At 53.2% G+C, this 56680-nt stretch carries 64 protein-coding genes and 1 pseudogene (1 of these 65 only partly in view); 15 read left to right on the top strand and 50 right to left on the bottom strand.

The window, feature by feature from the left end; genetic code table 11:
* A protein-coding gene (locus BCV73_RS07760) for a TrkH family potassium uptake protein (protein WP_089546645.1) crosses the window boundary here: on the top strand, positions 1-206 show its end. It extends 1156 nt beyond the left edge of the window; the window shows 206 of its 1362 coding nt (coding positions 1157-1362); its start codon lies beyond the left edge, outside the window; its stop codon occupies positions 204-206.
* A gap of 59 nt (positions 207-265) precedes the next feature.
* Positions 266-691, top strand: coding sequence for a cytidine deaminase (locus BCV73_RS07755; RefSeq protein ID WP_089546644.1), 426 nt, complete (start codon positions 266-268; stop codon positions 689-691).
* Between the two features lie 66 nt (positions 692-757).
* On the opposite strand, the gene nagE is transcribed toward BCV73_RS07755, so the two are convergent.
* The 8 genes from nagE to BCV73_RS07715 all read right to left on the bottom strand — a co-directional run bounded on the left by nagE (position 758) and on the right by BCV73_RS07715 (position 9328).
* Entirely contained in the window at positions 758-2224 is a 1467-nt protein-coding gene (gene nagE / locus BCV73_RS07750) for an N-acetylglucosamine-specific PTS transporter subunit IIBC (RefSeq protein ID WP_089546643.1), read from the bottom strand.
* A gap of 32 nt (positions 2225-2256) precedes the next feature.
* A complete protein-coding gene (locus BCV73_RS07745; protein WP_089546642.1) occupies positions 2257-2751 on the bottom strand; it encodes a PTS sugar transporter subunit IIA in 495 nt (164 codons plus the stop codon).
* A 406-nt stretch (positions 2752-3157) separates the two neighbouring features.
* Complete coding sequence (locus tag BCV73_RS07740) at positions 3158-4357, bottom strand: GerAB/ArcD/ProY family transporter (RefSeq protein ID WP_089546641.1); 1200 nt, start codon at positions 4355-4357, stop codon at positions 3158-3160.
* Positions 4350-4604 (bottom strand): hypothetical protein, encoded by a 255-nt coding sequence (locus tag BCV73_RS07735; protein WP_076167713.1) that lies wholly within the window; start codon positions 4602-4604, stop codon positions 4350-4352. Before BCV73_RS07735 ends, BCV73_RS07740 begins: the two co-directional genes overlap by 8 nt.
* A gap of 10 nt (positions 4605-4614) precedes the next feature.
* Entirely contained in the window at positions 4615-5832 is a 1218-nt protein-coding gene (locus BCV73_RS07730) for a Ger(x)C family spore germination protein (RefSeq protein ID WP_179231922.1), read from the bottom strand.
* Between the two features lie 64 nt (positions 5833-5896).
* Positions 5897-7711, bottom strand: a complete 1815-nt coding sequence (locus BCV73_RS07725) for a spore germination protein (RefSeq protein ID WP_256992769.1) — start codon at positions 7709-7711, stop codon at positions 5897-5899.
* A 106-nt stretch (positions 7712-7817) separates the two neighbouring features.
* Positions 7818-8495 carry a response regulator gene (locus tag BCV73_RS07720; protein WP_089546639.1) on the bottom strand — a complete coding sequence of 226 codons (678 nt, stop codon included), beginning with the start codon at positions 8493-8495 and terminating at the stop codon, positions 7818-7820.
* Positions 8492-9328 carry a sensor histidine kinase gene (locus BCV73_RS07715; protein ID WP_076169499.1) on the bottom strand — a complete coding sequence of 279 codons (837 nt, stop codon included), beginning with the start codon at positions 9326-9328 and terminating at the stop codon, positions 8492-8494. The genes BCV73_RS07720 and BCV73_RS07715 overlap by 4 nt, the downstream gene beginning before the upstream one ends.
* 172 nt (positions 9329-9500) lie before the next feature.
* Here BCV73_RS07715 and BCV73_RS07710 point away from each other — a divergent pair, with 172 nt between their 5' ends.
* Positions 9501-10238 (top strand): polysaccharide deacetylase family protein, encoded by a 738-nt coding sequence (locus BCV73_RS07710; protein ID WP_089546638.1) that lies wholly within the window; start codon positions 9501-9503, stop codon positions 10236-10238.
* Between the two features lie 7 nt (positions 10239-10245).
* On the opposite strand, the gene BCV73_RS07705 is transcribed toward BCV73_RS07710, so the two are convergent.
* Positions 10246-10914 (bottom strand): HD domain-containing protein, encoded by a 669-nt coding sequence (locus tag BCV73_RS07705; protein WP_089546637.1) that lies wholly within the window; start codon positions 10912-10914, stop codon positions 10246-10248.
* Between the two features lie 107 nt (positions 10915-11021).
* On the opposite strand from BCV73_RS07705, the gene BCV73_RS07700 reads away from it, so the two are divergent.
* The 3 genes from BCV73_RS07700 (at position 11022) to BCV73_RS07690 (ending at position 14167) form a co-directional block, all read left to right on the top strand.
* The gene (locus BCV73_RS07700) at positions 11022-11282 is read left to right on the top strand and encodes a YolD-like family protein (protein ID WP_218828112.1); all 261 of its coding nucleotides are present in this window, start codon (positions 11022-11024) and stop codon (positions 11280-11282) included.
* Between the two features lie 121 nt (positions 11283-11403).
* Positions 11404-11931: a YfiT family bacillithiol transferase gene (locus BCV73_RS07695; RefSeq protein WP_089546635.1), complete on the top strand. Its 528-nt coding sequence runs from the start codon at positions 11404-11406 to the stop codon at positions 11929-11931.
* Between the two features lie 82 nt (positions 11932-12013).
* Positions 12014-14167 carry a YhgE/Pip domain-containing protein gene (locus BCV73_RS07690; protein WP_089546634.1) on the top strand — a complete coding sequence of 718 codons (2154 nt, stop codon included), beginning with the start codon at positions 12014-12016 and terminating at the stop codon, positions 14165-14167.
* An 83-nt stretch (positions 14168-14250) separates the two neighbouring features.
* Here BCV73_RS07690 and BCV73_RS07685 read toward each other — a convergent pair whose 3' ends face one another.
* The 11 genes from BCV73_RS07685 to BCV73_RS07635 form a co-directional block, all read right to left on the bottom strand.
* Positions 14251-15357, bottom strand: a complete 1107-nt coding sequence (locus BCV73_RS07685; RefSeq protein ID WP_076167738.1) for a Gfo/Idh/MocA family protein — start codon at positions 15355-15357, stop codon at positions 14251-14253.
* 14 nt (positions 15358-15371) lie between these two features.
* Entirely contained in the window at positions 15372-16094 is a 723-nt protein-coding gene (locus tag BCV73_RS07680; protein WP_076167741.1) for a ThuA domain-containing protein, read from the bottom strand.
* Positions 16095-16161: 67 nt separating this feature from the next.
* A complete protein-coding gene (locus BCV73_RS07675; RefSeq protein WP_076169501.1) occupies positions 16162-17325 on the bottom strand; it encodes a Gfo/Idh/MocA family protein in 1164 nt (387 codons plus the stop codon).
* 49 nt (positions 17326-17374) lie between these two features.
* Positions 17375-18448, bottom strand: coding sequence for a LacI family DNA-binding transcriptional regulator (locus BCV73_RS07670; RefSeq protein WP_089546633.1), 1074 nt, complete (start codon positions 18446-18448; stop codon positions 17375-17377).
* 134 nt (positions 18449-18582) lie between these two features.
* Positions 18583-21363 (bottom strand): CHASE3 domain-containing protein, encoded by a 2781-nt coding sequence (locus BCV73_RS07665; RefSeq protein ID WP_089550147.1) that lies wholly within the window; start codon positions 21361-21363, stop codon positions 18583-18585.
* Between the two features lie 363 nt (positions 21364-21726).
* Positions 21727-22521, bottom strand: coding sequence for an ABC transporter ATP-binding protein (locus BCV73_RS07660; RefSeq protein ID WP_076167745.1), 795 nt, complete (start codon positions 22519-22521; stop codon positions 21727-21729).
* Positions 22521-23444 carry an ABC transporter permease gene (locus BCV73_RS07655; protein WP_076167748.1) on the bottom strand — a complete coding sequence of 308 codons (924 nt, stop codon included), beginning with the start codon at positions 23442-23444 and terminating at the stop codon, positions 22521-22523. The genes BCV73_RS07660 and BCV73_RS07655 overlap by 1 nt, the downstream gene beginning before the upstream one ends.
* A 63-nt stretch (positions 23445-23507) precedes the next feature.
* Positions 23508-24566: an ABC transporter substrate-binding protein gene (locus BCV73_RS07650; protein ID WP_089546632.1), complete on the bottom strand. Its 1059-nt coding sequence runs from the start codon at positions 24564-24566 to the stop codon at positions 23508-23510.
* Positions 24567-24800: 234 nt separating this feature from the next.
* Positions 24801-25460: an HAD family hydrolase gene (locus BCV73_RS07645; protein WP_084203755.1), complete on the bottom strand. Its 660-nt coding sequence runs from the start codon at positions 25458-25460 to the stop codon at positions 24801-24803.
* Between the two features lie 160 nt (positions 25461-25620).
* Positions 25621-26553, bottom strand: a complete 933-nt coding sequence (gene pfkB, locus BCV73_RS07640; protein ID WP_076167753.1) for a 1-phosphofructokinase — start codon at positions 26551-26553, stop codon at positions 25621-25623.
* 15 nt (positions 26554-26568) lie between these two features.
* On the bottom strand, positions 26569-26772 hold the full coding sequence (locus BCV73_RS07635) for a hypothetical protein (protein WP_089546631.1): 204 nt from the start codon (positions 26770-26772) through the stop codon (positions 26569-26571).
* Between the two features lie 95 nt (positions 26773-26867).
* On the opposite strand from BCV73_RS07635, the gene BCV73_RS07630 reads away from it, so the two are divergent.
* Complete coding sequence (locus BCV73_RS07630) at positions 26868-27200, top strand: DUF3889 domain-containing protein (protein WP_076167758.1); 333 nt, start codon at positions 26868-26870, stop codon at positions 27198-27200.
* A 26-nt stretch (positions 27201-27226) separates the two neighbouring features.
* On the opposite strand, the gene BCV73_RS07625 is transcribed toward BCV73_RS07630, so the two are convergent.
* From BCV73_RS07625 to BCV73_RS36120, 3 genes are read right to left on the bottom strand one after another with little or no spacing between them, the layout of a single operon-like run.
* A complete protein-coding gene (locus BCV73_RS07625) occupies positions 27227-27811 on the bottom strand; it encodes a histidine phosphatase family protein (protein WP_089546630.1) in 585 nt (194 codons plus the stop codon).
* Positions 27808-28245 (bottom strand): metallothiol transferase FosB, encoded by a 438-nt coding sequence (gene fosB / locus BCV73_RS07620; RefSeq protein WP_089546629.1) that lies wholly within the window; start codon positions 28243-28245, stop codon positions 27808-27810. The genes BCV73_RS07625 and fosB overlap by 4 nt, the downstream gene beginning before the upstream one ends.
* 53 nt (positions 28246-28298) lie before the next feature.
* Positions 28299-29294 carry a tetratricopeptide repeat protein gene (locus BCV73_RS36120; protein ID WP_343219886.1) on the bottom strand — a complete coding sequence of 332 codons (996 nt, stop codon included), beginning with the start codon at positions 29292-29294 and terminating at the stop codon, positions 28299-28301.
* A 195-nt stretch (positions 29295-29489) separates the two neighbouring features.
* On the opposite strand from BCV73_RS36120, the gene BCV73_RS07610 reads away from it, so the two are divergent.
* A complete protein-coding gene (locus BCV73_RS07610) occupies positions 29490-30260 on the top strand; it encodes an MBL fold metallo-hydrolase (protein ID WP_256992768.1) in 771 nt (256 codons plus the stop codon).
* Here the strand turns inward: BCV73_RS07610 and murI are convergent.
* The 6 genes from murI to BCV73_RS07580 all read right to left on the bottom strand — a co-directional run bounded on the left by murI (position 30257) and on the right by BCV73_RS07580 (position 33539).
* On the bottom strand, positions 30257-31063 hold the full coding sequence (murI, locus tag BCV73_RS07605; RefSeq protein ID WP_076167769.1) for a glutamate racemase: 807 nt from the start codon (positions 31061-31063) through the stop codon (positions 30257-30259). The genes BCV73_RS07610 and murI overlap by 4 nt on opposite strands.
* A gap of 97 nt (positions 31064-31160) precedes the next feature.
* Complete coding sequence (locus tag BCV73_RS07600; RefSeq protein ID WP_089546628.1) at positions 31161-31670, bottom strand: GNAT family N-acetyltransferase; 510 nt, start codon at positions 31668-31670, stop codon at positions 31161-31163.
* 26 nt (positions 31671-31696) lie between these two features.
* On the bottom strand, positions 31697-32164 hold the full coding sequence (locus BCV73_RS07595; RefSeq protein WP_076167774.1) for a DinB family protein: 468 nt from the start codon (positions 32162-32164) through the stop codon (positions 31697-31699).
* A gap of 99 nt (positions 32165-32263) precedes the next feature.
* Complete coding sequence (locus BCV73_RS07590; protein WP_084203757.1) at positions 32264-32674, bottom strand: VOC family protein; 411 nt, start codon at positions 32672-32674, stop codon at positions 32264-32266.
* A gap of 35 nt (positions 32675-32709) precedes the next feature.
* Positions 32710-33345 (bottom strand): pyridoxamine 5'-phosphate oxidase family protein, encoded by a 636-nt coding sequence (locus BCV73_RS07585; RefSeq protein ID WP_089546627.1) that lies wholly within the window; start codon positions 33343-33345, stop codon positions 32710-32712.
* A complete protein-coding gene (locus BCV73_RS07580) occupies positions 33342-33539 on the bottom strand; it encodes a hypothetical protein (protein ID WP_076167781.1) in 198 nt (65 codons plus the stop codon). The genes BCV73_RS07585 and BCV73_RS07580 overlap by 4 nt, the downstream gene beginning before the upstream one ends.
* Before the next feature lie 163 nt (positions 33540-33702).
* Between BCV73_RS07580 and pepT the strand changes: the two genes are divergently transcribed.
* Positions 33703-34941, top strand: a complete 1239-nt coding sequence (gene pepT, locus BCV73_RS07575) for a peptidase T (protein WP_089550144.1) — start codon at positions 33703-33705, stop codon at positions 34939-34941.
* A gap of 2 nt (positions 34942-34943) precedes the next feature.
* Positions 34944-35765, top strand: coding sequence for a class I SAM-dependent methyltransferase (locus tag BCV73_RS07570; protein WP_179232133.1), 822 nt, complete (start codon positions 34944-34946; stop codon positions 35763-35765).
* A gap of 142 nt (positions 35766-35907) precedes the next feature.
* On the opposite strand, the gene BCV73_RS07565 is transcribed toward BCV73_RS07570, so the two are convergent.
* The 8 genes from BCV73_RS07565 to BCV73_RS07530 form a co-directional block, all read right to left on the bottom strand.
* Positions 35908-36606, bottom strand: a complete 699-nt coding sequence (locus BCV73_RS07565; protein ID WP_089546625.1) for an ABC transporter permease — start codon at positions 36604-36606, stop codon at positions 35908-35910.
* A 2-nt stretch (positions 36607-36608) separates the two neighbouring features.
* Complete coding sequence (locus BCV73_RS07560; protein WP_089546624.1) at positions 36609-37523, bottom strand: ABC transporter ATP-binding protein; 915 nt, start codon at positions 37521-37523, stop codon at positions 36609-36611.
* Between the two features lie 146 nt (positions 37524-37669).
* Entirely contained in the window at positions 37670-38494 is an 825-nt protein-coding gene (locus tag BCV73_RS07555; protein ID WP_256992767.1) for a sensor histidine kinase, read from the bottom strand.
* A 113-nt stretch (positions 38495-38607) separates the two neighbouring features.
* Positions 38608-39303 carry a response regulator transcription factor gene (locus tag BCV73_RS07550; RefSeq protein ID WP_089546622.1) on the bottom strand — a complete coding sequence of 232 codons (696 nt, stop codon included), beginning with the start codon at positions 39301-39303 and terminating at the stop codon, positions 38608-38610.
* A 49-nt stretch (positions 39304-39352) separates the two neighbouring features.
* On the bottom strand, positions 39353-39781 hold the full coding sequence (locus tag BCV73_RS07545) for a threonine/serine exporter family protein (protein WP_076167793.1): 429 nt from the start codon (positions 39779-39781) through the stop codon (positions 39353-39355).
* 12 nt (positions 39782-39793) lie between these two features.
* Positions 39794-40552 carry a threonine/serine exporter family protein gene (locus BCV73_RS07540; protein WP_089546621.1) on the bottom strand — a complete coding sequence of 253 codons (759 nt, stop codon included), beginning with the start codon at positions 40550-40552 and terminating at the stop codon, positions 39794-39796.
* 128 nt (positions 40553-40680) lie between these two features.
* Positions 40681-41496: a class I SAM-dependent methyltransferase gene (locus tag BCV73_RS07535; protein WP_089546620.1), complete on the bottom strand. Its 816-nt coding sequence runs from the start codon at positions 41494-41496 to the stop codon at positions 40681-40683.
* Between the two features lie 43 nt (positions 41497-41539).
* On the bottom strand, positions 41540-42046 hold the full coding sequence (locus BCV73_RS07530; RefSeq protein WP_179231921.1) for a GNAT family N-acetyltransferase: 507 nt from the start codon (positions 42044-42046) through the stop codon (positions 41540-41542).
* Positions 42047-42237: 191 nt separating this feature from the next.
* Between BCV73_RS07530 and BCV73_RS07525 the strand changes: the two genes are divergently transcribed.
* The gene (locus BCV73_RS07525) at positions 42238-42708 is read left to right on the top strand and encodes a DinB family protein (protein WP_076167803.1); all 471 of its coding nucleotides are present in this window, start codon (positions 42238-42240) and stop codon (positions 42706-42708) included.
* A gap of 70 nt (positions 42709-42778) precedes the next feature.
* Here the strand turns inward: BCV73_RS07525 and BCV73_RS07520 are convergent, their stop codons facing one another.
* From BCV73_RS07520 to BCV73_RS07495, 6 genes and pseudogenes are all read right to left on the bottom strand, one after another.
* Positions 42779-43084 (bottom strand): antibiotic biosynthesis monooxygenase family protein, encoded by a 306-nt coding sequence (locus tag BCV73_RS07520; RefSeq protein WP_089546618.1) that lies wholly within the window; start codon positions 43082-43084, stop codon positions 42779-42781.
* Positions 43085-43135: 51 nt separating this feature from the next.
* Positions 43136-43582: a GNAT family N-acetyltransferase gene (locus BCV73_RS07515; RefSeq protein WP_089546617.1), complete on the bottom strand. Its 447-nt coding sequence runs from the start codon at positions 43580-43582 to the stop codon at positions 43136-43138.
* A gap of 15 nt (positions 43583-43597) precedes the next feature.
* Positions 43598-43795 (bottom strand): annotated as a pseudogene (locus tag BCV73_RS07510) (DNA mismatch repair protein MutT); the annotation flags it as partial.
* A gap of 11 nt (positions 43796-43806) precedes the next feature.
* Complete coding sequence (locus tag BCV73_RS07505) at positions 43807-44568, bottom strand: DUF3891 family protein (RefSeq protein ID WP_089546616.1); 762 nt, start codon at positions 44566-44568, stop codon at positions 43807-43809.
* A 204-nt stretch (positions 44569-44772) separates the two neighbouring features.
* Positions 44773-45060 (bottom strand): hypothetical protein, encoded by a 288-nt coding sequence (locus BCV73_RS07500; RefSeq protein WP_076167812.1) that lies wholly within the window; start codon positions 45058-45060, stop codon positions 44773-44775.
* 147 nt (positions 45061-45207) lie between these two features.
* On the bottom strand, positions 45208-45669 hold the full coding sequence (locus BCV73_RS07495; protein ID WP_089546615.1) for a GNAT family N-acetyltransferase: 462 nt from the start codon (positions 45667-45669) through the stop codon (positions 45208-45210).
* On the opposite strand from BCV73_RS07495, the gene BCV73_RS07490 reads away from it, so the two are divergent.
* Positions 45656-47101 carry an MFS transporter gene (locus tag BCV73_RS07490; RefSeq protein ID WP_343219885.1) on the top strand — a complete coding sequence of 482 codons (1446 nt, stop codon included), beginning with the start codon at positions 45656-45658 and terminating at the stop codon, positions 47099-47101. The two genes, BCV73_RS07495 and BCV73_RS07490, sit on opposite strands and share 14 nt — an antisense overlap.
* Positions 47102-47153: 52 nt before the next feature.
* Here the strand turns inward: BCV73_RS07490 and BCV73_RS07485 are convergent, their stop codons facing one another.
* The 3 genes from BCV73_RS07485 to BCV73_RS07475 form a co-directional block, all read right to left on the bottom strand.
* Positions 47154-47840: an HAD family hydrolase gene (locus BCV73_RS07485; protein ID WP_089546614.1), complete on the bottom strand. Its 687-nt coding sequence runs from the start codon at positions 47838-47840 to the stop codon at positions 47154-47156.
* Between the two features lie 14 nt (positions 47841-47854).
* Positions 47855-48451 carry an AAA family ATPase gene (locus BCV73_RS07480; protein ID WP_089546613.1) on the bottom strand — a complete coding sequence of 199 codons (597 nt, stop codon included), beginning with the start codon at positions 48449-48451 and terminating at the stop codon, positions 47855-47857.
* Between the two features lie 174 nt (positions 48452-48625).
* Positions 48626-49498: a CAP domain-containing protein gene (locus BCV73_RS07475; RefSeq protein ID WP_143811835.1), complete on the bottom strand. Its 873-nt coding sequence runs from the start codon at positions 49496-49498 to the stop codon at positions 48626-48628.
* Between the two features lie 153 nt (positions 49499-49651).
* Here BCV73_RS07475 and BCV73_RS07470 point away from each other — a divergent pair, with 153 nt between their 5' ends.
* From BCV73_RS07470 to BCV73_RS07460, 3 genes are read left to right on the top strand one after another with little or no spacing between them, the layout of a single operon-like run.
* Positions 49652-51118 carry a spore germination protein gene (locus BCV73_RS07470; RefSeq protein ID WP_076167821.1) on the top strand — a complete coding sequence of 489 codons (1467 nt, stop codon included), beginning with the start codon at positions 49652-49654 and terminating at the stop codon, positions 51116-51118.
* A 28-nt stretch (positions 51119-51146) separates the two neighbouring features.
* Complete coding sequence (locus BCV73_RS07465) at positions 51147-52283, top strand: Ger(x)C family spore germination protein (protein ID WP_076167824.1); 1137 nt, start codon at positions 51147-51149, stop codon at positions 52281-52283.
* 44 nt (positions 52284-52327) lie between these two features.
* Positions 52328-53413: a GerAB/ArcD/ProY family transporter gene (locus tag BCV73_RS07460; RefSeq protein WP_076167826.1), complete on the top strand. Its 1086-nt coding sequence runs from the start codon at positions 52328-52330 to the stop codon at positions 53411-53413.
* Between the two features lie 16 nt (positions 53414-53429).
* Here BCV73_RS07460 and BCV73_RS07455 read toward each other — a convergent pair whose 3' ends face one another.
* The 4 genes from BCV73_RS07455 to BCV73_RS35695 form a co-directional block, all read right to left on the bottom strand.
* Positions 53430-54203 (bottom strand): class I SAM-dependent methyltransferase, encoded by a 774-nt coding sequence (locus tag BCV73_RS07455; protein ID WP_089546612.1) that lies wholly within the window; start codon positions 54201-54203, stop codon positions 53430-53432.
* A 33-nt stretch (positions 54204-54236) separates the two neighbouring features.
* Entirely contained in the window at positions 54237-54704 is a 468-nt protein-coding gene (locus BCV73_RS07450) for a GNAT family N-acetyltransferase (RefSeq protein WP_179232131.1), read from the bottom strand.
* A 60-nt stretch (positions 54705-54764) separates the two neighbouring features.
* Positions 54765-55583, bottom strand: coding sequence for a GNAT family N-acetyltransferase (locus tag BCV73_RS36115; protein WP_343219884.1), 819 nt, complete (start codon positions 55581-55583; stop codon positions 54765-54767).
* Positions 55584-55694: 111 nt separating this feature from the next.
* On the bottom strand, positions 55695-56680 hold a 986-nt coding region (locus BCV73_RS35695; protein WP_481855781.1), incomplete at its 5' end, for a ferredoxin reductase domain-containing protein.

The following is a 56680-nucleotide window of genomic DNA, read 5'->3' as shown; positions in this document are numbered from 1 at the left end:
CAATCCTGTTTGAATCGGCTTCGGCCTTCGGCACGACAGGCATCTCCATGGGACTGACCACCGAGCTCAGCCCCTTCGGCAAGGTATGGGTGATCTGCCTGATGTACCTGGGCCGATTGGGTCCGCTTACCCTTGCGTACGCGCTGACCCGGGACAACAAGAAGGAGCCGTACAATCATCCGGAAGGGAAAATCATTATCGGTTAAACCCGTTGGGGGTCTCAACTTATGCTGGGATTGCAATTTTTTGAAATGAGGCTGTCAATATGAGTATTGAGCAACAAATGTATGATGAAGTTATTGAACTTATCGGAAAAAGGTATCCGACAGGCTGGGGCGGCGCTGCAGCCGTCCGGCTTATAGACGGAACGATCCTCACCAGCGTGGCTCCCGAAGTCATCAACGACTCCACTCATCTGTGTATGGAGACGGGAGCTATATTGGAAGCCCACAAGCTGAACAAGAAGGTAACGCATTCCATCTGCTTGGCACGGGATGACGAGATGTCGCCGTACAAGGTGCTCTCTCCTTGCGGGGTGTGCCAGGAACGTTTATTTTATTGGGGTCCAGACGTGAAATGCGCCGTCACGGTCCCAGGCGGCGAGCTCGTCTTCAAAACGTTGGCGGAAATTCAGCCGTATCACTGGAGCACTGCTTATGACGATCTGAAAGAAAAATGGACGACGTCCTGATGCACTGCCGAATGCCAAAAGAGGCTCCCCTTCATGGGGAGCCTCTTTGTCATACCGCCGACGTCATTACATCAGCTTCTGAATTTCATCCTTCAGCACCTCGGACTGCGGTCCGAACACCACCTGGACGGCGCCTTTGCCGAGCCGCATGACGCCGGAAGCGCCGAGCTGCTTCAGTCCCTGATCGTTGACGACCGACTCGTCTTTGACGACAAGACGCAGACGGGTAATGCATGCATCGATACTCTCGATGTTGTCCGTGCCCCCGATATTTGCGAGCACTCTGGCTGCCTTGCTGTCCGATGCCGCAACGCCCGCATCTGCTGCGCCGCCTTCTATTGCTTCGTCCGCCACCTGAACATCATCCTCCCGACCCGGCGTTTTCAGGTTGAGCTTCACGATCATCACCCGGAACAGGACGTAGTACACGACCGCGAAGACCAGACCTACCGGAATGAGCAGCAGCGGCTTGGTGGACAGCGGATAGTTCAGCGCATAGTCGATAAATCCGGCCGAGAATCCGAAGCCGAGCTTCACGCCCAGCGCATACATCACGTAACCGGCCACCCCCGCCAGCACTGCATGTATACCATATAGTACAGGAGCGACGAACATGAATGCAAATTCAAGCGGTTCCGTGATCCCTGTCAGGAATGAAGCGACTGCGGCACCGATAAAGATCGAAGCCACCGCCTTGCGCTTCTCCTTCTTGGCGGTATGGATAATAGCTAGTGCCGCTGCCGGCAGGCCGAACATCATAATCGGGAAGAAGCCGGTCATGAACATGCCCGCGGATTTGTCTCCCGCAAAGAACCGGTACAGGTCGCCGTGAACGACCTTACCTGCCGCGTCGGTATAATCCCCGATCTGGAACCAGACGATCGAGTTGATAATATGGTGCAGGCCGAACGGAACGAGCAGGCGGTTTGCGATCAAATATACCGCGCTGCCGATTCCTCCGAGGCTGACGATCCAGCGGCCGAACGTATCCAGCACGTCCTGGATAGGCCCCCAGATGAGGCCGAGAACGATGCCGACGAATACCATCGTGACAGACGTAATAATCGGCACAAAGCGTTTGCCGCCGAAAAATCCGAGCCAGTCCGGCAGCTTGATTTTATGAAAACGGTTGTATAAAAAGGCGGAAATCAGACCGACGATGATGCCCCCGAGAACCCCTGTGTTAAGCTCCGCGCCTTTATCCATAACAGTCGTAAACGCAAGCGGTACCTTAACCAGCACCTTTAAGAGAATAATGTGGCCGATGACGGCAGAGAGCGCAGCGACAGCGTCACCCGTCAATCCGATAGCCACCCCGACGGCAAAGATGAGCGGCAGGTTATCGAAGATCGTCGATCCGCCGGCATCCAGAAACGGTGCAATGTAGTGGTTCAGGAACCATCCCACCTGGTTGCCCAGGTGGAAGTCCTTAATATAGTCGATGTTGCCAAAACGCATCAGAATCGCCGCCGCCGGCAGCGTCGCCACCGGAAGCATCAGCGATTTCCCGATTTTTTGCAGAAATGCTAGCATGTTCTGTCATCCCCTTCTCGTCGAAAGTAGCTTTAGGATTTAAGCGTAACGCTCAGGATATCGGTCTGTCCGGCGGTTACCGCCCCCAGCTTCGTTTCCATCTGCTCCACTTTATCTTCGCTGTTCGTGATAATGACTGGCGTTACGGTCGGCAGACCTGCCGCGCGAATTGCCTCGATGTCGAATTCGATCAGCGCTTGCCCCGCCTTCACTTTATCTCCCGTATTGACATGGCTTGTAAATCCGCTGCCTTTCAGGCCTACTGTGTTAATGCCGATATGAAACAGGAACTGCAGGCCGTTCTCATGCTCTACAATGACCGCATGCTTGGACTTGATCACGTGAGCCACGACGCCGTCAAACGGAGCGATCAGCTTGCCGTCGGCAGGCTCAATGGCGAGCCCTCTGCCCATATGTCCGCCTGCAAAAGCTTCATCCGGGACCTGATCAAGCGGTACTGCCGTACCCGTAAGCGGGGACGTAATCTCTAACGTTTGCTGCTTTTTGGATTTCCATTTTGAAAACATGAATATTCCTCCTTGACGAAATCTGCGTGAATCTCCGATCGGTTGTCATCATCCGGGCTATGAAAAAAGGATCTTTTCCATTATGTCCAGGAACGGATGAACTATGTGGAACCTGGTATATGCTTGCGGTTGGAAGCTGCCTGAGAACATAACCTTTGAAACGGAAGCGATTTCAAAACGTTGGGAGCTCCCTTCAATGCCACACACTCCTCCCCAAAAGACCAACAAAAAAAGCCAAGAATAGACTCCACGCAGGAATCGATTCTTGGCTCATGCCCAATATTAAGGTAACACGCCAATTTCAAGTATTCACTTATGTGCCTATATTAAAACAAGATACAGCGATACGTCAATAGCCAATCTATTCAATTTTGTATCCTGGTCGATAAGCCCTTATTCTGGATTGTTACTCAGGCTGTGGATATGGCTGCGACTGCGACTGCATCTGTGACTGAGGCTGCGACTGCGACTGTGATTGCGGTTGTGACTGTGACTGCGGCGGTGTCTGCGCTTCCGAACCTTGCTTATTCCGGCTGCGGAAATTCCCAACGATCAGCAGCGCTGCCGGTATAACGAATCCCGGGAACACCGCCATCATCGGGTAAACGATTCCGGACCATTCCAGCTCCGCCGTATTCCGAAGAACCCAAAGGGACAACGGCAGCAGCAAAAAGAAAAAGGGAATCACCAAGCTCTTGTAATTAATTACGTCAAAGCACTGCACGGTTGTAATCACGGTACCATAGAAGCAAATCAGAAGCTTCATGAACGATGTAATCAGCCAGATAATGCCCACAATGACCTCTGCCCGTTCCAACACCCGCTCAATCCGGATCTCGCGTGCCACGTCATAGACAGCATAAGGGGATCGGGCCGTCATGTCCACGCCAAGCACCATGATCGTGATTACGCTGAGCAGTGCGCCGGAGATCAGAGTCCCCACGCTGGTGACATAAAAATATTTTTTTATTTTTTGCTGGTTTTGTACAAACGGGATCAACAGGAGGCAGATGGAAATTTCCAGCGAAGGGAAACCTAGCAGTGGATAACCCGCCTTAATCGCCGGGATTACCCCTTCGGGAAACATCGGAAACAGCTCGCCCGGATGCATTTTAGGGATCAAGAGCAGCGCGGTAATGACAAAAACGCCCATCGCCCACGGATACAAAATTTCCCCCGTCCTTCCAATGACTTCAATCCCTAAATAGCAGCCGTAAAGCACCGGGATTAAGATAACCACCATATTAACAACCAGCGGCGTTTGAGGGAGTACGACCGAGCCGATAAAATTGCCGATATTCCGTGCCACATAGGCGGTCAAAATCAAAAAATAAAACATATATACGACTGCTATGGCCGAACCGAACCACTTACCCGTCAGTATGCGGCCGTACTCGATAATCGTCTGTTTTGGATACCGAAAACCGAGTTTCATATAGAGCGTAATGAGACCGAGCTGAATGATTCCAACAATGATGACGCTGAACCAGGCGTCTTGTCCGGCAATGGACACCAGCATATGGGGCTGAACGAGCGCGGCCGTGCCGATAATATACAAATACATCATCAAAGCAAACTGCAGAGCCGAAATTTTGCCCTTATCCATGGATCACCTTGCCCTCCGACACCCATTGCATAACCGGCTTGGCGATAGGTCCGAAAACATGGCCCATCACGATCACAAAAGACGGCAGCGGGATGTCCATGATCAGCATGATATACAAAAACCCACCGAACAGCATGATCGTCGTTGAAATCCATAGTTCCTTTTTTGACGCCTTCCGCCTGAGCGCAATAAAATTCAAGATCACAGCTGCAAAGGTTGCTGCGGTAATGATATAATCGGGACCCATAAGAAACACCTCACTTCATATTTTGCAGATAGGATTGATTGCGGACTCCCGTCGAATAGATCTCCACATCGGCACTTACGACCGTCCGGATTTCGGGGAACAGCGTGTCCCATTCTTTCTTATTGGCTTTCCAGTATGACGGGCTGGCCTTATATACCAGGTTCCCATATCCCAGAGCATCACTGTCCAGTTCATGCTGAAGGGTCGAAATGGTGCCGTTCACCATCTTGATAACCTGCTGTTCGGCTTCTTTTTCCAGCCAGCTGATCGTTTCCTTTTTATCCACCTTGACTTTGTGGCTGTTCACATCAAACACATTCGCCTTCTGCTTGATATGGATGACGACTTCAGGCTTGCCCCGGCTGAACCGGGCTTTCACCGAGGCCTTGCTGTGAAGGATCGCGACATGTACCTTTCCGTCCTCAACGGGAATCGGCACGACAAGCCGCTGCACTTTATTTTTGATGATGGCAAGCCCCTTGGATTCGCTTTGGTTTAAATAACCCACGAGCTTTCCGTTTTTGAACACAGCCATATTTCCGATTCTCAAATAGCCGTCAGGTGAAATCTTCTCTACATTTTCCTTCGTTCCCGCCTTTTCAGGATCACCGACAAACTCAACGCTGCCGGTGACGGCCATTGCCATGGGATTGTCCAATGTGAGAATAAAATCCTTCATACTGACGGGATAGGCTGCGCTGGCCCGCTTATTGTAGCTTTCTAGCGTTTTGTACATTTGCTTCACCGGCAATTTCTCCATGTTCGTCAAAGTTTCCAATACTTGGGCCGCTGTCCCGTGTTTCGCGACAAGCATAGAAAAATCGATCCGGATTTCCGGGTCCCGGTCAATCAAATCGAATAAATCAAAAACCCCTTTTTTGGCCAAATCTTCACCGATAATCATCATTTGGTTGTGGGCGAAATAAAAGCGGCGCGGTGCGACATTGTCCATATTCTGCAATGCGTCCAGCATAGTTTTTCCCCTTCCGATATATTTCGTCACCGGAATGCCGCTGGTTCCACCGCCTCCGCCCGGACTGCTCTCCGAAGCCTGGCTAGGCACCACCACCTGCAGAGTCACGAGTATGTTATCCGGATTGTCGGGATCTTCGTCCAGTCCAATGCCCAAAACGATGGAGAGCTGGTCCAGAAACTTAATATCCCAGCAGCCTGACAGGGACAGCAAGAGCACCAGACATATAGTGATATGGCAGATCCGTTGAAACATATCAGCGCTCTCTCCCTTCATGGCCAAATCTCGAATACATTTTGACGCTTCACATCATATCCGGTTACACTTCGCTCGGATCCTGTGTTTGATGCGGCTCATTCTCGTCCCTGTCCGCCTGTTGATTGCCCATCGCGCCTTCCCGGAACCGGACCGGGTTATTCCTGCTGATCAGCTTAGGTCTCTTCTTCATATAATCCTGAGGCATGCGCAGCATTGAATCTTTCATATCCGGATAGATCATCGGCGCATACGGAGCCATATAAGGAACATTCAGAGACTTAAGGCTGCATAGATGCAGAACAAGGATCAGCAGCATACAGGCAATCCCGTAGATACCAAACATCGATGCCGCAATCAGCATGACAAAACGGAGCATCCGTGCGGCAATCCCGATGTTATAGGCCGGGGACACGAAACTCGCAATGGCCGTCAGCGATACGACGATAACGACGACCGGGGAGACGATCCCGGCTTCGACTGCGGCCTGCCCCAGTACCAGGCCCCCCACGATCGAAATGGTGTTCCCGACGGACCGGGGCATCCGCACACCGGCTTCCCGCAAAATTTCAAAAACCGTTTCCATGATAAAGGCCTCGACAAAGGCGGGAAAAGGAACCCCCTCCCGCTGCACTGCCAGCTTCAGCAGCCAGGAAGTCGGAATCATCTCTTGGTGAAATCCGATGATGGCCACATAAAAGGAAGGCAGCAGCAGGCCGATGAGAAACGAGAAGTATCGCAGAAACCGAATTAAACTCCCCACATCAAACCGGTTGTAATAGTCTTCCGCCGCCTGAAAGAACATATTAAAGGTGGAAGGAAGCAGCAGAACAAACGGGGTTCCGTCAACCAGGATCGCTATCCGGCCTTCCAGCAGGCTTGCGGCGATCACGTCAGGACGTTCGCTGTGATAGATGGTTGGAAAAATCGTCTTATTCGTATTTTCGAGAAGCTCCTCAATATACCCCGACTCCAGGACGCCGTCGATATCAATGACCGAGAGACGTTTCCGGACCTCGTCCACATTTTTTTCGTCAACGATACCGTGAATATACATGATGCCTACGTCGGTTTGCGTCACTCTCCCCAGCTGCATTTCTTCCAGCCACAGATTCGGACTTTTGATTTTCCTTCTGAGCAGCGCCGTGTTCGTTCGAAGCGATTCCGTAAAGCCTTCGCGCGGGCCTCGGATGACTGTCTGCGACTCCGGCTCAGTGACGCTTCGCCGTTCTCCGCCTTTGGTGCTGGCGATAACCGCACTGCCAATCCGATCGATAAAAAGCAGCGTATCTCCGGACAGCAGATGCAGGTACAGCTTGCTCCAATCAGAGATCTGGTAAATCTCACCGGCGGCCAGCGCCTTTTCCTTGAACTGCTGCAAAAATTTCCTGTCTTCTTCTGACGTTATGCCTCTATACCCTCCATGAGAATCTTCTCCGAGCTCGTCTTCGGCCTCGTATCGGGCTTCGCCTTCTTTTCGTCCTTCCTCCGCATCCCGCTCCAATTCCCATGCTTCTACAAGCTCTGCTTCCGATGCGAACTGCTTGATTTCGTTCAAGACAGTTTCAATCGCAAACTCCGAAACCGATGTCGGGTCTACCAGACCGTCAACATATACAAAAGCAACTTTCCTGCCGAAGTTCCGGGCAAGGATTTCACGGATGACTATATCACCGCTTCCTCCCATGTCCCTTTTCAAACGATCCAGATTGCTTTTTAAATCAGAGGACAGCCTGTCCGGGTGCAGCTCTGCCGGATCCGTCCCCGCGGATTCCTGATACGGTGCGCCGTTCTTCCCAGCCCGGTTTGAAGGCTGCTGTTGTGTTGAAGCATTGCGGGATTTCTTTTTGCCGACCATCCGGGTCTCCACCTTGTCCATTTATGATGCTTATACTTTCCAATTCAGGGTAATTTCATCCAAGTCGGTTTCCATGCAAGCACAAAAAAACGCAGGGTTTACACCCTGCGCTGCTTAAAAACGGCAACTACTCTTTTTTCAATTTCTGGAATAACCCTTGCCGCCGGCTTACTAGTCCTTTCTCCAAGGCATAACGCGTCAGCTGGACCCGGTTCTCCAAATGAAGCTTCTGCAATATGTTTTTCAGGTGGTTTTTAACCGTCTGGTCAGAAATTTTGAGCTCGGCGGCAATTTCCTTGTTGGTAAGCCCCGAAGCCACCCAATTTAAAATTTCGCGCTCCCGCGCGGTCAATGTCTCATGATGCTCCGGACTCTTGGGGGCAAGCGGAAATTCCCTTAAAATTTGCGTGGCAAGTTCCCGGCTGAGCGGCGCTTCGTCGCTCATGATCCCCCGTAAATACTCAAGCCATGTCGACGGGGATAAATTTTTGAGCAGATAGCCCTGCGCTCCCTGCTTTAACGCCTCGAACAAATGCGTCACATCGTCCGACACCGTGATCATAACGATTTTGACGTAAGGATACTGCAGCTTGATCTGCCTTGTCGCCTCCAACCCGCCAATGCCCTGCATTTGGATGTCCATCAGGATCAGGTCGGGCATCAATAACTCGGTCATACTTACGGCTTCCTCGCCGCTGTGGGCCATGCCGATCACTTCAAACGCCGGGTCAGCCGACAGGATTTCGGTCACCGCTTCGCGCGCATGAGCGGAGTCATCGGCAACCAGCACTCTGAACGTATTCAATGGTTATGGGCCTCCTTTCTGATCTCCACCCGGCTGCCCCGCTGCATCGGCAGAATCAGCATTTTCCAGCCAAGCTCCTCGGCGCGCTCCTTCATGATCCGAAGGCCGTACCGGTCCTTCAAATGAAATGGATCCGTATGAATCCCCCGCCCGTTGTCATCGACGAAAACCGTCCAGCCCCTGCCGTCCAGCGTGCCTTTGATCGTCACCTTGGTGGCATGGGCATGCTTGTGAATGTTCAGCAGCGCTTCCCGGATGCAGGCCAGAAGCTCCACTTTTTCCTTGGCGCTCAGGGCCGCATCCGGAATGGACCATTCGATCCAGGGCTGGATCAGCGTTTCCTTGGCTGTATGTTCGATCCTTGAACGCATCGAAGCCTGATATTCCCGCTCCTCCGGCGATTCCGGATAGCGAAGATTGGCGATCGCCTGCCGCACGTACCGGTTCACCTCATGAACCGATTTGCGCAGCTCCTGGAAGTCCGCCGATTCCCGGGCTCCCCGGCCGCGCGACTCCGCCCGGTCCATCTTGACCGACAGCAGAAACAGGGACTGCGCGATGCCGTCATGCAGTTCCCTGGCAAGCAGATCCCGTTCTTCCAGCGCTGCTTTTTCCGCCCGCTCCCGGTTCAGCTCCTCCTGCACCTGTTCCAGCCTCCGGAACAGCATGCTGAGCAGGGTCATGCTAATAAAGAACAGAAACACCGGCGTAAGAAAATTACCCACCTTCATCGATATATAAGGCATCAGAAACGCATGCCTCGCATATTCCCATATCCCTACGGCCAGTGTAGGAATAATCAAAATCATCCACTTGATTTGTTTATAGGACATGCCTTGATCCGCACCTTCCCCGGGCACTCCCGGCATATTCAGACTTGTCTCTATTGTATCACGGCCCGCCCGGCGTATGTTAGAACGGTTCGTGTCACATACTACGAAGCGAACTTGTCTTTGTTTGGACGTTTGGATGGAAGCATCGACAACGAACAACCGGGAGGACCTTATGCGCACAAGGCTTTATGCAACGCTATCCATGCTGCTTTTGACAATTTCGGTGACGGCTGCTCCGGCGGCGGGGGCTTCTCCCGTAAACCAAGGCAGAGAGTACTATGAACAAAGGGGAGACGTCATCTGGGAGATTCCGAACCGGGAAAAGATTATAGCACTGACCTTCGATGACGGGCCGGATCCTGAGGATACGCCGCAGATTCTCGACCTGCTGAAGCAGTATCACGCAAAGGCAACGTTTTTTGTCGTCGGCAAACAGGTTCAGGAGCACCCGGAGCTGGCCAAGCGGCAGGTGGCCGAAGGCCATGAGCTTGCCAACCACACCTTCGACCATATGTATTTTAACCGCCGAAGCTCACCGGAGGTCATCGTGCGGGAGCTGCGGGAAACCCAGGAAGCCATATACCAGGTTACCGGTAAAAAAACCTACCTGTTTCGCCCTCCCGGAGGATATTATAACGACCGTATGATCCAAATTTGCAAGAAGGAGGGTTATCTCGTCGTTATGTGGTCCTGGCATCAGGACACCTGGGACTGGAACCGGCCGGGCGTCGCCAAGATCGTGAACAAGGTGCTGAACAACGCGCGCAACGGCGACATCGTCCTGATGCACGACCACGTGGAGGGCAAGTCCCAAACGGTCGACGCGTTAAAACAAATCCTGCCTGAACTGCAGAAGCGCGGATATCGCTTCGTTACCGTATCGGAGCTGGTAGAGTACAACATTCCTTGAGGGGCGTTTAAACGCGCCCCTTTTTTGGCGCTTCCTCCCCGGGCCATTCACGTTGGAATTGCGCAAGAAACTGCTCCATAAATGCATGGCGGGCAGCAGCCTCCCGCTGGGCCGCCGGCGTATTCATCAGATCTTTCAGCTTCAGCAGCTTCTCGTAAAAATGGTTCACCGTCGTCCCCTGCCGGCTGCGGTACTCCTCCTGGGTCATATTATTCCGCGGCGGCTCGGCGGGGTCATACATGAGTCTTCCCCTTGATCCGCCAAAGGCAAACGTGCGGGCAATACCGATCGCTCCGATGGCGTCCAGACGATCTGCGTCCTGCACGACCCGCCCCTCCAAAGTCGACATAGGCCTGCCGCCTCCGCCGCCATAAGACATGGTCCCGATGATCTCCAGCACATGATCCACGAGCGCTGCATCCGCCCCATGTTCCGTGAGCCAAGAGGAAATAGCTGCCATGCCCTCCTCTTTCGAAGCTACGATTTTCTCGTCGGCCAGGTCATGAAAAAGGGCCGCCAGCTCGCAGACGACCGGGTCGGCACCTTCCTGCTCCGCCAGCCTCTTCGCCCACTCCGCCACCCGGTAAATATGCCACCAGTCGTGGCCGGACGGCTCAGACTTTAAACGATCCTTCACGTATTCCCTTGCTTCCATAATCATTCGGTCGGTCTCCATATGCTTTCCTCCAAACAGCTTTATTTTTCTGAACAATCGCGGTTGAATCCGAACATATATTCGCCTATAATACAATGCATAGCTCTTTTAATAAATGAGGTGAAATGATGATTAACCGAACCTGTGAACCGTCGGCGAGTTTCAATTCTACCATGAAAGAGGCTGCTTGGACACAGACCAGCCGCTTGCTGGAGGAATCCCTCCGCCGTCACCTGAAAGTAACCCTGCACCTTGCCGGTGCCGGACCCGAACAAGAAATCCGGGGCTTCGTCACCGTGATTAACACCTATCTGGAAGAGATCAAGTTTAGAGCTGAAGACGAATGGCTGTGGATCAAATTCAGCGAGATCATTTCCGCGCATACATAAAGCCGGCTTGAAGGAACGTAAGGAACCCTTAGCGAAAAGGTTACAAGGGAAACCGCTTATATCATATTGGAATGCAATGGTTTCCCGTACACATATTACTGAGCAAACGGAGGAGTTAGCTATGACCGATGATTTGAAATATCCTATCGGACTTTGCGTAACGAAAAAAGAACTGACTGGAGATGAGCGTACAGCATTAATCGGCGAAATCCGCAGCCTGCCTTCGAAACTGCGGCAAGCCGTCAGCGGATGGTCCAAAGAACAGCTGGACACGCCTTATCGGCCGGGCGGCTGGACCGTCCGTCAAGTCGTGCACCATGTCGGAGACAGCCACATGAACAGCCTGATTCGGCTTAAACTTGCTTTAACCGAGGATAATCCGGTGATAAAACCTTATGAGGAGCAATTATGGGCTGAACTTGCGGATTCCGCGCTGCCTGATCCGGAGATTTCCCTGAATCTGCTGGAGGCGCTGCATGAACGGTTTGTGCTTGTTCTGGAAAGCTTGAACAGCGACCAGTGGCTCAGAACATACAACCATCCGGCAAACGGAGAAACCAATTTGAACGAGCATCTATGCACGTATGCTTGGCATGGCAACCACCATCTTGCGCACATCACGACCCTCAAAGAACGGATGGGCTGGTAAGGCGGGATTCAGGTTCTTCGGTATGACGCCCTTCCTCAAATGAAATACTAACCAAAATGGTATGATTGAGGCAGGTGTTCTCATGAGTAAAATCTTGTCCATCTACGGCAGAGATGTGAAAAACATTGTCACGAACTGGGCCGCGCTCGTCATCATCGCCGGTCTTGTTATGCTTCCTTCCCTGTACGCCTGGTTCAACATCAAGGCATCCTGGGATCCCTACGGCAATACCGGTGATATTGCGATTGCCGTCGCGAACAACGACAAAGGGACGACGATGAAGGGACAGTCGCTGAATCTCGGCAAGGAGGTCGTCGCCTCGCTGAAGGACAATCATAAGCTGGGCTGGAGGTTCGTCTCCGAGGCGGACGCCATGAGAGGCGTTCGGCACGGGGATTACTATGCGAGCATCATCATCCCGGACAATTTTTCGGCCTCGATTGCCACGGTGCTGTCGGACAACCCGACCCACGCCGAAATTTTGTATTATGTGAACGAAAAGATCAATGCGGTATCCCCGAAGATTACATCTTCCGGAGCCAGCGGCATCATCCAGGAAGTCAGCAAAAATTTCGTCAAAACCGCCAACGGCACGATTTTTAAAATTTTCAACGAGCTTGGCATCGAGCTGCAAAATCAGCTGCCGACCATTGAGAAGGTCCGTTCGCTGGTGTTTGAGCTAGAGAAAAATTTCCCGGAAATCAACCAAGCCGTAAACACGGCGGCGCAGGACATCCATACGACCAACGAGCTGGTATCCAAAGCTCAAGGGGCGCTGCCCATAGTGACCGACCTGGCCAAGAACGGGCAGCAGTTGGCGGCTGGTCTGGGCGATTTTATGGGCAAGGCTTCCACGGCTGCCAAGGATATCGCGCCGAACGTAAAGCAGGATCTGCTGCTTCTGCAGCAGACTTCCATGGCTACGGAGCAGCTGACCGCGCTGCTGAAGGATCCCGACGTCGATCCGAAGACTGCGCTTGATGCGCTGGACCGGATATCCTCCAGGTTAACTACCGGCCTGGAAGTGCAGGAAGCGCTGATCAGCTGGTTCGACCGGCTGAACCAGACCGCAGGCGGCCGACTGGATTTCGTCAGCTCCAAGCTGAAGCAGGTCCGGGACAAAATGCAGTCTCAGCTGACGCTTGTCAATCAAATCCGCAGCGGGGTAAAGAAAGGCGAGAAACCGGCCATGGATCTGGTGAATAAGCTGAACACAATCTCCGGCGAAGTATCCGATCTATTAGGGGACATCCTCGGGCGGTATGACAGCGAAATTCAGCCGGCGATCGAAAGCGGGCTGCAGAAGGCGGTCAAGTCCGCCGCCGAAGCGAAGAAGGTGATGGATTCTGCCGTTCAGAGCCTGCCGGACGTCAAGAAGGTGCTGTCCGACGCTTCCAAGGGATTGGCGATCGGCACGCAGGGCATTTCCGTCATCCAGAAGGAGCTTCCGGGCGTGGAAGCCAAAGTCAAGGAACTGGCGGACCGGATGCGCAAATTCGAATCGGAGGGCAACCTGCAGGAAGTCATCGACCTGCTGAAAAACAACTTCCAGCAGGAAGGACAGTTCTTCGCCGAGCCTGTCGTGCTGAAGGAGAATCAGCTGTTTCCGATACCGAATTACGGATCCGCCATGTCGCCCTTCTTCTCAACGCTGGCCCTCTGGGTCGGAGCGACGCTGCTCGTATCCCTGGTGACGACGGAAGTGCATTCGCCTGCAGCCGGAACGGATTATAATAGCATCCAGATTTATTTCGGGCGGTTTCTGACCTTCCTGACGCTGGCGCTGCTGCAATCGGTCCTCGTCACGGCAGGCGATATCTTCCTCTTGGGAACCTATGTGGTCGACAAAGGCTGGTTCATCTTATTCGGATTGGTCAACAGCGCTGTCTTTATGCTGATCGTCTACACCCTCGTTTCCGTGTTCGGCAATGTCGGCAAGGCGCTTGCCATCGTTCTGCTGGTGCTGCAGCTTGCTGGATCAGGCGGAACCTTTCCTATTCAGACGACACCGCCGTTCTTCCGAGCGATCCATCCGTTCCTTCCGTTCACCTACGGCATCAGCATGATGCGCGAAGCGGTGGGAGGCATGATCTGGAGCGTCGTTCGCAGCGATCTGCTCATCATGTGCGTGTATGTCGTGATCACGCTCGTGATTGGTCTTGCGCTGAAAGGGATCATCAATCAGCTTGCCGCTGGCCTCGTCAAGAAAGCGAAGGAAAGCAAACTGATTCATTGATCACGGTATAAAGGTATAAACCAAACAAGCCTCCCCAGCAGTCAAGCTGCTGACGGGAGGCTTTATGATTCATGCCTATTTCATTATTGATCCAATGTATAAGGTGCAAGGCCGGTAGGCATCGGTGCAGGAGGCGTGCAGGTGCTTTGCATCTCGTAATGCTTTTTCTCATCCGAAGCATCATGGAACGCCCACATGGCTTCCAGCACATGGTACGCCAGCTCACCGGAAGCCCGGTGAGGACGACCGCTCTGCAGCGCGTACGCCATGTCGGCTGCGGCGATACCGCGGGTATTCTCCGCGTAGCCGAACAGCAGGGGCTGTTCCTTCCACTCGGCTTCGCCGGCAATCCGGTACTGCACCTTGCCGCCGAAGTTGTTCGGATCAGGTACACGCAGCGTTCCTTTCGTACCGTAAATTTCGATGTTCGGCAGATTGCTGCCGCCGAATACGTCAAAGCTGGTGATGATCGTTCCAATCGCACCTTCGGCGAACTGGATCAGCCCGGCGACGTGGGTAGGGATTTCCACCGGTATTTTTTGACCGTATTTTTTGGAACTGGTGATCGTTCTTTCTTCCAGCGCCTTGCCGGTCATACCCGTGATGGTCTTGATCGGACCGAGCAGCTGCACGAGTGCGGTCAGGTAGTAAGGCCCCATGTCGAACATCGGTCCTCCGCCGGCCTGATAATAAAATTCGGGATCCGGATGCCAGGTCTCGTGACCTCCGCCGAGCATAAATGCCGTGGCAGCGACCGGACGTCCGATCAGCCCATCCTGGATCACTTTGAGGCAGGTCTGAATTCCGGCGCCGTAGAACGTTTCGGGCGCGCAGCCCACGCGCAGGCCTTTTTCCTTGGCGAGCTGGAGCACCTTCTGTCCATCTTCACGGGTGACGGCCAGCGGCTTTTCAACGTATACATGCTTACCGGCCTCAAGAGCCTGCAGGCAGACCGACGCATGCGCAGCAGGGATCGTCAGGTTGATCACGATTTGAATTTCGGGATCCGCGAGCAGCTCTTCAGGGGAATACACTCTGGGTATGCCGAATTCGGCTGCTTTTTCTGCGGCACGCTCCTTATCGATGTCAGCGCAAGCTACCAAATCCAGCACATCGAATTTTTTGCAGTTTTCCATATAAATGCTGCTGATTTTCCCGCAGCCGATAATGCCTACTTTGATCTGCTCCAAGAATAACCCTCCCCTTAATATTGGCTGTCTGCCATGCCGTTATATGCTGTCTCCGGCTTCCAGTCGGAGCCGGCTTCTTTGCCTTCGGCGGCCCATACGAAGCCGCGTCTCATCATTTCCTTCACCTGCGGCATGTCGACGATATCCGCATGGTGCCCGAGCGAATTGTAGAAGACGCGTCCACCGCCCCAGTATTTCGTCCAGACTACCGGCATGTCAACCGGTTTGTTGGCCGAATGCGGGCCATGAACGACCGGGAAGCGGGTTGTGGCGTGAACTTCCACCGCCGGATCCACATGCAGGTAATACTGCTCGCTCGCGACCTCGAAGTCCGCGATCCCCTGCAGCAGGGAGCCTTCCTCTTCGTCTGTCACGTTAACCATGTATCGAACCCCGTCATTCCCCGGGTGGGCGACCCACTGTCCGCCAGTCATGAACTGCCAATCGACCTGCGTCCGGAAGGAGTCGCACATGCCGCCGTGGCAGCCGGCAAGGCCCACACCGCTCTGCACGGCCTCCGACACGTTGCTCACCAGCTCATTCCGGATTTCTCCCATCGTCCAGCAAGGGACGATCAGATCAAGACCGAGGAGCTTCTCCTTGTCGGCAAACGCTTCCAGCGTATCCGATACTTCTACTTCAAACTGCTCGGCTTCCAGCACGTTTTTGAAAATCTCTGCCACCTGCTTGGGCTCATGGCCATCCCATCCGCCCCATACGATCAGTGCTTTTTTCATGCGGCTCGCTCCTTGTCTATGCTTGATATGCTCGCTACTCGTTACTCAATACCTTCGCCTGATTGGCTTACATTTCCGAAATTTCCACCCAGCGCCGCTCCTCGACGGAACGCTCCACCGCCTCAAGCACCGCCTGACATTTCACACCGTCGTGGAAGTTCGGGGAAGGCTGTCTGTCCTCGTGAATCGCTTCCATCAGCTCCAGCATTTCATGTGTAAACGTGTGCTCGAAGCCGATGGTGTGTCCAGCAGGCCACCAAGCATGCGAATACGCGTGAGCGGCGTCGGTCGCAAGCACCCGGCGGAAGCCCTGCACATCCTCCTGGTCGTCGGTAAAGTACACTTCCAGCTCGTTCATCCGCTCAAAATCAAACTTGACACTGCCTTTGCTGCCGTTGATCTCGAACGAGTTCGTGCTGCGGTGTCCCGCCGCAAACCGGGTCGCCTCAAAGCTACCCAGCGCGCCTCCTGTGAACCGGGCCATAAACAGGGTTGCATCATCGACGGTCACTTTGCCCATTGGTCCGCCCAGACTGCCTTTGGCGCTGAGTCCGGTCATATTTTCTGCGAGCGGTCTCTCCTTGATAAACGTTTCGCTCATGCCGATGACTTCCTGGATATCGCCGACGAGGTAGTGGGCCAAATCGATCAGATGGGCCCCAAGATCGCCGTGAGAGCCCGAACCCGCGATATCTTTCTGCAGCCGCCATACTAACGGGAAGGCAGGGTCCAGAATCCAGTCCTGCAGAAACCAGGCGCGGAAATGATAGATTTGTCCCAGCCGGCCGCTTTCGATCAGATTTTTGGCCAGCCGGACCGCAGGCGAGAACCGGTAGTTAAAGCCGACCATGTGCTTCACTCCCGCCTCCTCTGCAGCCTTCAGCATTTCACGGGAGTCGGCAAGCGTCAGGGCCAGCGGCTTCTCGCAGAAAATATGCTTCCCTGCCTTGGCGGCAGCCAGCGCGATGTCCTTATGCGCATCACTCGGCGCGTTGATGTCGATCAGGTCGATGTCATCCCGCGCCACCAGGTTTCGCCAATCCGTCTCCGTTTCGGCCCAGCCGTACTGCCCGGCCGCCTGCTGAACCGCATCGGCATCACGGCCGCAAATCGCCGCCATCTGCGGCTGAATCGGCGCCTCCGGGAAAAACATGGGCAGCGCCCGGTACGCATTGCTGTGGGCCTTCCCCATAAATTTGTAGCCTACCATGCCAATTCGCAGCGCTTTCATTTCCATCCGAATTCCTCCATCTCTTTGGTATATTGGACTTTCTGGCTCATTAGAGCCGCAGATTCTGGGACGATGCCCGGATGACCAGCTCCGTCGGAAGCATGATCCGAAAGGGTTCACCCGAAGCCGATGCTCCCTGCTCCAGCCGCTTCAGCACTTCAGCGACCGCAATTTCCCCCATTTCATAAAAAGGAACCTTTACGCTGCTCAGTTCAGGCGTCGTTACCTGTGAAGCATCCGAATTGTCATAGCCGAACATGGCCGGAAAACGCTCTTCAGACAGCCCAAGATCCCGGAGCCCCTGCATCAAGCCGATGGCCATCCGGTCGTTTGCGGCAAAGACGGCATCCACCTGATCGATGACCTTCATTAATTCGGAAGCAGCGGTGATGCCGCTGCTGCGGCTGAAGTTTCCACGGAAGATCCGTTCCTCCTCCAGCACCAAACCCGCCTCGGCCAGCGCTTTCTCGCAGCCTTGAAGGCGATCCCGGCTGTTGGAGTAGGTCAGCGGCCCATTCATGAACGCGATCCGGCGATATCCCTGTTCGATCAGATGGCGGACCGCCATATAGCTGCCCTGTACATGGTCTGCATCGACCTCACTGAAGGGCTCGCCTTCAAAGTGCTGATTGATCAGGCAGAAAGGCAGTCCTTCCTCTGCGAGACGGCGAAGGGCCAGCAGTTCTTCCGGATCATCCTTCGCCCCCAGGATGATGCATGTATCGATTTTATGCGCATGAAACCAGCGGACATAATCCATGGACTCGCCGGGCGTCTGAAACAGCAGCAGGATATCATGACCCAGCTCCCTCGCTTTGCTGCCGATTCCGCTTAAAATTTCCGAGAAGAAAAAGCTCGAAAACATATGCACCTTCGGCACATATGGAAGAACGACACCAATGTTGCCGCTGCGGCTGGTCGCAAAATTACGGGCCAGTGCACTGGGAACGTAATTCAGCTTCTTGGCAGCTTCCATGACGCGTTGTCTCGTTTCTTCTTTCATGGGGCCGACTCCGTTGAGCACCCGCGACACCGTCGCTTCCGATACCCCGGCTAGTTCGGCCACCTCTTTGCGGGATGCGATGGCAACTCCCCCTTTTCCGAATGATGTACGCGCGTACATTTTCTCACCTAACCATCCTATTGTCAAGGCAAGTTTTTCAAAAAAACGCTCCGATTTCGGCGGTTTAACCAAATAAAAAGCGACCGAACCGGAGACTTCCCGCTGGGTCGCTTTTTATTGAATCGATCACTATATCAAATTTCCGATCTCGTCAGCCAAACTTTAATTCTGGCAATCACTTCATTGATGTTCAGCGGTTTGCTCAAATAGTCGGACGCGCCGGCCGCCAAGCACTTATCCCGATCCTCTTTCATCGCCTTGGCGGTCAACGCAAGGATCGGCAGATCGGTCATCTCCAGCGTCTGGCGGATATTCCGCATCGTCTGGTAACCGTCCATTTCCGGCATCATAATGTCCATCAGAATCATATCGATATCCGGTTCGGCCTGAAGCAAGTCCAGGCACTCGTATCCGTTCTGTGCGGTGAGCACCTGCATATTATATCTCTCCAAGGCATTGGCCAGCGCATATACGTTTCGAATGTCGTCATCAACAACGAGGATTTTCTTCCCATCGAACAAGGCCGAGTCTTCCAGGAACATATCCTCTGCGGCCGGCAGATCGGCGGCAGGCTCTTCCGCATGAAGCCGACTTCCCGCAGGACGCGCAGCCTGCGCCGAAGCCGTACTTGACGGACCGGAGATGGCTGCTGCTGCCGCTGCCTCGGCTTGCATCACAAGCATCGGCGACTCATCGACATACTCGGTCTGGTAAGGGAGGTAAAGGGTGAACGTGCTTCCTTTGCCGGGTTCGCTCTCCACGACCAGCTCTCCTCCCAGCAGTTTGGCGAATTGAAGCGAGATGGACAGTCCGAGTCCTGTGCCGCCATATTTCCGCGCCGTTGCTCCATCCGCCTGTTTAAAGGCCTCGAAGATCACCTGCTGCTGCTCGTCGGTAATTCCGATTCCGGTATCGCGAACCGCGAAGGCCAATGTCTCATAAGGCATGTAAAACTGCTGGGTCGAAACCGAGTCGAGCTTGTATATGCTTAAAGACACTTCCCCGCGTTCGGTAAATTTGAACGCATTGGACAACAGGTTCCGCAATATTTGATGGAGTCTTAACTCGTCGCTGAAAAAGACCTCGCCTACGTTCGGCGCGATTTCGACTTTGAAGTCCAGCGACTTGGCCTCGGCCGTTTTGGCAAAGTAGCGGTACATGATCTCCGGCAGCTCACCCGCGTTGATCGAGCTGATATCCAGCTGGATCTGTCCCGATTCTACCTTGGATAAATCCAAAATATCGTTGATCAGCCGCAACAGATCCGTACCGGAGGAATGGATGACGTTGGCGTAATTGACCTCTTCCTCCAGCAGCGTTCCGTTCTTGTTCTCCGACAAAATCTGGGACAGAATAAGCATGCTGTTCAGCGGAGTGCGCAACTCGTGCGACATGTTGGCCAAAAACTCGGATTTATAATTGGAACTGAGCTTCGCCTGTTCCGCGTATTTTTCCATCTCGGCCGCCGCTTCCTCCGCCTGAGCTTTCTGATACTCCAGTTTATCATTCAAGCTTTGGAGCTCGTCGGTTTGCATCTGCAGCTCTTCGGACTGAACCTGCAGTTCTTCCGTCTGCACCTGCATCTCCTCAGACTGGGCCTGGAGCTCTTCATTCATCGTCTGGGCTTCCATATACAAGCGCTGGATTTGCGCTCGGTTGATCACGCTGTGCATCGTGACGCCAACCGTATCCAAGAGCTGCCGCAGCATGTCCAATTGATGCTTGCTGAACGTCACCAGCGCGGCAATTTCGATCACAGCCAGCGTCCTGCCCTCGAACACGATCGGAGCAACAGCAAGATAGGTCGGAACGGCGCTCCCCAATCCCGAGGAGATGTGTATGTAGTTGTTCGGTATCCGGTCCAGCGTGATCATGCTCTGATCGGCGGCACACTGGCCGACAAGTCCCTGACCCCAGGCGATGACCGATTTGCCTGCCTTACCCTCGTGTTCTCCTGCATAGGAAGCGAGCCGCACCAGCTCCTCCTCCTTGGCTTCGTACAATACGATATAAGGCACCTGGAAAATGGAAGCGAGCCGATTGACAAACACGCGGCTAAGACTGGCCAGGCCCGCTTCGTTCTGAAGCAGTGTAGCGGTGGCGGCAATCTGCTCCTTCATTTCATTCTGCTGCTGCACTTCCCGAAGCAGGTCGTTCGTTGCACTGCCGAGTTCTGCGATTTCATCGCGCGTGCGGGTATGGATGCGCTTGTTCAAATTGCCGCCTGAGGCGATGTCACGAATTGTGCCCGTAACTTCCTTGATCGTCGTAACGATATTTCTGGAGATCAGCACGGCTGCTGAGATGGATACGGCCGCGAGCACAATCCAAAGAAGATAGATGATCGTGATCAGTCTGCGGTTATTGTCCTCAAGCGTCTGCACCCGCTCGCTCGTCAGCCCTTTCTCCGTGTCCAAAAACGCCGTTAATTTTTCCCGCATGGCGTCCATTTCCGGCTTGCCCGGGTCACGTTGGAAAAATGTCCGAACTTCAGCATCCTGACCGCTGCGCTTCATCTCAATGGACGGCTTGCCTGCGATCTCAATCCATCGGTCGATATTGGCCTTGATGTCCTCCAGATTTTTCTGCTGCTCAGGGTTGTCCGCCAGCAAACGATACAGCTGGTTGTACTCGCTCTCCCATTTCGAGCTGGCCGCTGTGTACGGCTCCAGATAGCTCGTGTCTCCCGTGATCATATATCCGCGCTGGCCTGTCTCCATGTCCAGCAAGGACTTTTCAATGTTGTGGGCCAGGTCATGGACCTCGATGTCATGCTGGCTGATAAAATCGGTTTCCCGCTGCAGCGAAGCAACCCGGCTCGAAATCACTCCCAGGAACACCACAACGCACACGAGCACAAAAATATATCCAAGAATAATCTTGGACCGAATGCTGAGCCTCATCTTTCCTAACAAAATCGAAACCTCCATCCAACGGGTGTTCTCTTTCTTCTAATAACTATAGAGTGACCAGTTCATTCAATATAGTATTTTAGAACTTGTTGGAACGAATATCAATAACTAGAGTTATCTTCGAGGCAGGATGAACCGTTGACGGGCCGCATCGCTGAAGCCCGCTGCAGGTGGTTTTCAGTGGATCCACCAAAGCAGTCCTTTGTATATTTGTATGGAAAACGTATGGATAACAACTGTGTCCATTATCGTCTAATCGATGATTCTCCTGCTCGGATTCAATAGATTCTCCACGTTGCTTCAGCAAAAAAGAGGCCTCCGCGGCTTTAACCGCGAAGGCCCTCTTCCCTTCATTCTTCAAAGATATTATCCCAGGACAACCCTGTCGTCGGACAGCTTATGTCCGCTGATTTGCTCGAATTCAGCCAGCAGCTCTTCGACGGTCAGCGTCTTTTTTCGCTGTTCGTTGATGTCCAGAATGATTCTGCCTTTGTCCATCATGATCAAACGGTTGCCGAGCCGGATCGCCTGCTCCATATTGTGCGTGACCATCAGGGTCGTCAGGTTCAGCTCCCGAACAATCCGGTCGGTGAGCCGCGTGATCAGCTCCGCCCTTGCAGGGTCCAGCGCCGCGGTATGCTCATCCAGCAGCAAAATTTGCGGCTTGGTGAACGTGGCCATCAACAAGCTGAGCGCCTGACGCTCTCCTCCGGACAGCAAACCGACCTTCGCCCGCAGCCGCCCTTCCAGGCCGATGCCGAGCTTGGACAGCTCTTCCTTGAACATCGCCCGCCGGCCGGACTTGATGCTCAGCCCCAGTCCTCTCTGCTTGCCTCTCGTATAAGCCATTGCCAGGTTTTCCTCGATCGTCATGTGGGGAGCGGTGCCCGCCATCGGATCCTGGAATACGCGGCCGATCCAGCGGCTCCGGCGGAATTCCGGAAGCTGGCTGATCACCGCTCCCTCGATCCGCACATCCCCTGCGTCGGGCTTCATGACGCCGGAAATGATGTTCATGAGCGTGGACTTGCCCGCCCCGTTACTTCCGATCACCGTGACGAAGTCGCCAGGATTCAGCTTCAATGAAATGTCGTGCAACGCAATTTTTTCATCCGGCGTGCCCGGATTAAACAGCTTCGATACTCTGCTCAGCTCCAGCATCAGAAATCACCTCCAACCGTCCGGCCTGTTCTGCTGCCCAGCTGGCTGGACAGCTCTTCGGTTCGGCGCTTGGCCAGCTGCTTCTGACGAAGAGCGCGCCTTGCGGTTGGAAGCACCAAAGCGATGATCACGATGATGGCTGTGATGAGCTTCAGGTCGGACGTATCGAGCCATTCCACCCGGAGCGCGAGCGCCACGACGATCCGGTACACGATCGCCCCGAGCACGACGGAAATGGTCGTATGGATCACATTCGTCGCTCCGAATATCGCCTCACCGATAATGACGGAAGCCAGCCCGATGACGATCATGCCGATCCCCATGGAAATATCCGCGAATCCTGACTGCTGGGCAACCAGTGCGCCGGAGAGGGCGACCAGTCCATTGGCCAGGCTGACGCCGAGAACCGTCGTCGTATCCGTGTTGGCGCCGAAACTGCGGATCATCCGTGCGTTATCTCCCGTTGCGCGTAATGCAAGCCCCAAATCGGTCCGCAGGAACAGATTCAGCAGAAGCAAAATCAGGATCACCGCGATCGGCATCGTAATGAAAGCGTTCACGGATGAAAAAACGGTGCTTTCCCCAAGCAGGGACGTGTTCGGTTTTCCCATAATCCGCATGTTGATCGAATACAGCGCAATCATCATGATAATACCGGATAACAGTGCATTGATTTTCCCCTTGGTATGGAGAAGTCCCGTACAAATTCCCGCGAGAAGCCCGCCGCCGAACGCCGCCAGGCTTGCCAACCAAGGATTGTAGCCGTGGGTAATCATCACGGCGGCGATTCCACCGCCGGTGGTGAAGCTGCCATCCACCGTCAGATCCGGAAAATCAAGAATGCGATAAGTGATATATACGCCGAGCGCCATCAGCGAGTACAGCAGCCCGAGCTCAAGTGCTCCCAGTAGTGAATCCAGCATGGTGTCAGCCTCCCTTATGACGAAGGGAGTGGACGAAGATTCCGGCCACTCCCCATCGCTCGATTACTGAATAATATCGTTTTCTTTGTCCGTTACTTTGTCTTTCATGGCGTCGGTTACTGTGATTCCCTGCGCTTCAGCCGCCTTCAGGTTCAGAATCAGGTCCAGCTTCTCCTGCATCGTCACTTTCATATCGCCCGGCTTCTTGCCGTTCTTCAAAATATCGACCGCCATCTGGCCTACCTGGTAGCCATGGTCATAGTATTTAAAACCGACCGTAGCAAAGGCTCCCTTCTCGACCGTATCCCGGTCGCTGGAGAAGAACGGAATGTGCTTCTCGTTCGCCAGCTGGATAATGGAATCCACGCCGTCAACGACGGTGTTATCCAGCGTAATGAACAGCGCATCCACCCGTCCCATCAAGGACTCGGCAGCCTGCTTCACTTCCGATGTGTTCGTTACTGCCGCGCGCACCAGCTTGATGTTATGCTTTTTCAGCGTTTCCTCGGCATTTTTGGCCATCACGATCGCGTTAGGCTCGCCTTCGTTAATGACGATCCCGACGTTCTTCACGTTCGGGAAGCTCTCAGCGATGAAGTCCATCAGCCGTTGAACCGCTTCCGGATTCGTGTCCGAGCCTCCGGTTACGTTGCCCCCTGGCTGATCCAGATTCGAGACGATCTTGGCATCCAGCGGGTCGGTAACTGCCGCGAACAGCACCGGCGTATCTTTGACCTGCTGTACCAGGGCTTGCGCCGAACCGGTAGAAATGCCAAGAACGAGATCATTTTTACCGGAGGCGATCTTTTGGGCAATGGAAAGGTTGTTAGCCGGATCTCCCTGCGCGTTGTTGAAATCGATCTTCAGGTTATCGCCTTCCGTAATCCCCGCATCCTTCAATGCGGCGATGAAGCCCTCGCGCGTGGCATCCAGGGAAGGATGCTCGACGATTTGCGAAATGGCTACGGTGTAGGTCTTTTTGTCTGTGCTACCTGCATCGGTCCCGGTCCCGCTACCTGACCCGGCTTCACTGGACTTGGTGCCCGAGTTTCCGCAGCCGGCCGCCATGGTTACGAGGAGTGCGGACATCACGACGGATAATAGCAAATTTCTCTTTTTCATGTTCATAACCCCTTCCGATTCTCTTCTTTAGCACTTTCATATACGAAAGCATTAAAGTAAATAAGTGCGAAAAATACCGTATCAAGCGGACACACGGGTGCATGAACTGCCTGCCCGGATATTTTTCATAGAATTAAATAACCACTGGATTATTCATTATCATAAGGGGCACTGCCAATATACGTCAATCAATAAGTTGCAAAAAAGTACAGGTTTTTCCGGGCTTTTGCAGCCTTACGCTTCCAGCTCCCGGACAAGATCCTGCAGCTTCATCTCCGACATGCTGGGAATCATCATATCATAGCCTTCAAAAGGGAAGGTCTGGGTCATCGAATTAGGCACGATCACCGTATGTACGCCTGCTCCTTTGGCTGCAATAAAGCCGTTAAGCGAATCTTCAAAAGACACCGCCTGATCCGGGGTTACTTCCAGCTTCTGCAATGCCAGCAGGTACAGCTCGGGATCCGGTTTGACCTTGGACACGAGGTCCGCAGTACAAATAACGTCGAAGTAAGATTCCAGTTCGAATTTGTTGAAATATGGTTCAATCCAGTTGTAATAAGAGCTTGATGCCAGCGCGATCTTCAGCCCGAGCCGCTTGGCCTCCGCCAAATAGTCCTCAACCCCCGGTCTGACTTCAACATCCTTGAGCAGCTCCCGGTAGATGACATTGACCTGTTCCTTGACGAGGGCCGGATCTACTTCCCTGCCCAGGCACTCGGACAAATACGTATACGGATTAAATACATCGAAATTGGTGCCGACGCACTTCGCGTACGTCTCCAGCGGTAGTTCGGTGCCATGCTCCCGGTAAATCTCACAGAAAGCGTGATAGGCCGGCGTTTCAGTATCGACGATGAGACCGTCAAAATCAAAAATCAATGCTTGAATCAAGCCGTTCACCCCTTCTTTATCTTAGTCGATGGGCTGTAAAGCCGCATTAATAGATTCGCCTTGCGGCAGGGCTATTCCTCCCTGATATCACCATGTAGTCAAACAGGCCGCGATTCAGGAACCGCAGCCTGTGCACAAATATAAAGCTGTCATTCGGAGCTTACATTCTGCTGATCTCCACTTGGCCAAGCAGCCGGCGGAAGGTGTCCGGATCGACGCTGCCGGCCATGGCCGATAAGGCGTTCGCCGTCCCCGCGGCAGCGGCCATAGCGATGCCCTCCTCGGCGGGGAGCTGCTTCAGCAGCGACACGGCCATGCCCGCCACAAAAGAATCACCGCAGCCTACCGTATTGACCACCTGAATCGGAGGGGTCACGGCACGATAACGTCCCTGCGAAGTGACCGTCAGCGATCCGGCACCCCCGAGCGACACGCAGACGCGCTCCATCCGGTACTCGCGGAGCAAGTCTTCCATCGCCCGGAGCAGCTCCTGCTCATCCCGGATGCCCGTGCCAAGCAGAGCAGCAACCTCTTCTTCGTTGGGCTTGATCATATCCGGATTTGCCTGCAGTCCGAATCGGAGCGCGTCACCGCTGGCGTCAAGAATCACATATGCCCCTTCCTTCTTGGCCGCGCCGACAAGACGGATGTAATAATCGGCCGGGGCCCCGGCCGGCAGGCTGCCGCTGATGCAGACGACTTTCGATGTACGTGCCAGTGCGGACATCGTCTGCACCATCGCGTCAAGTGCCCGGTTATCCACCACCGGACCGGGCTCCAGAAGCTCTGTCGACGACCCGGTCTCTTCATCGATGATGTTGAGGCATAGTCTCGACTCCCCTTCCACGGCGACAAATTGATGCGCAATGCTCATATCATCCAGCTGCTTCTTGATGATTTCCCCGTTCATGCCGCCGACGATGCCCGAAGCGGTAACCTCTGCCCCGAGCTGTGCGGCGACTTTCGCCACATTAATGCCTTTCCCCCCGGGGGCTGCCAGATATTGTCTGACCCGGGATACCTTCCCGTGCGGAAATGCCGGCAAGTAGTATGTTTTGTCAATGGCTGCGTTCATCGTTACGGTCGTTATCATAAGATCCCATCCCATCTATGGCTTGATTTCGCAAGGCAGCTCCGATGCCTGTATCTCCGCCGTGTGGTGCCATCTGCCTTCATATTTCAATGTTTGGAAAGCTTTGTTCCAGCTTGGGGTTGACGAATGCAGGCTTCCGGACGAGCCCGAAACCACGAGCACGATTCCTCTATATAGCACGACAGTGCCGATTTCCTTGCGGATAAACCATGGCTGCATTCCTCATAGACCTGCAAAACATGGGAATTCTATGTATGCCGGCACTTCTCGCTGCACGTGAACGGTCAGATTAATACTCAGGAGGCTATAGAGCTATGAAGTGGATGTCCGCCGTATTCGTCAAATCCGTCGCCTTGTCCCTCGCGCTGTCTCTCTCGCTGCTCGTTGCCGAGCCGGACCCTTCCGTTGATCCTCCCTACGCCAAGTGGGGCCTGATCGCCGTGAAGGAAGCCCAGAAAAAATACAACTCGGAAATTACGGATTACCTGCATATCGGACGCATCAATCTGTCGCCGACGGAAGCGGAAGAAACGTTCAAGCTGCTCCTTAGCCGGCAGGGCATGCCGGCAGCTGTGCTCGCTACCGTCCGGTTTAACACGGTGACCGAAAGACTGATCTCCATTAAGTTCAGAGATACACAGCCTTAAAACCGATCCTTAACAGGCAGGCTCGTTCAGATCGTCAGCTGCTCCAAATGCTTGACGCAGTTGAATAGCCCGCATTCCCAGCTCTCTTCGATCTTTCGGATGACGGTGATGGATGTGTTATGCAGATGCTCGGATGTGTCCGTGTGCGGAATCAGAACAGGAAGCAGCGTGCCGATCAGCGCCCCATGACTTACCACGAGGACGCGATCTTCAGGATGGCTGGCGCAAATGTCCATGACCGCTTCCATTCCTCTGGCAATCATCGAGTCGTCGGTCTCGATCCCGAGATCCAGCGAAGCCCAATCATAACCCCATCGAAGCACCCGGTCTTCCTCGACCGTCCCTTCAATCTGACCGCAGTGGATTTCCCGCAGCCGCGGATCGATCTGGACGGTGAGCCCCAGCGCGGCCGCAATCGTTTCGGCGGTCTCCCGCGCCCGCGACAAATCGCTGGCATAGACGGCGTCCCACCGCTCTTTCTTCAGCCGTGCAGCCAAGGCTCTTGCCTGGGCCCGCCCGGTTTCGTTCAAAGGGATATCCGTCTGGCCTTGCGCCCTGCGCTCGATGTTCCAATCCGTGATGCTGTGCCTTACAAATCCGATCGTCGTCATTTGCCAACATCCTCCTTGTCGTAAAACTTCATATGGCCCTTCGTCTCCCGATAATAGGCGAGCCGATCCGCAAGTGTGCCGGTATGGAGCTCAAACCGATGCCCGTCCGGGTCCAGGAAATATACCGAGAGCTTGTCCCGCTCATCCCGCTGCCTGCCCTCAAGTACGCGAACGCCGTAACTCTGCAGTCGGGACAGCCAGGCTTCGAAATCCTGATCTTTCACCGTAAAGGCGATATGAGTATACGTCGATGGTGTATCCCCCCGCTCCGCATCCTCCTGATTCAGCGCAATCCAGAGTCCGGCTAGATCAAAGTAAGCCAGCTTCCGGCCCTGCACGAGCAGCTGGGCGCCCAGAACGTCCCTGTAAAAAGCGATGGACCGATCCAGATCCGAAACGGAAAAACAAAAATGATTCACACCCTGTATGTTCATGATTCCTCCTGCATTCAGCCTTTTCGTACCCACACAGCTGGCCGTTAACAAGGCTAATCCCACACCTGATCCAGCTTATCGGCATAAAAGGCAATCGCCTTCCGGTACGCTTGGATCCCGTTGTCCGCGCTGGTTTCCGCAAGCTGCCCGAGGAGCTCCTCCATTGCAGCGGCATGCTCCCCTAAATTGTAAAGAGCCATGGCGTAAAAAACAGAAAACTCCCTGCGTTCGGGAAACTTCTCCATCGCCTGCTTCAACAGCGACTTTGCGTCCTCATATCGTCCCAGCGTACGGTATGTACTGCCGAGCCCAAGCATCGCCCCCGCCAGCTCTTCGTCCTGCAGTCCGAGCGAAATCGCCTTTTCATAATAAGGCACGGCTTCCTTCTCCAAGCCAAGCACGTCGTGGGTCCATGCGGTCTGATACAAGATCTCCGGCTGCTCAGGCTGTTCCGCCAGCAGGGAAAGCCAAATTCCCCTGGACTGCTCGGCATTCCCTGACTGCCGGAGCGTTACGGCGTTCCTGAAGGTGCGGCGCCCGGCAAAATCCTCTCTTCCGGCCCTGAAAACGACCAAGTGGCCGTCCCGCAGGTGGTTCTCCCGAAAACCGAGCCTTCTCAGAACCTTTTGCGATCGAGGATGATCCTGCTCCACATGGGCTTCGATCTCATCCAGCTTCATCACTTCAAAGCCGGCCTTCATCAATTCTTCGAGCGCCTCAGGCATATAACCGCTGCCCCAATACTCCGGAGACAGATCATAGCCCATTTCCGCCCTTTCTCTCTCGCCGTCCCGGACCCAACAATGGAATCCGCAGGTGCCCATAAACGTATCGTTCTCACGGTCAAATATGGCATACCTGCAGCCGGAACTGCGGGTGAGCGCAATAATTTCGTCCGCTTCCTCCAGGCTCACCAAAGGCTCAATATCCATGAACCGGGTGACTTCCGGGTTGGAGAACAGCCGAAAGACGTCTTCCCGGTCCTCCGGCTCAAGCGGCCTCAACCTCAGCCTTTCCGTATGCAGGATAGGGTACTGTACATCACGCATCGCTGGGCCCCCTTCATGTTGAAATTTTTGCAAAAAACGCCGGATTACCATATTGCATATAGCACCAAAAATATATATTGACAAAATAAAGGTTTTGTGTTATAATAAAATATTTATTTTGACAACTTAGTTCCCTGTCCGTAATATAGACTCTGTCTTGAAATCCATGAGTTGGAGTTAGGGAGGAATCGAAGGATGAGTACGAACCAAGCTGCCACAAGCGTGTTAATGCTGGACGTATCCGCCGTCATGATGGGCAGCGTTAACACCGTTCACCCTGCGGTCATTACGGATGGAAACGATACGCTCCTGATTGACACCGGCTACCCCGGTCAGTATCCCCTCTTGCGGGAAGCGATGAAGTCCCATGGCCTATCGATCGATTCGATTACCCATGTCATCATTACGCATCAGGATCTGGATCATATCGGCAGCCTGCCGGCCATACGCCAGCACGCCCCTCGTCCGGTCGAAGTCATGTCCAGTCAAGAAGAAAGGCCCTATATTCAGGGTGAAAAGCGTTTGATCAAGGTAACCCCGGAGGCGATCGAACGGGCCAAAGCGTCTCTGCCTCCGGAAGTACCTGCTGAGTGGCGTAATGCCTTTATTTCTACGCTGGAGAATCCACCCCGGTCACCTGTCGACACAATCATCCATGAAGGGGAAGAGCTCCCCATCTGTGGCGGCATCGTCGTGATTGGCACACCGGGGCACACTCCCGGGCATATCAGTTTATACCATCGGCCGACCCGGACGCTGATCGCGGCCGACGCCCTCCGGGTCGTTGACGGAGAGCTGCATGGGCCGGATGCCGACACGACCGTCGATATGCCGCTTGCGACGCAGTCCATCGCCCAACTGGCCGCCTACGACATATCCTCCGTTATTTGCTACCACGGCGGAAAACTTGAAGGACCCGTTGTACAGCGGCTACTGGAGCTAGGCGGAACGCAGCGTTCCCTTTAGAAAGAAGGATCAGCGGCCCGTTCGAAGCCGGCGACCTGAGTGCTGTAATAGTCGTAAGCTCTATGCATTTTTGCCATATATTCTGGATCCCCGCTGGAACAGGCAAAACGGATATCTCCTCCGCGCTGCGTTCCGGACGTTCCCGTTTTCTTAAGAATATAGTCCAGCCTCCGCACCGTCCCGGCGCTCCCGTCAATGATCTCAATATGCGGCGGCAGAATCTGCCTCAAGATCCGGGTATAGAAGGGATAATGCGTGCATCCGAGCACTAGGGTTCCGTATTCCTCCAGCCGGTAATCGGCAAATTTATCCAGAAAATACCGTGTCATCCGGTCCGGGTCGAACTCCAGCGCTTCGCAGTATCCGACCAGCTCGGGGAGCGGCAGGGAGTCTACGATGCTGTGGTCATCCACCCTGGAAACGAGCTGGGTGTATTTAGACTGGTGCAGGGTCAGCGGGGTTGCCGCCACCAGCACCCTTTTCCCGGTCAGCCGGTTCATTTCAACTGCGGGCTTAACCGCAGGCTCCATCCCGATGATCGGAATGTCGTATTCCCGGCGAAGCTCCTCCGCCGCGGCGCTCGTCGCCGTATTGCAGGCAATGACAAGCGCTTTGATCTCGTCCTGCAGAATCATGTCCACGGACTGGCGGACATAATCCAGAACCTGATCCTTTGTCTTGGTTCCGTAAGGAACGTGAAGCGTGTCTGCAAAAAATAAAAAGTCTTCGTTGGGCAGCTGCTTTACGGCTTCAGACAGCACGGTCAGTCCGCCGAGGCCTGAATCAAAAAGCGCAATTCGCATGTTGTTCACCTGATTTTTCTTAATAATTGCTCCGGGCGCATATCCATGGCTGCCCGGCGATGTTCCATCCGGGGCCGTCAGCCCCGGAGTTATTATATCATGTTGTCCGGGCATCATCGGGAAATCTGTAAACCATGCCGATAAAGAGCACGTTCCGCCCCCCCACCATCGAGGAGAACTCGCAGGTCTCCCTGAATCCTGCCCTGCTGTATACCTTTGCAGCACGCTGATTGAATTTGGCCACCGCTAGGCGGATTCCCTTCCCGGGAAACTTATCGGAAACATAAGCCATGCCTGCTTTTACAAAATCCAGGCCTGCACCCTGCCCCGTCAGCTCGGGATTCATGCCCAATCCGTAATCAACGCAGGTATCATCTTCGTATAGACCGGCCCCATAACCTCCGGCAACACGGGCTGAATTGCCCGTGCAGTAAAAACCGACCAAATTTCCGCCGGAGTCCGACGCTGCTGCATAATCCCCGTTCATCAGCTCCAATATATCTTCTTCATCTGCTGCCATACTATAGAAGTCGTACGGAGCTGGATAGTGCCATGTCGATATCCGGGCGGCAGCTTCCCGGGTCATCGGTTGAATCTGTATTTCCATGCCTAATGGTTACCTTCCTTCAAGTTTTACTGCTCACCAAGTCCACGGCCGATAAAATTGGCCGAAACCCTTGGCACATGAAGCTCTTTGGCCCAAACGGACAGCTGGCCCATATGATGAATTTCATGGGCGATGACGTGCTTTGCGACCTCTCCGTAACGCAAGGGTTCGGCATGCCAGGCGGCCTTGACGATTTCCCCGTCCCGCTCAGGACTCCGGCTCAGAATCAGCGGACGAAGCTCTGTCACGTAGCTGTCGGACAAGGCTCTGACTTTGCTCAGGGTCGCGAAATCCTCGAATTTTGGTTCTGCAGCCTCCTTGCCTTCGGCAGCCAGCATCCAACTGTACTCGACGTCAGCGATGTGGAACAAGGTTTTCAGGATGGAGCCAACTCCGCCCGTTCGCTCCTTCAGTAATTCTTCATGACTCAACTGTGCGCAGACATCAAACCATTCATCGCGTACCTGCCAATTATATAGAAAAAGGGATTTCATCATTTCCTCCTGGCGCAGTGTTCCTGCGCTCATTGTTCATGTTATGAACCCGACGCTTGCCCCGACCGGGCGGGCTCCCGGGAAAATTGTTCGGCAGTTTCAATTTCCTTGAATTATTTTTTTCTGCGGTACGGTCTTCAAGGGCTCGGCAATCATCCAAACATGGCCGAACGGATCCTTGATCTTCCCAACCAAGTCCCCGTGAGGCTGTGCGGCAACCTCCCTAAGCATGGCCGCTCCAGCCGCAAGGGCGTTGTTCACTGTTTCCAATGCATCCTCAACGGTGATATACAAAATCACCGGCGTTCCACCGAGCGTTTCCGCTGCGGTATTATGCTCCGGAAATTCGTCCGCGACCATGAACCGCGCATCACCGACCCGGATTTCAGCATGCGATGTTTTCCCGTCTTCCGTAACCATCCGGTTCGCTTCCGTCGCGCCAAACACCGATTGGTAAAAAGAAATGGCAGCGGCAGCATCATGAACGGCCAACATCGGAATGATACTCAAAGCCAGCCCCCCTATTAAAGATCATATCCGTTCTATTAATATAATCGCTTTTCGTAGCTTTCCGCCAGCGACCGTGCGACCTGCTCCTCCGTAACCTTTAATCCGCGCACATGATCCGCGATGATGGCGGCAGGATTTGGCAGGTTCTCCCGCTTCGGCCATTGTTCCGGATCCCACAGCTTGGAGCGCTTGAAGGCTTTGGCGCAGTGAATATAGCACTCCTCGACCTCCACGCCGATGCCTATTTGCGGGATTTTCCCCTGGGCGGACAGTTTCTCCATCAGCTCAGGATCCGCGGTAATGCAGGCCTTTCCGTTAATCCGGAGCGTCTCCTCCAGCCCTGGAATGATAAAGATCAGCCCGGCACTCGGGTTCTGCAAAATATTTAGCAGCGAATCATACCTCCGGTTACCTGGTCTTTCCGGAATGACCAGCCGCGTATCATCCAATATGTATACAAAGCCCGGTGCATCGCCGCGGGGTGATACGTCGCAGCTGCCCTCCGCGTCACTCGTGGACAGGAACAGCAGCGGAGACTTGGAAATAAATTCGCGGCAGTGGGAATCCAAACGAGTGATAACCTTGTTCCTGACCAGTTCGCTGGGAGGACTGCTCAGTAATCGAAGCTCCTCCTCCGATTGAATGATTGCCTTAAAAGGAATTGCCGTCATCGCTCATCCCCCTGTTTCTCATTCATTTTGTATATAATGTAATCCAGCTTCTCCTCAACTCTCCTCAAGGCGGCATCGGAATTTCTGACATGCCTGCTGCCGTTGGATACGTATTTGAACAGGCCGAAGAAAAACAAAAGGATCAAGCCGATCACGACAAGCGAAAATACAAGGCTGAACACGTTAACCGACACTTCCAACGCACCTCCATGAACCTATTATAATCGTTTTGGACAGGGAAGACAGCCGGACGGGCGCTAATCACCTCGGCTTTTCGGATCAAGCTTGTGATTTTGCCCCTTGCCCATGATATCATATCAAGTAGTACACCATTTACATAAAGGGAGATGAAGGATGTTGAAACAGGAACTCACGGAACGGTTAATCTCTTACGCCAGGGTGGAGACCCAATCGAATGAAGAAAGCAGCACTACGCCTTCGACTCCGGGACAGCTCACCCTTGCGCGCATGCTGGTGGAAGAGCTGAATTCCATCGGCATGAAGGACGTCACGATGGATGAGAACGGCTATGTCATGGCCACGCTTCCTTCCAATACGGACAAGGATGGCGTGCCGACGATCGGCTTCCTCGCCCATGTGGATACCGCAACGGATTTTACCGGCAAAGGCGTCAATCCGCAAATCGTCGACAACTATGACGGAGGCGATATCGTTCTGAACGCGGGACTAGGCGTCGTCCTTTCCCAAAAGCTGTTTCCTGAGCTGCCTCAGTACAAAGGGCACACGCTGATCACGACGGACGGAACGACCCTGCTTGGCGCAGATAACAAAGCCGGCATAGCCGAAATCATGACGGCGATGGCTTACCTGATAGGCCATCCGGAAATCAAGCACGGGACGGTCAGAGTCGCGTTTACCCCCGACGAGGAAATCGGCCGCGGCCCCGAGAAATTCGATGTTGCGGCTTTCAACGCCGATTTTGCCTACACCGTGGACGGCGGTCCTCTTGGCGAGCTGGAATACGAGAGCTTTAACGCAGCCAAGGCAAGCATCACGATCCAAGGCACCAACGTTCATCCGGGCACGGCGAAGAACAAGATGGTAAACTCGATCAAAATCGCCATGGAGCTGAATTCCATGCTTCCACCGGAGCAGGCGCCCGAGCATACGGAAGGCTATGAAGGATTCTATCATCTGCTCTCGCAGAACGGAGATACCGAACGCACAAAAATGGAGTACATCATCCGCGATTTTGACCGGACGGAATTTGCCGCCAAGAAGGAGCATCTGACCCAGGTCGTGAAGCAGCTTCAGGCAAAATACGGCGAGGAGCGCGTCATCCTGGAAATGCGCGATCAGTACTACAACATGAGGGAAAAAATCGAGCCGGTAAAAGAGATCGTCGACGTAGCCTATGAAGCGATGGAAAGCCTGGGCATCAAGCCGATTGTCAAGCCGATCCGCGGCGGAACGGACGGTTCCCAGCTCTCCTATATGGGGCTGCCGACGCCGAATATTTTTACGGGCGGTGAAAACTTCCACGGCAAGTTCGAATACATTTCCGTCGACAATATGCTGAAGTCGGTACAGGTCATCATCGAAATTCTGAAGCGCTTTGAAGCAAGAGGCGTATGAGCATCGTTCCAGAGGGAAACAATCAGCGCAATATCGAACGTTTCTCCGGATACGGGGATACCTACGACCGCTACCGGCCCGCAGCGCCTCCCCTGGTGACGTCCCTCCTGACTGGGTACCTTCAGCGCAAGCCGGAACTGGTGCTCGATCTGGGCTGCGGCACCGGGCTGTCCACGCTGGTCTGGAAAAAGCACGCGGACCAGGTTATCGGCATCGAGCCGAATGACGACATGCGCAGCGTCGCGGAGTCCAAGCTGGAGCAGATGACGGATGCAGCCCACATCCGCTTTATGGCAGGCTACTCCAACCAGCTTGCCGTCGGCAGCGAAACCGCCGACATTATTACGTGCTCGCAGTCTTTTCACTGGATGGAGGCGGCAAGCACGCTGCTGGAGGCTGCCCGGGTGCTGAAGCCCGGCGGCATCTTCGCCGTCTACGATTGCGACTGGCCGCCGACGCTGTATTGGCAGGTGGAGCAAGCCTACGAAGAAGTGATCAACCGGGCCGACGGCATCATCCGCGAACAGCTCAGCCAAGAGAAGCAGGCTGTCAAAAGGGATAAGGAAAAGCATCTCGCGGCCATTAAGGACAGCGGCCATTTCAGGTTCGCCAAGGAAATTGTGTTCCATCATGCGGAGGATTGCGATGCTGACAGGTATTTCGGCATCGCAATGAGCCAGGGCGGAGTTCAAACGGTCCTCCGGCTAAACCCGAAGGAGCTGGATGAAGACATTACGCGTTTCAAACAAGTCGTCGATGACTTCTTCCAGGAAAGGACGCTGCAGGTTTTGTTCAGCTACCGGATGAGACTCGGCGTAAGATAAACCTGAAAATGACAAAAAAATCAGGCCAAGCAGCCGGTTTTACTTTCCTCCTCAGTGAAGGAGAAGCAAATCGAATTGCTGGCGCCTGATTTTTTTTGCACGCTTCTTCAGCCCTGATCCCCTTAAAAGTAATTCTTCACCGCTAAATATCCCCCACTTGATTCACTTTGGCAATTGACAAGTAGACACTGACCAAGCCAATCAGGCCCAGCACTGCGTATAACATGTTCGTATTCAACGGAATATGAAGCAGTCCTGCGAAATTCGGGAACTGCATGAGAAAAACGGAGCAAATCACGGTCGGAATGACCGCCCTCTTCCAGATCCCGAACAAAAACAGCGGAACAAAGCTGATCACCGAGACAACCGCGGAATGAACGATCGACTTGACCGTAAACGAAATGATGTCCGCGAGGGTTGGCAGTCCGTGAATGACGTCGATGAACAAATCGAACACATAGGTGGTAATTCCGGATAGAACAAAAGATATAAGCGTACACAGGAAAACCGCCAGGAAGATAAACCAAACTTTGGCCATAACCAGTTTTTTGCGGCTAATGGGATATCCGAATGAAAGGGACATCGTTTTATTCTTATATTCCTCGATAAATACGTGATTAATCATGGAGGCGCCGAACAGAACAAACCCCATTTGGATCGCCGACATCAGCTCCATCGCGCTTGAATAACTCTCCTCAAAATCCGTGAACGCTAAATCAGCCATGACCACTTTTAAAAAGAAAACGGGAAGAAACATAAGGATCACCCAATAGATAATCACTTCACCGATAACCTTTTTCTGCTCTAATTTTCTCCACTCGAGCTCAATCAGTTTAGTCAAACTTATCGCCCCCCCTGGATTTGGTGGTAAAAATAGTCTTCCAGCGTACTCGTATGCTTCTGAATTTCCTCAATTTCAATATCGTTCGATATCAATGTTTTCGAAATATCACTTGTGGATCGGGCCGTGTCGTATACACGAATCCTTGTGTCCTTCACAATTTTGATGTTGGAAATTTGGAGCTTATGTTCAAGCAAATAGACCGTTTTCTGCACATTCGAAGTGACCAGTTCGATATAATCGGTCCGCAACTTCTGAATGTCGGCCAGTGCGACTTCATTCACCAGTTTCCCGTGCTGAATCATCCCGATTCGGTCAGCCATCTGCTCGATTTCACCCAGGATGTGACTAGACAGGAGAAACGTTATGCCATATTCCTTGTTTAACATCCGGATTAATTCCCGCATATCTTTAATCCCGATGGGATCCAGCCCATTGGTGGGTTCATCCAGGACAATCAGCTCAGGCTTCGTAATCATGGCACGGACGATTCCCAGACGCTGTTTCATGCCAAGTGAGAAGTCCTTCACTTTCTTGTCATCAATCCCATGCAAATTGACCATATCCAGCGCTTGGGTGATGGCCTTTCCGTCATAAAAGCCCAGATATTCACAGTGAATCCGCAAGTTCTCCATGGCTGTTAGATGTTCGAAAAATATCGGATATTCAATGATGCTCCCGACTCGCTTTAACCCGTCTTTTGCAGATTCCGTAAACTTCTTGCCAAATAGCATGATTTCTCCCGATGTGGGGATGATGAGTCCCGTGAGCATTTTCATGATCGTCGTTTTACCGGCACCGTTCGGTCCAAGCAAGCCGTAAGTTTCTCCTCTTTTTACCGTGAGATTAACATTCGAAGTAATCGTTTTTCCTTTTACCGTTTTGGTAAGCTCATAGGTTCGAATGACGTCGCTCATTTGAGTTATGATCCTCCTGTCTATATTCATCCTTTGAATTACTTCTATCGTAAAGCAAGGAATGGATCATTTTTCTTACTCAATCCTTACAAGTTTCTTAAGTTCGTAAAAAGAGGCGTTCAGACAGAACACCTCTTACGGGAGATCTAATGTGGCACCTGTTTAAAAATGCATGTAAACGTCGTTTTCTCAAACGGTGTGCTCGTAAGCCGAATCGATCCTTTCATCGCCTCCGTTAAACGTTTCGAAATGCTAAGGCCTAGTCCGCTACCCTGAAATTGCGGGTTTCGGGCGTCATCTAATGTGTAAAGTCTTTCAAACACACGGTCCTGGTGGACTTCCGTGATGCCTTTTCCGCGATCCCAGACGTCGACAGCAACCGATTCGCCTTCTTCCCGAAGCGTTAAACCAAACACGCCTCCGTCGCTTCCATACCGGATTGAATTTGATATTAAATTGTTTAATATTCGTTGCAGCGCATGCTCATTACCGAGTATGTAAAGGGGACGCTCCGGAATTTCAAGCTCCACCCGAAGACCTCGGGATGTCAGGAGCTCATAAAATTCAAGCACGCTTTGGCGGCAAATCTCATTGAGGGAAATTTTGCTGAGCGGGATTTCGTAGTCTTCCGACTCGATTTTAACGAGATCAAAAAACTGGTTAAGCAATGCGACCAGACTGTTCACCTTATTGTTTAGCCGCAGAATCACCTGCTTCCTTTCTTCTTCGGTAATCGATTCTTCCTGGTTCAGCTTTTCGGCATATCCCAGAATGACCGTCAGGGGCGTTTTCAAATCGTGGGACATGTTGGATATCATTTTCTTCAGACTATCTTTGGTTCTGGCATAATCCGCAATCACTCTTTGGTTGTAATCCAGCAGACGGTTGATTTGGATCAGCAACTGCTGCACGGCTTGCTGGTCGGTTTGGAAAAGCACCTTCTCGGCGGTTTGATGTTCGATGATCTCCATGATTTTATTCGATATTTCCTGTACATTCCGATTCCATGTTCTGCGGGAAACAAACTGCCAAATATTCATGAGGAGCAAAACAGCAATGGCCGCGCTTAGAAAAATAACCATGGCTACCCTCCCAATTTATATCCGATGCCCCAAACGGTACGAATAAACTGAGGATTGGAAGGATCTTCCTCGATTTTTTCTCGAAGCCTGCGGATATGAACGTTAATCACGTTTTCATTCCCATAATAATCGTCTTGCCAGACGAATTGATAGATTTGCTCCTTGGTGAACACCCTGCTCTGATAAGTTAAGAATAATTTCAGAATATGAAACTCCTTGGAGGTGAGCGTAACACTCTGACCTCGGACCTGCACAGAAAACGTGCTTAAATCAAGAGTGAGGTCCTTATAATGAATCCGATCCTCCGTCGGCTGATGATCCGTCCGGACATATTGTGTTGCCCTGCGTATGGCAGCTTGCACTCTGGCGGTTAGCTCAATCATGGAGAACGGCTTGCTTAGATAATCATCTGCGCCAAAACCAAGTCCTAGAGCCTTGTCAAGGTCGCTGCCTTTTGCGGAAATAATAACGACGGGAACGACGCTTCTTTCCCTGATCTGCTTGAGCACATCCATGCCATTTACTTTAGGAAGCATTAAATCCAGCAAAACCAGATCAAACTCCTCCTTATCAATAAATGATTCCGCTTCTTCCCCATCCAGCGCGACAAACACTTCATAGTTTTCCTGCTTTAAATGACTCTCAATCAGCTGGCTAATTTCCTTATCGTCTTCGATTAGCAGAATGCGCTTTGGCACGCAGATCCCCCCGAGCTCCTCGTATTTTGACCGGTGAAATTTCCAACACCTACACTCTCCACTTCCGGATGAGCTGATTGGTCACTTCCGACAACAGCAGGCCAAGGGCGATCGCCCCCGAAATCATAAAGGCTTCGGCTCCCAGCTGGACGGCCTGGTCATACTGGTTCTCAACTGCGTTGCGCATCGCGTCATAAGCCGTTCCGCCGGGGACCAGCGGAATGATGCCCGATACGCTGAACACGATGATCGGCGTGCGGTACCTTTTGGCGAACAAATGGCTGATCATCGTGACGCAGTAACTGGCGACCACGGTGGCTGTAATCCGCAGCACGTGCATATCCTGAAGCCATATATACAGCAGCCAGCCGACCATCCCGGCAAATCCGCACTGCAGCAGCGCCTTTTTCGGGGTGTTGAAGAGCATGCCAAACGCAGCCGATGCGACGAAGCTCGTGACGAGTTGTTCAATGTACATACGGCATCCTCCTCATTGAAATGACAGCATAAATGCGATGCCCGCCCCGATCGCAAAAGAGGTGATGAACGCCTCGGCCCCCTTCGACAAGCCGGAAACCAGGTGGCCTGCCATCAAATCGCGGATCGCATTAGTAATCAGCAGCCCCGGTACGAGCGGCATGACCGAGCTGATGACGATAATGTCCAGGTCCTGCCCGAAGCCGAATTTGACGAACAGGATCGAGCAGAGGCCGATGGCCAGCGCTCCCGAAAACTCGGCGAAGAACTTGACCGGAATCATCCGCTGCAGCATCAGCGTGCAGTAATATCCGAGACCTCCGGCCACAGCCGCGGGCAGGAAATCGGGCCAGATGCCGCGGAACATGATCAGGAAACAGCCGCTGGCCAGCGCCGCCATCAGCAACCGCAGCCACAGCGGGTAAATATCGCCTGTCCGCTGGATGTTTTCCAGCTCCCGACGCGCTTCAGCGATGGTCAGCTCCCCTTTGCTGATGCGGCGGGATACGCTGTTCACGCGGTCGATTTTATGCAAATTCGTCGTCCGGTCCGAAATTCGGTTCAGCCTCGTGATCGGCTGCGGATCCTCCATAGAAAAAATGAGTCCCGTAGGGGTCATGTAGCTATGCGTTTTATCCACGCCAAAAGAAGCGGCAATCCGTACCATGGTATCTTCCACCCGGTACGTCTCCGCTCCGCTCTGCAGCATGATTTGCCCGGCCAGCAGGCATACCTTCATGATTTCGTGCTCCCTCTGCACCAAGTCTTCCAAAGCTCTTCCTCCCGTATGCGCAAAACCCTATGTTAGTTACAGTATAATCGGTTTGCCGGACAAAAACACGGACAAGCGTCACTTCCTCATAATAGAGCGGAATCCTCCGGAGTAAGAAGTACCTTCGGTTATTGTGGCTTGACTCCGATATACAGCAGATGAGAGGAAGCACCTAGGATATATGGGTCTTCTGCAGCCTCCATGATACGGTTCAGAAACCGCTGATATTCCTCTGGACCGCGGCCCCGCCAGTATGCCCACTGTTCCTCGTTCATAGACTGCACCACGCTGCCGGATGCGATCAACTTCACGCTGTCGAAGCCGTGCTGCTCCATGAAGGGACGGATCTCATCAATCGGAAAATAATAAGCTCCCGTAAACCGGCCATCATCGCTGTGGTTGAATACACCCGTTCTCATAAACTTATCAATGCCGTCCATCGTATCATTCGGCTTCCAGGATTGCGGATGCAGCAGCGAATTTATTAAATGCCTCGTCCGGGACATAAAGGCGACAAATACATGTCCGCCGGGTTTGACCACCCGGAAGAGCTCCCGGGCCGCCTGCTTTCGGTCTTCCTCCTGCTGAAGATGGTACAGCGGCCCAAGCATCAAAACGGCGTCAAACCGCTCGTCTTCAAATCTTCCAAGAGCTCTTGCATCGGCCACGTGTATCCCCCGGAACCGTTCCTCAAGCTTGCATTCCTTCACTTTGCCGGCCGCGAGGCCGACGAGGCGCGGAGACAAATCGGTCAATGTTACGTCATAGCCTTCCTGCGCCAGCGCAACCGCATATTTGCCCGGCCCCGCTCCGTTGTCGAGGACATGTGTTCCCGGCTTCAAATACCGTTTAATGAAATGGAGGTTGACCATAAATTCGACCGGCTCCCGTTCCAGTCTCCCCCATTCATCAAACTGATTGTAGTAATCGATTATGCTGCCCATCTTTCCGCTTCCTTTCCATAGACGGATTCCCGTCCTTCATATTTCAGAGCTTATCCCAAGCCAAACCGGTTTCCAGAACGGCCTGGCCGGCGATATCCAGCGTTTTTTCAGAGACAGGACTTCCACCCATTTTTATATAAAATTGACGCGCCGGATTATCCTTGAGCACCCACACGTACATGGAACCGAAGCCGTTCTCCCGGAAGGCTTGGATCAGCGTGTTCACCAGCAATTTTCCATGTCCCTTTCCCTGATGTTCCTGAAGTAAATACAAGGCGTAGATTTCCGCATCATACCCGGCCTCTTCCTCCCGGCATTTTCCCCCTTGTATAAACCCGAATACCCGTCCGGCTTCATCCTCGGAAACGAATGTCCACAAGTCCTTATCCTCCCGGCTTAGAAGCTGCTTCCACCGCTCCATCCGGCTCTCCACCGTCAGCTGATCCAAATAGGCGTCTGCAATCATGCCTCTGTAGGTCGTTTTCCAGCTTTCCACGTGGCCCTTGGCCAGCACCGGGTAATCATCATAAGCAGCCTGTCTGATGCTCATACGGAAAATCTCCTTTCGCATAGTGCATATTCCAATGCATCCATTCGCACTAGCGTTGATCAGCCTCGAAAAAACTTGATCACCGTCTGAGTTGCCATTATAATAAAAAAACAAGAACAAATGTTCTTGTTCGAAATTCTTCGATCATCGCTATGTAACTACTTACCTGTAATAATGGAGGAGATAAAACCATGAATCCCTGCTGCCAAAGCGCGCTGCATCATATAAATGTGGCAATCCGTTCCATTCTCGAGATCATGGACGGTCTGGATGAATGCGATCTGCCGAAGCGGCCCACTCCCGGCAAATTTTCCGTAGGTGAGCTGCTGGAGCATCTCGCCATGCTGCCGCTCGCCGATTTGATCATTTCGGACGGTGCCTCACAGGAAGAGATGGCTGCATTTTACAGCAGGACATCGTATTCGACGAGCGAGCGCATCCGCCAAGCCTTTCAAGATAACTATGAATCCCTTGTACAAAAATACGGCTCGCTGACGGAAGCCCAGCTTCAGGAAGAGGTTTCCTCCTACTGGGGGGCATCATATACTCGGTTCGGCTGGCTGCTGGAAATTTTGGCGCATTTATACCATCACCGGGGTCAGCTTCATTCCATGCTCGTGCATGATTTGGGACATGACCCGCGCGTTTCTTTATTTGAGTAATACATCACTTTTCATTCGGCTGCCGCGTTGGAACATGGGGCTCCTCCCGTTACGTTCTAGGAGTATCCCTTCAGGATGTGCCCGGTAAGGTTACTTTCTCAAAATGTTCAACGACCGGGAAAGGGTCGTAATAGTGATGAAGCAGCCCTTTCCACCGAGCATAAGATTCGGACTGCCTGAATCCATCCGTATGGTCCTCAAGGGTTTCCCACTTCACGAGGAGGAGGTATTTGTTTGGTACCTCCATACAGCGCTGAAGCTCGTGTCCGATGTACCCTTTCATGGAAGATATAATACCCGAAGCCTCCCGGAAGGCTTGCTCAAATGCTTCGCCCTGCCCCGGCTTCACCTGCAGCATCGCGGCTTCCAAAATCATATCATTTCCTCCTGACTCTCTGCCAACTTTATCACGCGTCCTGAGCCGCGCCTATACTTCGAGGTCAAGCACAAGCTCCCCATTTATGAATTGACCGGTCTCTTTAAAACCCAGCCCTTTGTACAGCCGGTTTGCGGCTGTATTGTCGGGAACATGCGAGATTCTGATAACAGAACAGGCCGGATGCTCTTTTTGCTTGCGAACGACGGCGGATAATCCTGCTTTGCCGTAACCTCTGCCTTGATAATTCCGGTCGATCATGAACCTGACGATCCAGAAGCAGCCGTCTTCCGGATACGGCTCCTCATCGAACAGCGCAAATCCTACCATAATATCATCTGCATAAATCGCGTAGGGATAGCAGGTTTTCTCCTCGGCCGCCTTTTGCAATGAATTTAGATTTGAAGCCACAAATCTCAACTGGTCATCCCTGGGACGAAGCTCGATGCACTGCTGGCGGATATCGTCGGTAACGGGTTTTAAATATACAGGATCCATACAGCCACCTCCTATCTACGGCTTCTTAACGGATTCCGCAATCGTGATCTGTTTTTCCTGATCCCACACATCATGGATTTCAAAGGTTCCCTCCTCGAAGAAGAGCGGAAATCTCTTGCGGAACCATGGCTGCATTGGCAGCTCCAGCGCTTCTTCGATCGTTACCCAACGGAGCTCGCCTTCCGGCGGATCGGCGAGGAGTTCTCCCTCGTATCTTCTCTTCCTCATTTATTCCGGAATATAACATCCTGCGTGATTTCCGGGGCCATGTCGTAGGCTGCACCCAATCCTTTTTCCTCAATAGCTTGTCTCGATACCCGCTTTAGCGTAATCGACCCGGTAAACTCCGATCGGAACAAGGGCAGGCTGACCGCCACGCAGCCTTCGTCCACCCATCGGGCCTGCAAATGCTTGAGCCCGGCGATCTCCGTGTCGATCCCTTCACGGTACCATGGATGCTCCTCATCTTCGGACACTCCTGGCTCATTGAGACATACGTACAGCGACAGGCTGTCGCACAGCTTCAGCAGGTTAAAATGGCGCTCCACCCGGCTGGCGTCCAATCCGCTGAGCTGACTTTGAATCCGTTCCTGCCGAAGGAGCTCTTCCTTGTAAAACCGGGCGGCTTCCGGTTCTTCCGCATAACGGATCTGCTGGAACGACGCATAATGCTTGCTGCAGAGCAGACCTGCATACGGATCCATCTCTTCCGCCTCATCCAGGCCGGCTCGGTACGAGGACAGCTTGGGCTTAAGCGGATAGTTGATAAAGGAAAACGGGCTGCTGCTTTCTGAATCCCATAGCGGATTCTCGTCCAAATATCTCCAGCCGCGATCATGCTGGGTAATGGCCAGCACCGCAGCTTCACGATCCGATCCTGTCGGCATCCACTCCGGCAATAAATGCTCTGCAATCTGTCCCGATAACTTGGCATGATCATGCTGGCGAATCAGAACGAAGCCTTCCGGTTGTTCTCTGACAATCATCACATTCACCCTCCATCGGTTGATGTTTTACCTAATATTAACTTTTTCCAACCCATTTTCCCAGCAAAAATTCACGTGTGGATCGACAACCTTCCCCGGCCTTGCACCACCAGCAGAAAAAAACCTCCAACCGGAACATTCCGGCTGGAGGCTCAATATCACATGGGGAAGGGGAAAAGCTGGTGCTGATGTTGGTATTGCCAATTAGAAATCAGAGGTAGCGATTTGAATCGTACCGAACACCGGACCGGCAGCTGAAGCCAGTAGTGCGGCGACAAGCAGACGTTCCACTGAGAGCGTCAAGCTGTTTGCCGCCGGGATCGTATAAGTGACAACAGGGGCGTTGACGCGGGTGATGACAAGGTCAACCGGAAAAGCCGACGTGTTGTTCACCGTGACCGCAGCATTGATTCCGCCGGCAAGATTCTCATAGAACGACTTGCCGACACCAGCGGCTAGCGAGTAGAACTGCTCTGGTAACAAAATAGCCACGTGACATGACCTCCTTTACCATTTGATAGATTATCCTATGCCTGAAATCTATCAATGCAACGTTACTTGCCGCTAGATTGAAACACATTTTAATAGACGCCCCAGCCCTGCAGTGACGATTCTGACCGCTTTCTGCAGCTCTATTCTTTATATCAAATCCAGACGGAGCCGGACCATATCCTGCACTTGGATTCCGTCTTCATAGAATACTTCCTCATAGTGTCGGATAAAAAAGCCCGGGTCCACGCCCACGATCCGGAAACCGCAGCGTTGATAGAGTTTCAATTGAGGAAAGCTGGAGTTGGCTGTGCCGATTTCCACCGCATGCGCTCCCTGCCTCCTGGCTTCTTCGACGGCGTTTTCGATCAGCATTTTGCCGATCCCTTTGCCCTGCAAGTCTTCCCGTACCGCAATATTGACGATCTCAACCGTTTTCGGATGCGTATCGATCAGTACATACTCTCCCACTAATTCGCCGTTGAGGTAAGCTCCATACCCCCTGCCCCTGGCGACGTAATCCTCAACCATCTCTTTGGATGGATCAGCAAGCAGCAGCAGGTCATAGGGGATATCCTCGCCGATTCCCCACGGTTGAATGGTTATTTCCATCTTGCAAATCACCTCTTTCGTTCTCATGAGCCAAGCTTCTGATTTGGCATATGCCATATGTAAAGTTTTCCTTTCCACCCTGGGGGCCGCTTGCTACAATAGAGAAGCTAATGCATCAGGACGGAGGATTAATCAAACCATGCGGTTACTGCATCAGGTCTCGTCAGAATGGAATCGCCTCAACCGGAATATCCGGCTCTTTTTTCTTGCCAATTTGCTGTATCAGATCGGGACAGGCATGTTCTCGGTGCTCTACAATCTTTACGTGCAAACGCTGGGTTACCCCGATACGATGAACGGCACCTTGGTGAGCGTTCAGTCGTTTGCGACGGCGCTTATTTTCATACCGATCGGACTGCTGGGGGACCGTACCAGCCATAAGCTGCTCTTAATGACCGGCGCATTGTTTACAGGTCTGAGCTTCATGGGCAGATCACTGGCCAGCGGTGAATCCGCCCTGATCGTCCTGTCCGCTGCCGCCGGCCTGTTTGCGGCCTTCTTCCAGGTGATCGCCGTCCCGTTTCTGGCCGGGAATTCGGACAAGAAGCAGCGGCTGAAGCTGTTCAGCTACCACTTCTCCCTCGTGCTGGCCGCCCAGGTCATCGGCAGCAGCGGCGGCGGTTACCTGGCCGATGTGCTCCAGTCCGCCGGCTGGAGCAAAATTCAGAGCCTGCAGGCTGTGCTGTTCACAGGGGGAGCGGCGAGCGTGCTTGCCTTTGTGCCCTTGATGCTGGTCCGGCGAAAGCCGGCTGTTCAAAAAGACGCTTCGGCCGCCCCCTCGGGGCCTACCCTGTCCCATCCGCTTCCATCTTCAGCGCGGGAGGACTGGAGCGCCATCGCCAAATTTACGCTGGCCCAGCTGATTGTCGGCCTTGGCTCGGGACTGGTCGTGCCTTATCTCAATCTGTACTTTACAAATCGCTTTGCCGTATCCCTTACGGCCGTCGGCATCCTGATTTCACTCGGCCAGATCATGACGATCGTGTCGATGCTGATCGGCCCGTCGCTGGCAAGCCGCGTCGGACCGGTCAAGGCCGTGGTGCTGTTTCAGATGATGTCCCTGCCTTTTTTGCTGCTGACCGGTTTCACCAACCTGTTCGCAGTCGCTTGCTTCAGCTTCCTCTTCAGGCAGGCACTGATGAATGCGGCCAATCCCATCCAGTCCTCGATCACGGTTGACCGGGTATCCGATGCCCGCAGAGGAATCGCCAACTCGATGACGCAGACCGCATTCATGCTCGGCTGGGCTACAATGGGACCTGTCCAATCCCATTTGCTTACCGCATATGGGACGTACTGGGGCTATGCGCTGACTTTCAGCATGACCGGAATCCTATACATCAGCGCATCGGCCATCTATTACTTTATGTTTAACGAGCGTAAGCAGAAATCCGCTTCTCCGCAGGCGGCTAACCAGAACGCTCCGGCCTGAATGCCAATCCAACGATGCCTGCAGGAGCCTTCCAGCTACCATCACCGTCCCCTCAAAACCGCAAGAATGGGCCGGTACATAGCGGAAGGAGCTCCTGCAGTTTGTTTATCGTCAGCGTCCCTTCCGGCAGGAGCGGACCCGATTCAGCAGGCGCAGTGAGCAGCAGTACGGGACGCAGACCTGCCGCAGCGGCGCCCTGCGCGTCCTTTTCGGGATGGTCACCCACAAACCAGCAGTTCTCCGGACGGGCCTGCAGCCTGCTCAGCGCCATTTCGTAAATTCGCCGGTCCGGCTTCTTGACCCCCGCCTCTTCCGAAACGATAACCGCATCGAAATAGCCTCTGAACTGCACCTGGTCAAGCTTGGCATACTGGGCTCTGGCCGAGCCGTTCGTGACGCACCCGATCCGGACTCCCCTGCTTTTCAGTTCCCGCAGCACCAATTCCGCTCCGTCCATCGCTACGGTGCAGGAGGGAAACTCAGCGAACCAATAAGCGAGCAGGTCTTCGGCAGTCGTCGCCTCCTCCCTCATTGGCAGTGTCCGCCTCATTTCCTCATACAGCTCCCTTTTTTCCCGATAGCCATTCCGGTCTGCGGCACGCAGCTGTTCCACCAGCCTCAGGCGATGCTCAGGATTGTGCGCGGCCGCAAACCTGTCGATAAATTTTCGCGAAAACTGCTCAAACGCCTGTTTACGGTTCACCAGCGTATTATCCAAGTCGAACAGCACGGCTTCCATACCCTCTTCTCCCCCTAGTTAAAAAATCGGAAATGATCCAACTGGGTTTTGATTTGGTCGAATTTCTTCCGCACCGCACCCCTGTGATCGGGCAGCAGAGGAATATGGGCCATGTCCGCAATCCGCTCCGCTACCTGGCTTACCGACAGCTCAACGGTATCGATATGCTCCCGGAATATGTTTTGGGATAGACCTTCAATACAGCGTTCGGCCTGCTGAGCACCCCATGAGTTTGATCGTTCCCCCCGGCTTTTCAAGCGCTGCAGGATGACTTCGCGCGGAGCGCATAACGCAAAATGCTTCACGGTCATGCCGTCCGTGCGCAGCCGGCCAACGATTTCTTCAAAATATACCGGATCGACCACGGTCATTGGAGCGATGATGACTCCGTCGTATTCACATGCGATGTGCTTCAGCATGGCATAGTTGAATTCCCGCCATAACGGATATTCCTGAAAATCGGGCTTCTTGATGCTGGGCGGAATATTTTTGCGGATAAAATACCCTGCATTCTCTGGATCGTACACGAAAGAATGCGGTATCCGGCGGTGAAGCTCGAAGGCGGTCTGCGTTTTTCCTGCACCAAACGCGCCGTTTATCCATAGGATCATCCATCATCCCTCAACTTTGACGATATTTTGGAGATTTGCTTCTCGCATCCGTTCCATTATACACCAAAAAAACCGGCGGAGCGCCCCGCCGGTTTTTCCCCAACCCTATGCCACAGCATCCCTGGATCATCCTGAAGAGCTGTGGTTCACTGCACTATGCTTCACTTACGCTGCTCATCCTGTAAATTCCTGCACCCACTCGTTATTGTAAAAGGCGATCCCGATATGGGTGTAGCTTTTGTTCAGGATGTTGGCTTTGTGTCCCGGGCTGTTCATCCAGTCCTGCATCACCTGCTGAGGGGAGGTCTGCCCGTTGGCGATATTCTCTCCAGCCGAGTTGTACGTAATCCCGTATTCCTTCATCATGTCGAAGGGAGATCCGTGAGTCGGGGAGTTATGGTCAAAATACTTGTTGTCATACATGTCTTTGGCTTTGGCCATTGCCATGTTGGACAGTTTGGAATCCATGCTGAGTGCACCCAAACCTGCTTTGGAGCGTTCCTGATTCACCAGATCAAGCACTTGTTGAGCATATGCTGAGGCATCGCCACTCGCAGAGGTCTGCTGATTGTTTGTACCCGAAGGAGCCTGGTTCCCGGTTCCTGCGGAAGGAGCCTGGTTTTTGGGGGTACCCGCAGGGGCCTGATTGGCCGGCGTTCCCGTTGGTGTTCCTGCTGGCGTACCGGTTGGCGTTCCCGTTGGAGTTCCCCCTGGGGTGGTTGGAGCTCCGGTCCGCGTCCCGGATGGCGTTCCCGCAGGCTGCTGCGGTGAAGTTCCGGGTACCGCCCCTGGCTGCTGAATCAAATTAAGCAAATCCGAGGTCAGGTCGTTTTGATTGACTTGTTTGACCGTCAAATGGGATTTACCCGCTCTGTCCGTAGACGTTGATGAGGCTGAAGTGACGATTTTTCGGGTCGGAGCCGCTTGATGGATATGGCTTGCGCGGTTCGTCTGCTTGGTAGTCACCTGCTGGCGCGCCGTTGAAGCGCCGTGATCCGCGCAGCCTGTAATCAATATCAGAACGGCGATCATAACGATTTTTTTCATATGACGAGTGCTGCCTCCCTAATACGGTTGAATGTAAGATACCGACTTAATTTTTCCGCATCAAAGAGGATTTATACCGGCAAAGTATGCTTATCCGGCGTATGGGTATAGTAACTAAAATATAATAATTATTCCAACGGAGAAGAACCTGACATGAATTCATCTAACCAGAAACCGACAAACATCGATCCGAATCTGCCGCTAAGCCGTCATCTGGTAGATAATGAGCACACGCTAAAAATGATGTTCGAGCGCTGCTCGGATGTCATATTCCGGGACGTTACCCTGCAAGGAGACACCAAGCTGCTGTTTATTTACGTAGACGGCATGATTGACAAGGATATTATCCAGTCGGTCATCCTGAAGCCTTTAATGTACGAAGGCATCCCCCAGGGGATCGGCCCCATTGACAGCATTGCGCAAATGTGTGATCAGCAGCTGTTCGCGGTACTGCAAACGAAGAAGGTCAACACGTTCCACGATGCGGCAGATGATATTTTAAAAGGTAACTTGGCCATTCTGGCGGACGGGGAAGCTTCTGTCCTTCTAACAAATGTCTCACAATTTGAAGCAAGATCGATCGAGGAACCGTCTACGGAAGCATCTCTGCGCGGAACGCGGGAGAGCTTCACCGAAACGCTCCGGACGAACACGACGATGCTGCGCAGAATCATCGTCACGCCAAACCTGAAGATGGAATCCTTTCACATCGGTAAACTGACCCAAACCGAGATTGTACTTGCCTATATTGAAGGAATTGTATCCGCTTCGATGCTGGATGAAATTCGCTCAAGGGTTGAGCAGATCGATCTTCAAGACGTGCTGGAATCAGGCTACATCGAAGAATCCATTGAGGACACCAACTTCTCTCCTTTTCCGCAAATGCAGAGCACCGAGCGGCCGGATGTCGTATCCTCCGGTCTATTGGAAGGACGGGTGGGAATCTTGGTGAGCGGGTCGCCAATCGCTCTGATCGTGCCGATGACGTTCTGGGACGGTTTGCAGGCACCTGACGATTATTACGAACGGTTTATGTATGTCACCATGAATCGGTGGATCCGTTATTTGTTCGCCCTGTTTGCCATCCTGTTTCCGTCAGTTTACATTGCGCTGACTACCTATCATCCGGAAATGGTTCCGCCCAAGCTGATGCTAAGCATTACGGGACTCAGGGAACAGGCTCCATTTCCAACCGTCATCGAAGTATTTATTATGGAATTTATGTTTGAGGGATTGCGGGAAGCCGGAATACGGTTACCCCAGCAAATTGGTCCGCTCGTCAGCATCGTGGGGGCGTTGGTCATTGGACAGGCTGCGGTACAGGCCGGGATCATCTCGGCGCCGATTGTCATCGTCGTATCCGCCGCCGGCATATCGTCGTTTGTGATCCCCCGTTACCGGTTCGGCTACCCGATGCGGATGCTGCGCTTCCCGCTGCTCGTGTTGTCCGGTATTTTCGGACTTTTCGGCACGGCGATCGGCATGATCGCCATTTTGTCCCATCTGATCCATCTCACTCCGTTTGGATCGCCGTATCTTCAGCCCGTTGCTCCAACCAGGAAAAGCCGGGCGAAAAATGTATTTTTGCGTTCGCCAAGAAAACGGGCGAGTAAGTCTTGAACTTTGAATGGATAGGGCGGAAGGTACAATGAAAAAAAATTTGCTTTTTTTCTGTTTACTGTTTCTGTCAGCTTCGTTGACCGGCTGCTGGAACCTGAAAGAGCCCAATCAACGTGCTTTTATTATCGGCGTCGGAATGGACATGACTGAGGACAAAGAGTTGGAGATCAGTTCCGAAATCGCCGTACCCGCGGGTTTGGGCAGCAGCCAGGTGACGGGTGCGGGCAAGAAAAACACATTTACGGTCGCGAGTGCAAAAGGAAAAGATTTTATGGATGCCGGGCAGCATCTGCAGGCTGAGCTGTCGCGCTCCTTGTTTTATGCTCACCGTCAAACAATCCTGATCGGTCATCGTATGGCTGAAGAAGGGCTGGGTAAGTATCTCGACATGATTTTTCGCAACCCGAAATCGGAATTGCGTTCCGTCATCCTTGTGGTCAAGGATGGAACGGCAAAAGAAGTGATCAAAGCCGAGCCTACATTTGATCCGTTCATTAGTACGACACTTGGCAGCCAGCAATATGCTCTTGGTATGAAGCCCTACTACTACCGGATGTTATTATGCGATGCCTTCAGCGAAGGAACCCAGCCGATTGTGCCTGCCATCACAGCCGATCCTTCCCGAGGCTATATATATGCCGGCTCTGCCATCCTGGACAAAGACCATGGAATTAAACTCGTCGGTTACCTGGATCCCGAGGAATCAATGTACAATAACTGGATGATGGGTAAGCAAAAAAACTTCACGTTCACCACTCTCATCGGAAAGGAGAACGAGACGATCAGTTTAGCCGTTCAATCCCTGAAGCACCGCACACAGATCAAAATAATTAAGCACCAGCCGCAGATTTACATATCGCTGCACGGCACCGGCAGCATTGTCGAAAACAATTCGTCACTTGATCCTTCAAAGGACGATGATCTAAAAATAATCCAAACCAAGCTGAGCCAAGAAGCGGAGGAGAAGGTTCGCAAACTGATCGATAAGGCGCAGCACCAATATAAAATCGACATATTTGGAATCGGGGAACAAGTCCACATGCAGCACCCGGAGATATGGAAAACGCTCAAGCCTCATTGGCACGAAACGTTCCCCGAACTGCCGATCACTGTATCGGTTCATCTCCGGTACAGGGATCCGGGTCAAACCAATTCCTCGCTGTAAATCATCAGTAATCAGGGGAATTCTATCGGAAAGGAGGAGAAACTATGAAGTTGACCGGATCGCAAATCTTTTGGACCTTAAGCACGGTGGAAGTCGTTATGGCCGTCTGGTTAAGAGTGTCGCCTGCCATTGAAATAGCCAAGCAGGACGCGTGGATGTCCATGATCATTGCGGGTGCGATCGGGCTTGCCATCACGTATCTGGTCATGCATGTCAGCCTACTCCATCCCGGAGAAACCCTAACGCAGTTCAGCCGTAAGCTGCTTGGCGGCTGGATCGGAAGAATCGTGATCCTTCCCTATTTCGTGGCCTGGCTCCTGTTATCCGGAGATGTGCTCCGCTCCTTCACGGATTTTATCCATCTGACGATCCTTGACCAGACTCCTATCTGGATTCTCATGGTCATGATACTGGCTTTGGCCGTTTATCTGACCGGCATCAGCGGGATTACCGGCATCGGCCGATTTTGCGAACTGGCCGGACCCGTGACGTTCATTGCGCTGGTCCTCACCTTTTTGCTGAACGTCACGAACACGAAGCTCCTTCACATCCTGCCGATCGTCGGTGACTCAAGCTGGCAAGAGGTGTTCAAGGCGTCGCTGTCGCCCGCTTCTTTTTTCGGGGAATCGTTTATGCTTCTGGTCCTTCTCGCGTTTATATCCAGCAACAAAAAAATAATCGTCAAAGCACTGTCGAGCATCGCGTTCACCGCTATCATGGTCACGTTGGCCACGGTCATGGTGCTGCTCGTGTTCGGCCCCTACGTTGGAATGGAGCTGAGGTTCTCTTACTTTATGCTGGTACGTACCATAAACATCCTGAACTTTATTCAAAATGTCGATGTGCTCGTGATTTTCATTTGGATTTTTGGCGTCTTCGCCAAGATCTCCCTTTACTTGTTTATTACGAGCTATGAGATGGCCCAGTGGCTTCAAGTGAAAAATTGGAAAAAACTCATATGGATTTGTGCACCGGCCATCCTCATCATCGCGCTGCTGATTCCGAATGAAGCCGCCATTATCATGATCCAGAAGCTGTGGGAGCGGATTATCATTCCGGTCTGCGCGATCGCCATTCCGCTCTTTCTATGGATGATAACAGTCATGAAGCGTAAAATCGCGAAACAATGAAATCTGCTCGCTCCATCTAGGACTTGGCTGCCGTCACGATCGGCTGGTAAAACCCGGACTCCTCGGGCATGACCCACTCCACACGCTGGAATCCAGCCTGCTGCAAAAAGCTGTTCAGCTCGCTTCGCTGAACTGCCCGGTACACGGCTGCATAGCTCTCCGTCTTCCAAGACTCTAACTGATCCTGCAGTATAAACTGCCGGGTCGTATATGTCGATCCGTCTTCCGACCAATCCCACACCTGGAACACGATTCTCTTGCCATGATCCAAAATTCTGGGCTGGGTCGCACGGGGCCGCTCGCGGAACAGGCTGTCATAGTCGCGGATCGTGATAATGACCATGCCGCCTGGCACGCATTTATTGTAAAATTGCCGGCAGGCGTTCAGCAGGTCTTCGTCCGTAAGCAAATGCGGCACCGCATTGTCGGCGGAGAAGACGACGTCAAAGGTACTGGCGACATCCTGATCGAGCGTCCTGAAGTCCGCTGTTCCGAATTGGATCGACAGTCCCATAGCCTCCGCTTCCCTTTTCGCTCGCGCCACGGAGTCCGGACTAAGGTCGGTTGCCGTCACATCGAATCCGTGCCGTGCTAACCCTAAGCTTTGGGTTCCGATGCCGCATGAGGCGTCCAGCAGCCGAATCTTGCTGCTTCCCGGACGATTCAACCGGGAGCGGATCCACCGGTCCCAAAATTGTCCCTGACTGGACACCGTATGTTTCCAATCTTCGTAAATCAAATGGTATGATTCAGACATACCGTCATAGAAATGCTGCGTAGACGGCCCCATTCATGATCCCTCCTTATTGTCCCGTGATTCATCCTAATCCAGCGTTGTTAAATCATAATGGATAAACTGTTCGTCCCGAACGTATCCGCTTTGTTCGTAGAGCTGCTGGGCACGTACATTCGTTACCGCCGTGGACAAGGACAGCCCCTTCGCCCTGGCCAGCTTGGCGTACCGCTTGGCGGCTTCAAGCAGCAGACGGGCGATTCCCTGCTTGCGGTATTGCTCCCGTATGTACAAATCGTTCAAAATATAGGACCGTTTCATAGAGATGGAGGAAAACACCGGATACAGCTGGGTAAACCCAGCGATCCGGCCCTGCTTCACGTCCTCGGCGATCAGGATGACCGATTCCCGGTGCTCCATTCGTTCGAACAAGAAGGCGGCCGCCCCTTCAACGTCCGTCTCCTGACCATAAAATATCCGGTATAAGTCAAAAATGGCGGCAAGCTCGTGCAGATCCTCGAGTCCCGCCTCCCGGATCGTAATGCTTCTTTGGGACATCATCTGCTTCCTCCTTATTGTGTATTACTTATACGTCGTATGGCCGTTCCATTCGTAATCCTAAGCAAGCGTCCGGTCCCCCCGCGAATTAGGCTGGGAGTAGACCATAAATTCGACCGGCTCCGCCGATCGGTTCATGACCTGATGCACCGCTCCCGGCTGCACCCTCATTCCCTGATGGGCAGATAACGTATGCACCGTACCTTCGACTTCAATATCGAGTGTGCCAAACAACACGAAGAAAAACTGCCCCGCTCTGGCGTGATAATGCCTTTGCTCACTTGTCCCCGGCGGCATCCTCTCGTGAATGATGCTTACCGTCTCTTCATCAACCAGCCGCCATCCGTCACAATCGTTCCCCCATGCGTAATGCTCCGCGTTGTCTTTGCTGATCATACCGTATTGACTCCGCACTTGTTTGCTCATGATGTACCAGCCATCCGTTCGTTCAGGATATTCATGCTCCTCAGCGATTTCATAGCCCAACTTCCGGTAGAACCGGAGGTTTTCTGGAAGCGACAACCTGACTCCCAGCCGGATCTCGGAATAACGAAGCTGTGCAGCGAGTTTCTCGAAATGCTTCATGATGGCCTTACCCAATCCCCGGCCGCGGGCTTCAGGAATGACGGATATCCTCCCGACGTACAAAAAGGATTCACGGAAGAAATACTGCGCCGATCCTACAGCCTTGTTACCGGACCAAACCAGGAGGGCTCCGCCCCCATGTTCGCTGATTTTGCTCAGGATCGTTTCGGTATTTTCCGACAAAGCGCCTGAGGGCGGATGGAGCCGGCCCCGATATTCTTCAAAAGCCAGCATCATCGTTTGGTGAACGAGCTCTATTTCATCCGTGCTCGCGGTTCTGATTTCATAATTCACCTGGTTTGCTCCTCCCTGATCGTCCGTACCCTCGCTTTCATCATATATTTGCGGACGGCTTGGAAGCAATCAGCAAAATGAGGCATGCCCCGAAATCCGACCGCCGGGAGTTCAACCTGCCCATACGTCCTTCACATAGTTTCCTGCCGATTCCAGCCCGGCAAGCCACCCGGCTGCTTCTTCAGGGCTCGCTCCGTGTTTGTCCCGATAGGAGCCAATCAGCGTCTCTTCCACTTGGGGTGCCATCCGGGAGCCGTCGCCGCAAATATACAGCTTGGCCCCGGCCTCGAGCAGCTCCAGCAGCAGCTCGCCGTCCTGCTTCATCAGATGCTGGACATAGCATTTATCCGTGCCCTCCACTCTGGAGAAAGCCGTATGAAGCGTCACCACGCCGTCCTTTTCCGCCTGCTCAAACTCCTCGCGGTATAAGTAATCATGCTCCGGATGTCTGCATCCAAAGTACAGATGAGCTTCACCCAGTACCTTTCCTTCCGTTTGCAGGACCCGTCTCGCCTGGATAAAGCCTCTGAATGGAGCCACGCCTGTGCCCGGCCCTACCATGATCATCGGTGTGGCGGGATCCTCCGGCAGCACAAAGCCGGATTCAGGAGATCGGACGAACATCAGCACTTCGGCCCCAGGATCCTGTTCGGCCAGGTAGTTGGAGGCGATACCGAGGTACTCTCCCTTACCGCTCCATGCCTCACCCCGAACGACACCGACTGTAATGCTGGCAGTGCCTGGGCTGACTTTGGGCGAGCTGGAGATGGAGTAGTATCTCGGCTTGAGCGCCGGCAGCAGCTCCAGAAAACGCGCAAACGGCAGCTCGCAAGCTTCGTACTGCTCAAGCAGGTCAAGCATCGTAACCTGTTTCGCCCGAATGTTGGTTTGGAACGCGCCTTCCTCAAGCATGGCCTCCAGTTCCTTAGCATGCGGCGGACATACCGTGTACGATGCCAGCTCCCGAATTTGGGCACGGGTGGCCGGCTCCTGCAGCTCGACGCTGCGAGCCAGCAGTTCGTCCAGCCGGATCGGCACTCCTGTCTTCAGGTGAGCGCTGTGTTTTCCGTCTGCCGTCAGAATCAGGTGCGCCGAGC

The organism is Paenibacillus sp. SSG-1 (genome assembly GCF_002224835.1).
Classification (GTDB): domain Bacteria; phylum Bacillota; class Bacilli; order Paenibacillales; family Paenibacillaceae; genus Paenibacillus_AQ; species Paenibacillus_AQ favisporus.
This window is presented reverse-complemented; position numbering and strand designations above follow the sequence as displayed.

Coding starts and splice junctions, on each gene's coding strand:
- BCV73_RS07670 (WP_089546633.1), bottom strand. CDS start 18,448: ATGTACGCGCGTACATCATTCGGAAAAGGGGGAGTTGCCATCGCATCC.
- BCV73_RS07625 (WP_089546630.1), bottom strand. CDS start 27,811: ATGACGACGATCGGATTTGTAAGGCACAGCATCACGGATTGGAACATC.
- BCV73_RS07655 (WP_076167748.1), bottom strand. CDS start 23,444: ATGCTGGATTCACTACTGGGAGCACTTGAGCTCGGGCTGCTGTACTCG.
- BCV73_RS07560 (WP_089546624.1), bottom strand. CDS start 37,523: ATGAGCGACGTCATTCGAACCTATGAGCTTACCAAAACGGTAAAAGGA.
- BCV73_RS07505 (WP_089546616.1), bottom strand. CDS start 44,568: ATGATTGTCAGAGAACAACCGGAAGGCTTCGTTCTGATTCGCCAGCAT.
- BCV73_RS07705 (WP_089546637.1), bottom strand. CDS start 10,914: ATGGAGACCGACCGAATGATTATGGAAGCAAGGGAATACGTGAAGGAT.
- BCV73_RS07680 (WP_076167741.1), bottom strand. CDS start 16,094: ATGAAAAAAGCACTGATCGTATGGGGCGGATGGGATGGCCATGAGCCC.
- BCV73_RS07635 (WP_089546631.1), bottom strand. CDS start 26,772: ATGCAGCCATGGTTTATCCGCAAGGAAATCGGCACTGTCGTGCTATAT.
- BCV73_RS07690 (WP_089546634.1), top strand. CDS start 12,014: ATGAGTAAAATCTTGTCCATCTACGGCAGAGATGTGAAAAACATTGTC.
- BCV73_RS07470 (WP_076167821.1), top strand. CDS start 49,652: ATGAATTCATCTAACCAGAAACCGACAAACATCGATCCGAATCTGCCG.
- BCV73_RS07455 (WP_089546612.1), bottom strand. CDS start 54,203: ATGGGGCCGTCTACGCAGCATTTCTATGACGGTATGTCTGAATCATAC.
- BCV73_RS07530 (WP_179231921.1), bottom strand. CDS start 42,046: ATGAGCATCAGACAGGCTGCTTATGATGATTACCCGGTGCTGGCCAAG.
- murI (WP_076167769.1), bottom strand. CDS start 31,063: ATGCGAATTGCGCTTTTTGATTCAGGCCTCGGCGGACTGACCGTGCTG.
- BCV73_RS07735 (WP_076167713.1), bottom strand. CDS start 4,604: ATGGGTCCCGATTATATCATTACCGCAGCAACCTTTGCAGCTGTGATC.
- BCV73_RS07715 (WP_076169499.1), bottom strand. CDS start 9,328: ATGTCCTATAAACAAATCAAGTGGATGATTTTGATTATTCCTACACTG.
- BCV73_RS07695 (WP_089546635.1), top strand. CDS start 11,404: ATGACCGATGATTTGAAATATCCTATCGGACTTTGCGTAACGAAAAAA.
- BCV73_RS07450 (WP_179232131.1), bottom strand. CDS start 54,704: ATGTCCCAAAGAAGCATTACGATCCGGGAGGCGGGACTCGAGGATCTG.
- BCV73_RS07460 (WP_076167826.1), top strand. CDS start 52,328: ATGAAGTTGACCGGATCGCAAATCTTTTGGACCTTAAGCACGGTGGAA.
- BCV73_RS07660 (WP_076167745.1), bottom strand. CDS start 22,521: ATGCTGGAGCTGAGCAGAGTATCGAAGCTGTTTAATCCGGGCACGCCG.
- BCV73_RS07535 (WP_089546620.1), bottom strand. CDS start 41,496: ATGGGCAGCATAATCGATTACTACAATCAGTTTGATGAATGGGGGAGA.
- BCV73_RS07600 (WP_089546628.1), bottom strand. CDS start 31,670: ATGGAAATACAGATTCAACCGATGACCCGGGAAGCTGCCGCCCGGATA.
- BCV73_RS07710 (WP_089546638.1), top strand. CDS start 9,501: ATGCGCACAAGGCTTTATGCAACGCTATCCATGCTGCTTTTGACAATT.
- BCV73_RS07515 (WP_089546617.1), bottom strand. CDS start 43,582: ATGGATCCTGTATATTTAAAACCCGTTACCGACGATATCCGCCAGCAG.
- BCV73_RS07725 (WP_256992769.1), bottom strand. CDS start 7,711: ATGGACAAGGTGGAGACCCGGATGGTCGGCAAAAAGAAATCCCGCAAT.
- fosB (WP_089546629.1), bottom strand. CDS start 28,245: ATGAACATACAGGGTGTGAATCATTTTTGTTTTTCCGTTTCGGATCTG.
- BCV73_RS07555 (WP_256992767.1), bottom strand. CDS start 38,494: ATGGAGATCATCGAACATCAAACCGCCGAGAAGGTGCTTTTCCAAACC.
- BCV73_RS07610 (WP_256992768.1), top strand. CDS start 29,490: ATGAGTACGAACCAAGCTGCCACAAGCGTGTTAATGCTGGACGTATCC.
- BCV73_RS07545 (WP_076167793.1), bottom strand. CDS start 39,781: ATGTACATTGAACAACTCGTCACGAGCTTCGTCGCATCGGCTGCGTTT.
- BCV73_RS07480 (WP_089546613.1), bottom strand. CDS start 48,451: ATGATCCTATGGATAAACGGCGCGTTTGGTGCAGGAAAAACGCAGACC.
- BCV73_RS07495 (WP_089546615.1), bottom strand. CDS start 45,669: ATGGAAATAACCATTCAACCGTGGGGAATCGGCGAGGATATCCCCTAT.
- nagE (WP_089546643.1), bottom strand. CDS start 2,224: ATGCTAGCATTTCTGCAAAAAATCGGGAAATCGCTGATGCTTCCGGTG.
- BCV73_RS07520 (WP_089546618.1), bottom strand. CDS start 43,084: ATGATTTTGGAAGCCGCGATGCTGCAGGTGAAGCCGGGGCAGGGCGAA.
- BCV73_RS07675 (WP_076169501.1), bottom strand. CDS start 17,325: ATGAAAGCGCTGCGAATTGGCATGGTAGGCTACAAATTTATGGGGAAG.
- BCV73_RS07745 (WP_089546642.1), bottom strand. CDS start 2,751: ATGTTTTCAAAATGGAAATCCAAAAAGCAGCAAACGTTAGAGATTACG.
- BCV73_RS07475 (WP_143811835.1), bottom strand. CDS start 49,498: ATGAAAAAAATCGTTATGATCGCCGTTCTGATATTGATTACAGGCTGC.
- BCV73_RS07650 (WP_089546632.1), bottom strand. CDS start 24,566: ATGAAAAAGAGAAATTTGCTATTATCCGTCGTGATGTCCGCACTCCTC.
- pfkB (WP_076167753.1), bottom strand. CDS start 26,553: ATGATAACGACCGTAACGATGAACGCAGCCATTGACAAAACATACTAC.
- BCV73_RS36120 (WP_343219886.1), bottom strand. CDS start 29,294: ATGCGTGATGTACAGTACCCTATCCTGCATACGGAAAGGCTGAGGTTG.
- BCV73_RS07585 (WP_089546627.1), bottom strand. CDS start 33,345: ATGACGGCAATTCCTTTTAAGGCAATCATTCAATCGGAGGAGGAGCTT.
- BCV73_RS07595 (WP_076167774.1), bottom strand. CDS start 32,164: ATGAAATCCCTTTTTCTATATAATTGGCAGGTACGCGATGAATGGTTT.
- BCV73_RS07485 (WP_089546614.1), bottom strand. CDS start 47,840: ATGGAAGCCGTGCTGTTCGACTTGGATAATACGCTGGTGAACCGTAAA.
- BCV73_RS07630 (WP_076167758.1), top strand. CDS start 26,868: ATGAAGTGGATGTCCGCCGTATTCGTCAAATCCGTCGCCTTGTCCCTC.
- BCV73_RS07465 (WP_076167824.1), top strand. CDS start 51,147: ATGAAAAAAAATTTGCTTTTTTTCTGTTTACTGTTTCTGTCAGCTTCG.
- BCV73_RS07740 (WP_089546641.1), bottom strand. CDS start 4,357: ATGGATAAGGGCAAAATTTCGGCTCTGCAGTTTGCTTTGATGATGTAT.
- BCV73_RS07730 (WP_179231922.1), bottom strand. CDS start 5,832: ATGTTTCAACGGATCTGCCATATCACTATATGTCTGGTGCTCTTGCTG.
- BCV73_RS07525 (WP_076167803.1), top strand. CDS start 42,238: ATGAATCCCTGCTGCCAAAGCGCGCTGCATCATATAAATGTGGCAATC.
- BCV73_RS07755 (WP_089546644.1), top strand. CDS start 266: ATGAGTATTGAGCAACAAATGTATGATGAAGTTATTGAACTTATCGGA.
- BCV73_RS07490 (WP_343219885.1), top strand. CDS start 45,656: ATGGTTATTTCCATCTTGCAAATCACCTCTTTCGTTCTCATGAGCCAA.
- BCV73_RS07700 (WP_218828112.1), top strand. CDS start 11,022: ATGATTAACCGAACCTGTGAACCGTCGGCGAGTTTCAATTCTACCATG.